The organism is Paraburkholderia sp. Ac-20340, from assembly GCF_017104965.1.
Taxonomy (GTDB): Bacteria; Pseudomonadota; Gammaproteobacteria; order Burkholderiales; family Burkholderiaceae; genus Paraburkholderia.
In genome coordinates this window covers 112,474-168,091 of sequence record NZ_JAAGPR010000015.1, presented here as the reverse complement: position 1 = coordinate 168,091, position 55,618 = coordinate 112,474, and the positions used below count along the sequence as shown (strand labels likewise).

Below are 55,618 nucleotides of genomic sequence, written 5' to 3'. Positions count from 1 at the left end.
GAGCGTGATGACGTTGTTGATGACCGTCGGCTTGCCGTAGAGACCGGCCAGCGCGGGCAGCGGCGGCTTGGCGCGCACGATGCCGCGCTTGCCTTCGAGCGATTCGAGCAGCGCGGTTTCTTCGCCGCACACATACGCGCCCGCGCCCTTGGCGACGAACAGATCGAAGCGCTTGCCGCTGCCGAGCACATCGTCGCCGAGCCAGCCCGCGGCGCGCGCACGCTGGATGGCTTCCTCGAGCGTGGCGATCGAATGCGGATACTCGCTGCGCACATAGATATGGCCGACCGTCGCGCCCACCGTGATGCCCGCGATCGTCATGCCTTCGATCAGCACGTAGGGATCGCTTTCCATCACGAGGCGATCGGAGAACGTGCCCGAATCGCCTTCGTCGGCGTTGCAGACGATGTACTTCTGATCGGCCTGCGCCTGCGCGACCGTGCGCCACTTGATGCCGGCCGGGAAGGCCGCGCCGCCGCGTCCGCGCAGACCCGATTCGATCAGGGCGTCGCAGGCCTGGGCGCTGGCGGTCTGCAGCGCATTGCGCAAACCTTCGAGGCCGCCGTGCGCGACGTAGTCGTCGGTCGACAGCGGATCGGTAATGCCGATGCGCGCGAAGGTCAGGCGCTGCTGGCGGCTCAGATACGGAATCTGCTCGACGAGACCGACGCCGCTGGCGTGCTGGCCGCCGCGCACGAAGTCGCTGTCGAACAGCGCGCCGACATCGCCTTCATCGACATTCGCGTAGCCGACGCGGCCGTCCGGCGTCTCGACTTCGACGAGCGGTTCGAGATAGAGCAGGCCGCGCGAACCGTTGCGCACGAGTTCGATGTCGATGCCGCGTGCGGCGGCTTCGCGCTGGATCGCGGCGGCGACTTCATCGGCGCCCAAAGCCAGCGCGGACGAATCGCGAGGAACGTAGATACGCGTCATGCGGCCTCCTCGGTGCGGGCGGTGGAAGCCGCGACGGCCTTCGCCAGCAGCCTGTCGAACTTCTGCGGGGTCACTTTTGCGTGCAGCGTGCCGTTAATCATCATGGCGGGCGACAGCGCGCACTGGCCGAGGCAATAGACCGATTCCAGCGCGACGCCTTCGCCCGAAGCCTGCTCGTCATGCGAGTGCGCGCCGAAGTGGCATCCCGTATGCGCTTCGGCATGCTGTGCGAGCGCTTCGCTGCCCATGCTGCGGCACGCCTCGGCGCGACAAAGCTGGACGACGACCGGCGCGGGCGGCGCGGTGCGGAAATGGTGGTAGTAGGTGAGGACGCCGTGCACTTCGGCGCGCGAGAGATTCAACGCTTTACCGAGCGGCCCGACCGTGTCGGGCGGCACGTAACCGAGTTCGTCCTGAATGGCGTGCAGGATCGCCAGCAGGGTGCGGCCCGGCAGCGCGTGACGCTGCACGAGGGCATCAGCCGAAGCCGCTATCGGCGTGGCCGATTGCGGATTTGTCTCGTCCATTGTGAGGCTCCTCCAGGGGCATATATGCACTTGTTATTCATAAAGTGTGCATCTATGCTGGGGTTGTCTTGTTGTATGGACGAACAATAGGCCCGTAGAATGGCCGTTGCAATAGGAAGGAAGACTTCATAATGATCAAGGTCGATTGCCAGGCGCAACTGGTCGTGCGCGACGCGGATGGCCGCGAGGCAAGCCTGACGGACGTTGTGCCGCTACTCGCGCTCGTCGCGGAAGAAGGCAGCATCGCGCAGGCCGCGCAGCGTAAGGGTTTGTCCTATCGCCATGCGTGGGGTTTGTTGCGCGATGTCGAAGAGCGCCTGGGCGGCGCGCTGATCGCCAAGGCGCGCGGGCGCGGTTCGGTGCTTTCGGAACTGGGCGAGGCGGTGCTGCGCTCGCAGCGGCTGTGCACCGAGCGTCTGCATGGCAATCTCCAGGCGCTCGCCAGCGAAGTGGCGAGCGACCTCAATCGCTGGCTGGCGCCCGACGTGCAGGATCTGCGCATCCACGCTTCGCATGGCTATGCGGTGGCGGCGCTGGTGACGGCGCTGGTTGGCGATCAGGTGCCGGTGGAAATCAAATACCGCGATAGCGCCGACGCCATCACGGCGCTGGCGCGTGGCGAATGCGATCTGGCGGGCTTCCATCTGCCGCGCGGCGATTTCCGCGCCGCCTGCGCCGACGCCTATCGCAACTGGCTCGATCCGCAGCGTCACGTGCTGGTGCATCTGACGCGGCGCAAGCAGGGCTTGTTTGTCGGGCGTGGCAACCCGCGTCAGGTGACGGGTCTCGCCGATCTCGCGCGCGGTGACATCCGCTTCGTCAACCGGCAACCAGGCTCGGGCACGCGACTGCTGATCGATCTGCTGCTCACGCGTATCGGCGTCGATCCGGATCGCGTGAACGGCTATGCGTCGTCCGAACTCACGCATTCGGCGATCGCGGCCTTCGTGGCCAGCGGCATGGCCGATGTGGGCTTCGGCGTGGAGCCGGCGGCGCATCACTTCGGCCTCGACTTCATCCCCATCGTCGACGAGGACTATTACTTCGCCTGCGATCGCGCCCAGCTCGAACGCGAGCCGCTGGCTGCCGTGCTCGAACTGCTGCGCGGCGCGCCGTTTCGCGAGGCGGTGGCGCGGCTGGAAGGCTACGACCCGGGCGAGTGCGGCACGGTGGTGCCGCTGGGCGAGGGCTGGTCGGGGCAGGTGTTCGCGGCTTAAGGTGCGGTGGCGGTTGTAACGCGGAGCAATATCTCCGTAAGCCTACGCTGCAGAACCCGCCGCTTTTTGTGATACTTTCGACCGGTATAAGCTCCCCCGTTCCAGATGCGCGCAGTCCGCGCCGATCGACCATGAAATTTTTGCTGAATGTTTGTGCAGCTGCTGCAACCGCAGGCGCGCTGTTTGCCACCGTCAACGTCGCTTTCGCGCAGAACTCGCCCGGCGTGCCGGGCGGCATCCTGACCGACGAATTCCGTCTTCAGGAACATCCGCAGATGCAATTCGCCGCGTCCGCGCCGTCCGCTAAATATCAGCACGGCAAGGCATCGTCAATGCGCAAGAAGGGTGATCTCGGCGATCCGAATGGCTGTAATCTGCAATGCCCGCAAGATAATTAATTGTTGCGGGATTTACAAATTGTTTTGAAATGAAAGGCGGCGCGTTTGCGCCGCTTTTTATTTATGGCAGATTTATTGCAGTGCAAAAACAAAAAACTCGCGAAGCTTTAAAAAGCTTTCGCGAGTTTTTTATATTGCTGCAACAAATTCTGGTGGAGCCGGCGGGAATCGAACCCGCGTCCAGAAGCAGTCCATAAACAGTTCTACATGCGTAGTTCTGTCATTTGATTTAACCGGAGCGACGCGGACGAACACGCTGCGCTACGGCGATTCACTAGGTTTTCGACTCTGGCGTCGTGACGCCGACAGAGCTTAACTGACGTATATGACCTCTGGCGGTATTGCTACCGGTCTTGCGACACTAGCCCGTCAGTGAGCCAGGCAGAGGACGGCGGCCCTTAGGCTGCCAGTGCGAACGTTTCGTCGTTTGCAGTTACGTTTTTCCCATTGATTAACGAGGTGACGGGTCCTCGGCATGCCCTGCCTACTTCATAACCCCTGTCGAAACCAGGTCGGCCCCAGAGGAAGGAACGATTATCCCATAGTTCGGCAGATGAGGCGAACCGTGCCCTTTTCAAGCGGCGCGGTGCACGCTCAATCGGCGCTCAGCCGCGCTGGCCCACGAACTGGAGCTGCGCGAACAGGGCTTCGGCCGTATCGGCGACGAAGTCTGCGTTCCACTGCGCAGGCGGCTCCACGTTGCCACAGTAACCGTAGGCGGCGGCGATGGTCGCCATGCCGGCCGCCTGGCCCGCCTGGATGTCGCGCAGGTCGTCGCCCACGTAGACCACGCGAGTAGGCTCGATGCCGAGCGCCTGCGCCGCGTGTAGCAGCGGGGCGGGGTGCGGCTTCGAATACGGTGTCGTATCGCCGCTGACGACGCAGGCCGCGCGCGTGTCGAGGTGCATGAGCTTGACGAGCGGATCGGTCAGGCGCGCGACCTTGTTGGTCACGATGCCCCAGCGCACGCCGCGCGCATCGAGATCGTCGAGCACGGCGTCGATGCCGGCGAACAGCGCCGTTTCCACGCGCAGATTCGCCGCGTAGTTGGCGAGGAATTCCTCGCGCATCGCTGCGAACTCGCGGTCGTCCGGGCCGATGCCGAAGGCGCCGCCGATCAGGCCTCGCGCACCCGCGGAGGCGAGCGGGCGCAGCTTCTCGTAGGGCGCGGGCGCAAGACCGCGCGCGTGGCGCATCTGGTTGACGGCGGCGGCGAGGTCGGGCGCCGTATCGGCGAGCGTGCCGTCGAAGTCGAACAGGACGGCGTCGCAGGCGCGCAGCGCCGTGCCGTCCACGGACGGAGTGTCAGGCGTGTTCTGGGTCATGTCGGAGATGAAGTGCGGGCGCCGGTTCAGGCTTCGCGCCGGCAGGCGATCATATAGTTGACGCTCGAATCGTTCGACAGCGCGAAGCGACGCGTGAGCGGGTTGTACGTGATGCCCTTGATCTCGGCCGTCGTCAGACCGGCTTGACGCGCAAAGCTGGCCAGTTCCGAGGGACGGATGAAACGCTCGTAGTCGTGCGTGCCCTTGGGCAGCATCTGCGCGATGTATTCCGCGCCGATCACGGCCAGCAGATAGGACTTCACATTGCGGTTGAGCGTGGAGAAGAACACCCAACCGCCCGGCTTCACAAGCGTTGCGCACGCTTTCACCACGCTCAGCGGCTCGGGCACGTGCTCGAGCATTTCCATGCAGGTGACGACGTCGAACGAGCCCGGCTCGCGTGCCGCGATCGCTTCGGCGGCGATCTCTTCGTATTCCAGCGTGATGCCGCTTTCGAGGCTATGCAGGTCGGCTACGCCCAGCGCTTCGCTGGACAGGTCGATGCCTTTCACGTTGGCGCCGAGTCCCGCCATCGATTCCGACAGGATGCCGCCGCCGCAACCGATATCGAGCACGCGCTTGCCGCCCAGATGCGCGTGGCTGTCGATCCAGCCGAGACGAATGGGATTCAGCTCGTGCAGCGGCTTGAACTCCGCGTTCGGGTCCCACCAGCGATGAGCGAGATCGCTGAATTTCTGCAGTTCGTGGGGATCGGCATTCGTCATGTCGGATTGGCCTGAAGCGCGCAAGCGAGGGTGGAACAAGCCCAGAGTATAAAGGCGAGCGCCTTTGACGGCAAAACAGGGCGGCATAGCGCGCGCCGCTTTGCGGGTCTTGTCAGCAGACGCCATGCCCGGACGATGACGGGCAGGTGAGGGCGGATAGCGGCAGATCGGCGTGCGATCCAGACCGATCGCGCAATAAAAAAACCCCGCCGGAGCGGGGTTTTGAGTCGTGCTGTCGCAGCTCGCAGATTACTGCTTTTGCGTGCCGACGACTTCGACTTCCACGCGGCGATCCGGTGCGAGGCACGAGATCAGCTGCTTGCGGTTCTTCTGGTTGCAACCAGTCGTAACCGGGTTGCGCTTGCCCTTGCCTTCCGTGTAGATACGCTCTGCCGGAACGCCCTTGCTGACCAGGTACGACTTGACTGCCTGCGCACGGCGCAGCGACAGACGGTCGTTGTAGGCAGCCGAGCCGATGCGGTCCGTGTAGCCGGTCGCAACGACGACTTCGAGGTTCAGAGCCTGGATCTTGCTTGCCAGATCGTCCAGCTTTTCCTTGCCAGCCGGCTTCAGGACAGCCTTGTCGAAGTCGAACAGGGCGTCAGCTTGATACGTGATCTTCTGGCTCGTGATAGCCGGAGCAACCGGAGCGACCGGCGGCGTCGGTGCCTGGGCGACCAGCGCGCCATCGCACTTTGCGTTGGCCGTGGCCGGCGTCCAGAATGCATCGCGCCAGCAAAGCTCGTTCGTGCCGTTCATCCACACGTATTCGCCGGTACCATTCACCCAGTTGTCATTGACGGCTTGTCGCGACGCCGGCACCGATTGTGCCTGTGCGGTTGCAGCGACTACTGCGGTAGCTGCAATGAACGCGAGCTTTGAAAGTTTATTCATATTTCTCCTCTCGAAATTGAGATTACCGCAGGTTTACTGCGAGCCATATGACGAAGACAAGTCATACATTGCTCGAAGTATAACATTGGCGCGTTGTGGGGCACGTCTTGTGTAGACTTCGAGCGGTGTCTAACTCTTTGTGCGTTCGCATTTTGCCATATCGTTCCCTTCCGACGATAAAAAAAATCCGCCCCTTACTTTTGGGCCCTGGCGAATGTGGTAGGTCCGCAACAAAAAGTTCCCGCTCGATTGCCTGGTAGTCTGCCTGGTACCTGGGCGGGCGCAAGCCATCATCGATCAAGTGCTGCGCATTGTCATAAGCAGGACGTAAATGCCTGCGTTTCTGTCGCGCGCAGATGACTCCTATATGACTCGCATAGGACTTTTATGCCTCGCATCCAGGCGGGATTTCCTTAATTGCTTTGCGAATTCATAGCGCAATCCGCAGATTAATCGGCGGGTCAATCCACGGGTCAATCCGCGCCTGGTCGTTTGAGCCTTTCTGAGCCGTTCGGACTCACCCCTCTAATAGGTATACGTACATCGTGCCCGGACGGCGGGCGGGGGTGCCGCGCATGATAGAATCGGAAGATTGCGCTGCGTCTGCGGCGTCCATGCGACAGCAGGGTGCGTTGCGCGGCTTCCGGCGGCTTTTGCCGGTAGCACCGCGCGTGCCTGACAACGACATCGATAATGGATCAATTCGCCAAAGAGACTCTGCCTATCTCCCTCGAGGAGGAAATGCGCCGCTCGTATCTCGATTACGCGATGAGCGTGATCGTCGGGCGGGCACTTCCGGATGTGCGCGACGGCCTCAAGCCCGTGCACCGTCGCGTGCTGTACGCGATGCACGAGTTGAACAACGACTGGAATCGCGCCTATAAGAAGTCGGCGCGTATCGTCGGCGACGTGATCGGTAAATACCACCCGCACGGCGACACGGCGGTGTACGACACCATCGTGCGTATGGCGCAGAACTTCTCGCTGCGCTACATGCTGGTCGACGGCCAGGGCAACTTCGGTTCGATCGACGGCGACAACGCCGCGGCCATGCGTTACACCGAAATCCGCATGGCGAAGATCGGTCACGAATTGCTGGCCGACATCGACAAGGAAACGGTCGACTTCGGGCCGAACTACGACGGCAGCGAAAGCGAGCCGCTGATCCTGCCCGCGCGCATTCCGAACCTGCTGATCAACGGCTCGTCGGGTATCGCGGTCGGCATGGCCACGAATATTCCGCCGCACAATCTCAACGAAGTTGTCGACGCCTGCCAGCACCTGCTGAAAAATCCCCAGGCCACGATCGACGAGTTGATCGAGATCATTCCCGCACCCGATTTCCCGACCGCCGGCATTATTTATGGCGTCGCGGGCGTGCGCGATGGCTATCGCACCGGCCGCGGCCGCGTGGTGATGCGCGCCGCCACGCACTTCGAAGAGATCGATCGCGGCCAGCGCATGGCGATCATCGTCGACGAACTGCCGTATCAGGTGAACAAGCGTTCGCTGCTCGAGCGCATCGCCGAACTGGTCAACGAGAAGAAGCTCGAAGGTATTTCCGACATCCGCGACGAGTCCGACAAGAGCGGCATGCGTGTCGTGATCGAGCTCAAGCGCGGCGAAGTGCCCGAGGTCATTCTCAACAACCTTTACAAGGCGACGCAGCTGCAGGACACGTTCGGCATGAACATGGTCGCGCTGGTGGATAACCAGCCGAAGCTGCTGAACCTGAAGGAAATGCTCTACCATTTCCTGTCGCACCGTCGTGAAGTGCTCACGCGCCGCACGGTGTACGAGCTGCGCAAGGCGCGCGAACGCGGTCACGTGCTGGAAGGCCTGGCCGTTGCGCTGGCGAACATCGACGAATTCATCGCCATCATCAAGGCAGCGCCTACGCCGCCGATCGCGAAGCAGGAGTTGATGAACCGTCCGTGGGATTCGTCGCTGGTGCGCGAGATGCTCACGCGCGCCGAGCAGGACAACGCCACGGCGGGCGGGCGCGATGCCTATCGTCCGGAAGGCCTCAACCCGCTGTACGGCATGCAGGGCGACGGTCTCTATCGTCTGTCCGACACGCAGGCGCAGGAAATCCTGCAAATGCGTCTGCAACGCCTGACGGGTCTGGAGCAGGACAAGATCATCGGCGAGTACCGCGAAGTCATGGCCCAGATCGCCGACCTGCTGGACATCCTGTCGCGCCCCGAGCGCGTCACGGTGATGATTTCCGACGAACTCACCGCGATCAAGAGCGAATTCGGCGACGCCCGCCGCTCGAAGATCGAGCTGAACGCGACGGAACTGAACACCGAAGACCTGATCACGCCGCAGGACATGGTCGTGACCATGTCGCACGCCGGTTACGTGAAGTCGCAGCCGCTGTCCGAATATCGCGCGCAGAAGCGCGGCGGTCGCGGCAAGCAGGCGACCTCGATGAAGGACGACGACTGGATCGACACGCTCTTCATCGCCAATACGCACGACCACATCCTGTGTTTCTCGAACCGTGGCCGCGTGTATTGGGTCAAGGTCTATGAGGTTCCGCAAGGTTCGCGCAATTCGCGCGGCCGTCCGATCGTGAACATGTTCCCGCTGCAGGACGGCGAGAAGATCACGGTGGTGCTGCCGGTGAAGGAATTCTCGGCCGACAAGTTCGTCTTTATGGCGACGGCTCTGGGTACGGTCAAGAAGACGCCGCTCGAAGCCTTCAGCCGCCCGTTGCGCAAGGGTATTATTGCGGTCGGTCTGGATGACGGCGATTACCTGATCGGCGCAGCCATCACCGACGGCGCGCACGACGTCATGCTGTTCTCGGACGCAGGCAAGGCCGTGCGCTTCGACGAAAACGACGTGCGCCCGATGGGCCGCGAGGCACGCGGCGTGCGCGGCATGCAGCTCGACGACACCCAGCAGGTCATTGCCCTGCTGGTGGCCGGCGACGAACAGCAGTCCGTGCTGACCGCAACCGAAAACGGTTACGGCAAGCGCACGCCGATCACCGAGTACACGCGTCACGGCCGCGGCACCAAGGGCATGATTGCGATCCAGACGTCGGAGCGCAACGGCAAGGTGGTGGCGGCGACGCTGGTGGACCCGGAAGCCCAGATCATGCTGATCACGACCACGGGCGTGCTGATTCGCACGCGCGTTTCGGAGATTCGCGAAATGGGCCGTGCAACGCAAGGTGTTACACTCATCAGCCTTGACGAAGGCACGAAGCTCTCGGGTCTGCAGCAGGTTGCCGAAGCGGAAGACGCCGACGGCGACATCGCTGAAGGCGAGGGCGAAAGCGAGGAGTAAGGCTAGGCCCGCAGGACTGAACGGCCCGCGCGAGCGGGCCGCGTCGTGTCAGGCGTCTGGTGGGCTTCTTCGGGTGCTTTCGGTGTGCGTCCGGGTGGCCGCATCAAGTGGCTGTTGAGTGTTGGTATCGGTTTGCCGGTGGCGGCGTGACAGCACAGAAGTGCTGAACGGCGCTGCAGGTTCTGAATGAATGCCGGGTGGATTGGGCAGCGGGTGCAGGGGTCGCGGAACAGACCGCGACCGGCCTGAATCAGGCGCGCCCCGCGTCCGCCGGGCAGGCAATTCGATTAATTTCACAGAGGGAGTAATGATGCAAAAACGATTCAAGCAGGTTATGTTGCTGGCCGCTCTCGTGCCGACGTTTGCCATGGCTCAGGCGCTCCAGTCCCAGGCGCCCGCACAGGCTCCGGCTGCAGCCGCAGCACCGATCGATTCGGCCAAGCAAGCCGCGATCAAGGACCTGCTGGACGCGATCGACGCGCAGAAGCTCGTCGGCGCAATCGGCAACAGCGCACAGATGCAGGCCAAGCAGCTCGTGCCGGCGATCCTCTCGGACGCGCTGTCGGAAAACAAGACGATGACGGACAAGCAGAAGCAAGCTGCTGTCCCGACGCTGCAGAAGAACGCAGTGCCGAAGCTGGTTGACGGCGCAGGCCAGGTCTTCAACACGGACGGCTTCAAGCAGGACGCCATGGAAGCTCAGTACGAAGCTTACGCAAAGTACTACAGCACCCAGGAAATCAAGGACCTGACGTCGTTCTACCGCAGCCCGACCGGCCGCAAGTTCATTCAGGTGCAAGACCAGGTTGGCCGCGATGTGGTCAACGGCCTGATGCAGAAGTACATGCCGCAATCGATCAAGGCAACGCGCGACCAGGCTGACAAGGAAGTCGCTTCGGTCAAGCCGGGCAAGTAAATCCCGCCTGTCGACGATCCCGTTCGCCGTCGCATCGGTTTAAGCGCACGGTAAACGCGGGTCAGATCGAGCCGCCTTGCCCGGAAACCCTGCGTTGGCGGGTTCCCGGCGACAATGCGATAATGGCCGTTTGCGCGATAAGCGCAGACGGCCATTTTCTTTTTCCGGCGCGTCCCGGCCTCCACCGCCGCAGCGCCCGCCTCGGGATCTCCAAACGATGCGCGTTTTCAACTTCTCCGCCGGACCGGCTGCACTGCCTGAAGAAGTCCTCCGTCAGGCTGCCGACGAAATGCTCGACTGGCACGGCAGCGGCATGGGCGTGATGGAAATGAGCCATCGCGGCCCTGAATTCATGCAGATTCACAGCGAAGCGCTGCTCGATCTGCGCGAACTGATGCAGGTGCCCGCGAGCCACCAGATCCTGTTCCTGCAGGGCGGCGGCATCGGCGAAAACGCCATCGTGCCGATGAACCTGTTCGGTTCGAAGCCGCGCGCGGATTTCGTTATCACCGGGTCGTGGTCGCAGAAATCGCAGAAGGAAGCGCTCAAGTACGGCGCCTCGCATATCGCTGCGACGGGCCGCACGCAAGACGGTTTCACGCACTCGCCGCCGAAGGGCGAATGGCAGCTTTCCGACGATCCCGCCTACGTGCATCTGTGCACGAACGAGACGATCGACGGCGTCGAAACCTTCGAGATTCCCGACCTCGGCGATATCCCGCTTGTCGCGGATGCCTCGTCGCACATCCTGTCGCGCCCGATGGACATCGCCAAATACGGCGTGCTCTACGGCGGCGCGCAGAAGAATATCGGCATGGCGGGGGTGACGGTGCTGATCGTGCGCGAGGATCTGCTCGACCGCGCGATGCCGATCTGCCCGTCGGCGTTCGAATGGAAGACGGTCGCCGCCAACAATTCCATGTTCAACACGCCGCCCACCTACGCGATCTATATCGCGGGCCTCGTGTTCAAGTGGTTGAAGCGCCAGGGTGGCCTCGAAGCCATCGAAGCGCGCAATATCGAAAAAGCGCAGCTGCTCTACGACACGATCGACACGAGCGGTTTCTACATCAACAAGGTGGAGCGCCGCGCGCGCTCGCGGATGAACGTACCGTTCTTCCTCGCCGATGAAACACGTAATGATGATTTCCTGGCCGGCGCGAAGGCGCGCGGGCTTCTGCAGCTGAAGGGCCACAAGTCCGTCGGCGGCATGCGGGCGTCGATTTACAACGCGGTGCCGCTCGAAGCAGTGCAGGCACTGGTCGAGTACATGAAGGAATTCGAGGCGAAGCACGCTTGAAGCGCGCTTGACGCCTTATCGATATTTCCTCTCAGATTGCCGGTTTCACGCATGGACGACGAACTTAATTCACAACTCAAGCCGTTGCGCGAGCGCATCGACGCCATCGACGCGCAGCTCATCGCGCTCCTGAACCAGCGCGCTTCGGTTGCGCTCGAAGTGGGCGAGGTCAAGAAGCACTTCAACGCGCCCGTGTTTCGCCCGGAGCGCGAGCTTCAGGTGATCGAGCGCCTGCAGAATCTCAGCGACGGCCCGCTCGGCAACGATCACATCAGCGCGATCTGGCGCGAGATCATGGCCGCGAGCCGCTCGCTCGAAAAGACCATCACGGCGGCCTTCCTCGGGCCGGTCGGCACCTATAGCGAACAGGCGATGTACGCGTACTTCGGTCAGTCGATCGAAGGTCTGCCGTGCCCGTCGATCGACGAGGTGTTCCGTGCGGTCGAGTCGGGCACTTCCGAATTCGGCGTCGTGCCGGTCGAGAATTCGGCGGAAGGCGCGGTGTCGCGCACGCTCGATCTGCTCCTGCAGACGCAGCTCGTGATCGGCGGCGAAATCGCCTTGCCGATCCAGCACAACCTGATGACGCAAAGCGGCAAGCTCGCCGGTGTGACGCGCGTGTGCGCGCATCCGCAGGCGCTTGCGCAGTGCCAGCACTGGCTGACGGCGAATGCGCCGCATCTGGAGCGCCAGGCGGTGTCGAGCAACGCGGAAGCTGCGCGCCTTGCCTCGCAAGATCCGACGGTCGCGGCCATCGCGGGCGAGCGTGCGGCTACGCACTACGGCCTTTTGATCGCCAACGCGCTGATCCAGGACGATCCGCATAACCGCACGCGCTTCGTGATGATCGGCAAGCAGCCGGCGGGTGTGTCGGGTCACGATCAGACGTCGATGATCGTCTCGGTGAAGAACGAGCCGGGCGCGGTCTACAAGCTGCTCGAACCGCTCGCGCGCCACGGTGTCTCGATGACGCGTTTCGAGTCGCGTCCGGCGCGTGTCGGCACGTGGGAGTACTACTTCTATATCGATTTCGAAGGCCATCGCGACGACCCGGCGGTCGCTGCGGCGCTCGACGAACTCGGCAAGAAGGCTGCGTTCCTCAAGATTCTCGGTTCGTATCCGCGTTCGCGCTGAGTTTGCGCTGACGTTCGCGCCGAGGTTTGCACGCCTGCCACGTTGCGTGCGCAGGCGCGTCGGCCCATCGGGCACAAGTCCCGCTTAAATCCGGTTCTGGAGAGATCCGCATGACCACGCCATTCGGCCCGTCCTATGTCCGAGAGATCGCGCCGTATGTCGCCGGCAAGCCGATTTCCGAAGTCGCGCGCGAATTCGGTCTCGACGAGGCGCGCATCGTGAAGCTCGCGTCGAACGAGAATCCGCTTGGCGTGCCCGAATCGGCGCAGCGCGCGATTGCGCAGGCAGCCGCCGAACTGGGCCGCTATCCTGATTCGAACGCGTTCGAGCTGAAGGCCGCGCTGGCCGCGCGCTACGACGTGCCGGCAGAATGGATCACGCTCGGCAACGGCAGCAACGATATCCTCGAAATCGCCGCGCATGCGTGCGTGGAGCGCGGTCAGTCGATCGTCTATTCGCAGTATTCGTTCGCGGGGTATGCGCTGGCGACTCAGGGTCTGGGCGCGCGTCATCGGGTGACGCCCGCCGTGCAGTACGGTCACGATCTCGACGCGATGCTCGCGGCGATTGCCGACGATACGCGGCTGGTGTTCGTCGCCAATCCGAACAACCCGACGGGCACGTTTATCGACGGTGCGGCGCTCGAAGCGTTCATCGCCAGGGTGCCGGCGGACGTGGTCGTGGTGCTCGACGAGGCGTACACGGAATATCTCGCGGCCGACAAGCGCTACGACTCAATCGAGTGGGTGCGGCGTTATCCGAACCTGGTGGTGTCGCGCACGTTCTCGAAGGCCTACGGGCTCGCAGGTCTGCGCATCGGGTTTGCGATTGCGCAGCCGGCGCTGACCGATCTGCTGAACCGTCTGCGCCAGCCGTTCAATGTGAACACGCTCGCGCAGGCTGCGGCCGTGGCGGCGCTAGGCGATACGGCGTATCTGGAAAAGAGCGCAGCGCTGAACGCCGAAGGCTATCGCACGCTGACGGCCGCGTTTGAGCGCATGGGTCTCGAATACGTGCCGTCGGACGGCAACTTCGTGCTGGTGCGCGTGGGGCAGGACGATGCGGCGGGCGATCGCGTGAATCTCGAACTGCTCAGGCAGGGCGTGATCGTGCGGCCGGTCGGCGGCTATGGCTTGCCGCAGTGGCTGCGCGTGACGATTGGTCTCGCCGACGAAAACGCAGCGTTCATCGCGGCGCTCGAGCGTTCGCTCGCGCCGGGTTGAGCGCGCAAACTTTTTACTTTTGGTGATCGCGTGAGCGCGTTTTCTTTCAAGAAGCTGGTGATTTTCGGCGTCGGCCTGATCGGCGGATCGCTGGCGCGCGGGCTGCGCGAGCGCGGCCAATGTGTGCCGGGCAGTGAGGTGATCGGCGTAGGGCGTCGTGCGCATTCCGTGGCGCGCGCGCTGGAACTGGGCGTGGTCGACGCAACCGCGACGTTCGACGACGACGCCGCGCTGGCGAAGGCGCTCGACGGCGCCGATCTCGTGCTGATCGCCGCGCCCGTCGCGCAGACGCAGATGCTGCTGGAGCGCATCGCGCCGCATCTGCAGCCGCAGACCATCGTCACCGATGCCGGCAGCACCAAGAGCGATGTGATCGCGGCCGCGCGCGCGGCGCTGGGCGCGCGCATCGGCCAGTTCGTGCCGGGTCATCCGATTGCGGGCCGCGAGTCGAGCGGCGTGGAAGCCGCGCTGCCCGATCTCTACGTGGGCCGCAACGTCGTACTGTGCCCGCTGCCGGAAAACGCGCCCGCGGATGTGGAGCGCATCGCGCAGATGTGGCGCGCCACCGGTGCCGTGATCGGCCAGATGAGCGCGGAGCAGCACGACCGCGTGTTCGCTTCGGTGAGCCATCTGCCGCACGTGCTCTCGTTCGCGCTGGTCGACCAGATTCTCGCCACGCCCGACGCCGAACTGAAATTCTCGTTCGCGGCGGGCGGTTTCCGCGATTTCACGCGCATTGCCGCGTCGAGCCCCGAAATGTGGCGCGACGTGTGCCTGGCGAACCGCACGGCGCTGCTGGCCGAGCTGGACGCCTACACTGAAGTGCTGGCGAAGCTGCGCACGGCCATCGACGCCGGTGACGGCGCGGCGCTGGAAACCGTGTTCGCGCGTTCGCGCGCGGCGCGCGAAGCGTGGCAGGAGCGCGGCGGCAAGCATGCCGTGCAGGGGGGAGTCAGCGCACCCTCGCAGGCAGGACCCGACAAGTAAGGCATCAGTCATGCGGCAGGGCCACTTTGATGCCATGCCGCACCATCAGGACACGCTCATGGAACACCTCGATCTCGGACCGTTCACCCGTGCGTCCGGCACGATCCGCCTGCCCGGCTCGAAGAGCATCTCGAACCGCGTGCTGCTGCTCGCCGCGCTCGCCGAAGGCGAAACGACGATCACGAATTTGCTCGACTCCGACGACACGCGCGTCATGCTCGACGCGCTGGAAAAGCTCGGCGTGAAGCTCAAGCGCGAAGACGACACCTGCGTCGTGCAGGGCACGCGCGGCGCCTTTACGGCCGTGCGCGCGGATCTCTTTCTCGGTAACGCCGGCACGGCGGTGCGCCCGCTCACGGCGGCGCTCGCGGTCAATGGCGGCGACTACCGGATTCATGGCGTGCCGCGCATGCACGAGCGCCCGATCGGCGATCTCGTCGACGGTCTGCGCCAGATCGGCGCCAAGATCGACTACGAAGAGAACGAAGGCTTTCCGCCGCTGCGCATCCGTCCCGCGCAGATCGATGTGAGCGCGCCGGTGCGCGTGCGCGGCGACGTGTCGAGCCAGTTCCTCACCTCGCTCTTGATGACGCTGCCGCTGGTGCGCGCCGAAGGCGGCGTGACGGTCGTCGAAATCGACGGCGAACTGATCTCCAAGCCGTATATCGAAATCACCATCAAGCTGATGGAGCGCTTCGGCGTGAAGGTCGAGCGTCACGGCTGGCATCGTTTCGAAGTGCCGGCGGGCGTGCGTTACCAGTCGCCGGGCAAGATCATGGTGGAAGGCGATGCGTCGTCGGCGTCGTATTTCCTCGCTGCGGGCGCCATTGGCGGCGGTCCGATCCGCGTGGAAGGCGTGGGCCGTTCGAGCATCCAGGGCGACGTCGCGTTCGCGGCCGCGCTCATGCGCATGGGCGCGAACGTCACGGTGGCCGACGACTGGATCGAGGTGCGCGGGATCGGCAACGATCACGGCAAGCTCGACCCGATCGACATGGATTTCAACCTGATTCCCGATGCGGCCATGACGATCGCCGTCGCCGCCTTGTTCGCCGACGGCGCGACCACGCTGCGCAATATCGCGAGCTGGCGCGTCAAGGAAACCGACCGCATCGCCGCGATGGCGACGGAATTGCGCAAGGTGGGCGCGGACGTGGAAGAGGGCCCGGACTATCTGATCGTGCGTCCGCCCGAGAAACTCACGCCGAATGCCGCGATCGACACCTACGACGATCACCGCATGGCCATGTGCTTCTCGCTCGTGAGCCTGGGCGGCGTGCCGGTGCGCATCAACGACCCGAAGTGCGTCGGCAAGACGTTCCCCGATTATTTCGAGCGCTTCCTGGCGCTCGCACAACCCTGAATCTTTCGTAGCCGAGTATCGTTGCCGAATGAAATCGACCCGTCCCTTTTACCCGACGCCCGTCATCGCGATCGACGGCCCGACCGCCTCCGGCAAGGGCACGGTGGCCACGCTGGTCGCCGCGCATCTCGGCTTTCACCTGCTCGACAGCGGGGCGTTGTATCGCCTGGCGGCACTCGCCAGCATCCGCTACACGATCGCCGCCGATGACGCCGATGGTCTTGCCAGGCTCATCGACGATCTCCATATCACGTTCCGCGAAGGGCTCGCGCAGCTCGACGGCGTTGACGTTTCGAACGATATCCGCGCCGAGGAAGTGGGCAACCGCGCCTCGATGATCGCCGCGCATCCGTCCGTGCGCGCCGCGCTGGTGGCCCGTCAGCGGGCCTTCCGCAAGCTGCCGGGCCTCGTTGCCGACGGCCGCGACATGGGCACGGTGATCTTCCCGGATGCCGGTCTGAAGGTGTTCCTGACGGCCAGTGTGGAGGCCCGCGCGGCACGCCGGCATAAGCAATTGATCCAAAAAGGATTTTCTGCTAATATGGATGACTTGCTCCGGGATTTGCGTGAGCGCGACGCGCGTGACAGTAACCGCGCAGCCGCGCCGCTCAAGCCTGCAGCGGATGCGAAGCTTCTGGATACCTCGGCGCTGTCCATCGACCAGGCGGTCGAACAGGTCGTGCAGTGGTACCAGACCTTGCCCGTGCGTCATGTCGAAGCACACGGCAAGTCGCAGTAAGAATGCTGTAGAAATCGCAGTCAAGCAGTTGCAGTAAATGTAGTGGTGCCCTGCTGGGAAGCAGGGCGTGTCTTAACCCTTTAACCCCGTATGGCTTTTGCATCTGTGCCACGAGCGTAAGCGCTCCGGCCTCAACGCCCAACCGGCCTAGACAGGCTGGAAGCGCAGCAGAACCATGCAAATCCAGATTTTTATGTCCGACCTGCAAACCTCCACCCCGAATACCGAATCTTTTGCGGCTCTGTTTGAAGAGTCGCTGACCCGCCAGGACATGCGCGCCGGCGAAGTGATCTCCGCCGAAGTCGTGCGCGTTGACCACAACTTCGTGGTCGTCAACGCTGGCCTCAAGTCCGAAGCCTATATTCCGCTCGAAGAATTCCTGAACGACGCGGGTGAAGTGGAAGTGCAGGCGGGCGACTTCGTTTCCGTCGCGATCGACGCGCTGGAAAACGGCTACGGCGACACGATCCTGTCGCGCGACAAGGCGAAGCGTCTCGCTTCGTGGCTGTCGCTGGAAAAGGCTCTCGACAACAACGAACTCGTGACCGGCACGATCACGGGCAAGGTCAAGGGCGGCATGACCGTCATGGTCAACGGCATCCGCGCGTTCCTGCCGGGTTCGCTGGTTGACACGCGTCCGGTCAAGGACACGACCCCGTACGAAGGCAAGACCCTCGAATTCCGCGTCATCAAGCTCGACCGCAAGCGTAACAACGTCGTGCTGTCGCGCCGCGCAGTGATCGAAGCGACCCAAGGCGAAGAGCGCGCAAAGCTGCTCGAAACGCTGAAGGAAGGCGCGATCGTCAACGGCGTGGTCAAGAACATCACCGACTACGGCGCGTTCGTGGACCTCGGCGGCATCGACGGCCTGCTGCACATCACCGACATCGCATGGCGTCGCGTGCGTCACCCGTCGGAAGTTCTGTCGGTTGGCCAGGAAGTCACCGCCAAGATCCTCAAGTTCGACCAGGAAAAGAACCGCGTTTCGCTCGGTATCAAGCAACTGGGCGACGATCCGTGGGAAGGCATCTCGCGCCGTTACCCGTCGGGCACGCGCCTGTTCGGTAAGGTCACCAACATCACCGACTACGGCGCGTTCGTCGAAGTCGAATCGGGCATCGAAGGCCTGGTTCACGTGTCGGAAATGGACTGGACCAACAAGAACGTTGCTCCGTCGAAGGTTGTCCAGCTGGGCGACGAAGTCGAAGTCATGGTCCTCGAGATCGACGAAGACCGCCGCCGCATCTCGCTCGGCATGAAGCAGTGCAAGCCGAATCCGTGGGATGACTTCAGCCGCAACTTCAAGAAGGGCGACAAGCTGCAAGGCGCAATCAAGTCGATCACCGACTTCGGCGTCTTCATCGGTCTGCCGGGCGGCATCGACGGTCTGGTTCACCTGTCGGACCTGTCGTGGTCGGAAACGGGCGAAGAAGCTGTTCGCAAGTACAAGAAGGGCGACGAAGTCGAAGCTGTGGTTCTGGGCATCGACGTCGAGAAGGAACGCATTTCGCTCGGCATCAAGCAGCTCGAAGGCGACCCGTTCAGCAACTTCGTTGCTGTCAACGACAAGGGTTCGACGGTTGACGGCGTGGTCAAGTCGGTCGACGCAAAGGGTGCAGTTATCACCCTGAACGCCGACGTCGAAGGCTACCTGCGTGCTTCGGAAATCGCGCAAGACCGCGTGGAAGATGCTCGCAACGTGCTGAAGGAAGGCGACAAGGTCAACGCGATGATCATCAACATCGATCGCAAGTCGCGTGGCATCAACCTGTCGATCAAGGCCAAGGATTCGGCTGAGACGCAGGAAGCCCTGCGCAGCATGTCGACCGACACGGGCGCTGCCGCTACCGGCACGACCAACCTCGGCGCGCTGCTGAAGGCCAAGCTCGACGGCCAGAACCAGTAAGCCTCAAACGGGGGCAAGCTGAAGTATGACCAAATCTGAATTGGTCGCGCAGCTGGCTACGCGATTTCCGCAACTTGTCCTCAAGGATGCGGATTTCGCGGTCAAAACGATGCTCGATGCGATGTCCGAGGCGCTTGCCAAGGGTCATCGCATCGAAATTCGCGGCTTCGGCAGTTTCGGACTGAATCGCCGGCCGTCGCGCGTCGGACGCAATCCCAAGTCGGGTGAAAAAGTGTTGGTGCCTGAGAAGTTCGTGCCGCACTTCAAGCCGGGTAAGGAGCTGCGCGAGCGCGTGGACCGTCGTTCGGGCGAACCGCTGAAGGCGGAAGAGCCGGACGACGATCTGTAAGCGCCGCAGGGTATTGGCAGCGGTTACAGCCGTTGGCGGTCAATGCCAGATGGCCAGCATGGACCGAAGAAAGCGCAGGGTTTTTCGAAACCCGGCGCTTTTTTTTCGTCCGCGTTTTTTGCGTGGCCGTTTTTATCGTTCGCGGTTTTTATCTTTCGTTTTCTTTCGCGCTGTGAGGCGAGGTGAGGCCGTGTAAGGTGTGCCTGTCGGCCCATCTTGTTCGCCTTACCGTGCGGCTTCGTGCACGTGCCGGCTCGCGAGCCGTTCCATTACAATACGGGACACTTCGGCGCGGCCTATGCTGCGGCGCAGCAAGCCGGACAAGCCGGCGCTTTCCCGCAACTGCCAAGAGAATCCTTCATGAGATTGATCGCTTGGGTGATCCGTGTGCTGGTCTTCGTGCTGCTGCTCGTGCTCGCACTGGCCAACACGCAAACCACGACGCTGAACTTTCTGGCCGGCTATGCGTGGCAGGCCCCGCTCATCCTGATCGGGCTGGCGTTCTTTGTGGTCGGGCTACTGGCCGGTCTGCTTTCGGCGTTGCCGGCGATGTTCCGGCTGCGCATGGAAAACGGCCGCCTCAAGCGCGAACTGCGCACGGCGCGCGAAACGCCCGTGGTGCAGCCCGAACCGCCGCTGCCGCCGCTCATCTGATTCGAAACACCCGTCGCGCGTCAGCCGTGGCGCGCGGCATGAACACATACCATCGCTCGCATGGATCTCGATTTCTGGTGGCTCCTCGTTATTCCCGTCGCGTTTGCACTCGGCTGGATGGCGTCGCGCTACGACCTCAAGGCGCTGCTTTCCGAAAGCGCCAACTTGCCGCGCTCCTACTTTCGCGGCCTGAACTTCCTGCTCAACGAACAGCCGGACAAGGCCATCGATGCGTTTATCGAAGTCGCCAAGCTCGACCCTGAAACGGTCGAACTGCACTTCGCGCTCGGCAACCTGTTCCGGCGTCGCGGCGAAACCGATCGCGCGATCCGCGTGCATCAGAATCTGCTCTCGCGCGCCGACCTGCCCGTGAACGAGCGCGATCACGCGCTCTACGAACTCGGCCAGGACTTCCTGAAGGCCGGCATGCTCGACCGCGCGGAGGAAACCTTCAGCACGCTCAAGTCGGGCGACTATGCGCAGGGCGCACAGCGCGCGCTGCTCACGATCTACGAGATCGAGAAGGACTGGAACCGCTCGATCGATACGGCGCGTCTGCTCGAAACCATGGGCGCGCCTTCGCTCGAACTCGAAATCGCCCAGTTCCATTGCGAGCTTGCGCAGGAAGCCCTGCAGCGCAAGAACCCGGAAGAGGCGCGGCGCCAGCTCGGGCTCGCGCTCAAGGCGAATCCGCAGAACGTGCGCGCCACCATCCTCGCGGGCGATGTCGACGCCGCAAGCGGCGACGCGCAAAACGCGCTGGTTCAGTGGAAGCGCGTGGAAGCGCAGAATTCCTCCTATCTGCCGCTCGTCGCCGAAAAGATCATGAAGGCGTACGAGACCTTGGGCCGTGCGCCGGAAGGCGCGCAACTGCTCACCGAATGGGTCGATCGTCATTCGTCGAACGATCTGCTCGATGTGGCCTATAAATATGTAGCCGAGCAAAGCGGTCCCGACGCGGCGCACACGCTTGCGCGCACGCAGATGCAGAAGTCGCCGAATCTCGCCGGCATGACGCGTCTGCTCGAAGCGCAGCAGGCCAGCGCCGAAGAACCGCGCCGCAGCGAACTCGAACTGATGCGCAAGCTGATCCAGCAGCGCACCAAGAATCTGCCGCGTTACACGTGCCAGAACTGTGGTTTCCGGGCGCGCCTGTTCTACTGGCAATGTCCGGGTTGCAGCGGTTGGGAAACCTACGCGCCGCGCCGCGTCGAGCCGATTCCGGCGTCAAGCTGACGGGCTGATCTGAATCAGCCCGCGCACATGCAATATCAACATCCGAATCTGTCACCGGAGCGCGTATGAAAATCACCATTATCGGTACCGGCTACGTTGGCCTCGTCACCGGGGCGTGCCTTGCCGAAATCGGTCACGACGTGTTCTGCCTCGACGTCGATCCGCGCAAGATCGACATCCTGAACAACGGCGGCGTGCCGATCCATGAGCCGGGTCTGCTCGAACTGATCCAGCGCAACCGCAAGGCGCGCCGCATCACGTTTTCCACCGACATCGCCGCGAGCGTCGAACATGGCGAGGTCCAGTTCATCGCCGTGGGCACGCCGCCGGACGAAGACGGTTCCGCCGACCTGCAATACGTGCTGGAAGCGGCGCGCAGCATCGGCCGTCACATGAGCGGTTTCAAGGTGATCGTCGATAAATCGACGGTGCCGGTGGGCACGGCGCAGCGCGTGCAGGCCGTGATCGCAGAAGAACTCGCCAAGCGCGGTCTGGGCGAAAGCGACGCGCATCGCTTCTCGGTGGTGTCGAATCCCGAGTTCCTGAAAGAGGGCGCGGCCGTGGACGACTTCATGCGTCCGGACCGCATCATCATCGGGATCGACGAAGACGCCAACGGCGAACTCGCGCGCGAGAAGATGAAGCGCCTTTATGCGCCGTTCAACCGCAACCACGAACGCACGATCTATATGGACGTGCGCTCGGCGGAATTCTCGAAGTACGCGGCCAACGCGATGCTGGCCACGCGTATCTCGTTCATGAACGAGATGGCGAATCTGGCCGATCGCGTGGGCGCGGATATCGAAGCGGTGCGTCGCGGCATCGGCTCCGATCCGCGTATCGGCTATCACTTCCTGTACGCGGGCTGCGGTTACGGCGGTTCGTGCTTCCCGAAGGACGTGCAGGCGCTGATCCGCACGGCGGCCGAGTCGGGCCAGAATCTGCGTATTCTCGAAGCGGTCGAGGAAGTGAATCACGACCAGAAGGACGTGCTGGTGCGCAAGATCGTCGATTCGCTGGGCGAGGATCTGACGGGCAAGCATTTCGCGGTCTGGGGTCTGGCGTTCAAGCCGAATACCGACGACATGCGCGAGGCGCCGAGCCGCCGTCTGATCGCCGATCTGGTGTCGCGCGGCGCGACGGTGTCGGCGTATGACCCGGTGGCGACAGAAGAGGCGCGCCGCGTGTTCGCACTCGATCTGGCGCAGTCGCCGGAGCTGCTCGCGCGCATCACCTTCGCGCCGAGCCAGGACGACACGCTCGCGGGCGCCGATGCACTCGTGATCGTCACGGAATGGACGGCGTTCAAGGCGCCCGATTTCGAAGCGCTCAAGGCCGATCTGAAGTCGCCGCGGATCTTCGACGGACGCAATCTCTACGAGCCGGACGCCATGGCGGAACACGGCTTTGACTATCACTCGATTGGGCGGCCCCATGCCAAACACGCAACCTCAGCAGCCTGACCACGCGGCGCTCGCGCCCGACGTCCAGGTCGTGCCGCGCGAACAGTTCGGCAAATCGCGCGTGCTGGTCGTGGGCGACGTGATGCTCGACCGTTACTGGTTCGGCGACGTCAACCGCATCTCGCCGGAAGCGCCGGTGCCGGTCGTGCATGTGCAACGCCAGGAAGATCGTCTGGGCGGCGCCGCGAACGTCGCGCGCAACGCCGCGGCACTCGGCGCGCAGGCCGGTCTGCTGTGCGTGGTCGGCCATGACGAGCCCGGCGAGCGTATCGTCGAGCTGCTCGGCGAAAGCCATGTGCACGCGCACCTCGAACGCGATCCCGCGCTGCCCACCACGATCAAGCTGCGGGTGCTCTCGCGCCAACAGCAACTGCTGCGCGTGGATTTCGAGAACACGCCGGCGCACGAGGCGCTGCTTGCGGGCCTCGCGCGCTTCGACGCGCTGCTGCCCACGCACGACGTCATCCTCATGTCGGACTATGCGAAGGGCGGCCTCACGCACGTCACGCAGATGATTTCGACGGCGCGCGCGGCCGGCAAGGCCGTGCTGGTCGATCCGAAGGGCGACGACTGGGAGCGCTATCGCGGCGCGAGCGTCATCACGCCGAATCGCGCGGAATTGCGCGAAGTGGTGGGCACGTGGAAATCGGAAGAGGACCTGCTCGCCCGCGTGACGAAGCTGCGCGAAGAACTGCAACTGGACGCGCTGCTGCTCACGCGCTCGGAAGAGGGCATGACGCTCTTCTCTGAGGCCGGCGTGCTGCACGCGCCGGCTGTCGCACGCGAAGTGTATGATGTGTCGGGCGCTGGCGACACCGTCATCGCAACCGTCGCGGTCGCGCTGGGCGCGGGCCTTTCGCTGCAGGAAGGCGTCGCGCTCGCCAATCGGGCAGCCGGCATCGTGGTCGGCAAGCTCGGCACCGCCACCGTCGATTACGACGAACTCTTTCAATGACGCTGCACGCATCGCAGCACACGGCGAGCTAGAACGGCGGCCTTCCGGTACGCCGCTCGCCTTCCGGGCCGGGATTTCTGGAGAGTTTTCCCGGCCGCGCGTGCACCTCATCACAGCAGAACTACCATGACCATCATTGTGACCGGCGCGGCCGGCTTCATCGGCAGCAACATCGTCAAGGCGCTGAACGAACGCGGCGAAGATCGCATCATCGCCGTCGACAATCTCACGCGTGCCGACAAGTTCAAGAATCTCGTCGATTGCGAGATCGACGATTACCTCGACAAGACCGAATTCGTCGAGCGCTTCACGCGCGGCGACTTCGGCAATGTGCGTGCCGTGTTCCACGAAGGCGCCTGTTCGGACACGATGGAAACCGACGGCCGCTACATGATGGACAACAACTTCCGCTACAGCCGTGCGGTGCTCGACGCCTGCCAGGCGCAGCGCGCGCAGTTCCTGTATGCGTCGTCGGCGGCGATTTACGGCGGCTCGACGCGCTTTGTCGAAGATCGCGAAGTGGAAGCGCCGCTGAACGTCTACGGCTATTCGAAGTTCCTGTTCGACCAGGTGATCCGCCGCGTGCTGCCCACGGCGCAAAGCCAGATCGCCGGTTTCCGCTACTTCAACGTCTACGGCCAGCGCGAGACGCACAAGGCGCGCATGGCGTCGGTGGCGTTCCACAACTTCAACCAGTTCCGCGCCGAAGGCCGCGTGAAGCTGTTCGGCGAGTACAACGGCTATGCGCCGGGCGAGCAGACGCGCGATTTCGTGTCGGTGGAAGACGTGGTGAAGGTGAACCTGTTCTTCTTCGATCATCCGGAAAAGTCGGGCATCTTCAATCTGGGCAGCGGCCGTGCGCAGCCGTTCAACGATATCGCCACCAGCGTCGTCAACACGCTGCGCGCGATGGAAGGCAAGCCGGCGCTCACGCTGGCCGAGCAGGTCAAGGAAGGCCTGATCGAGTACATCCCGTTCCCGGACGCACTGCGCGGCAAGTACCAGTGCTTCACGCAGGCCGACCAGTCGAAGCTGCGCGCAGCGGGCTACGACGCGCCGTTCCTGACGGTTCAGGAAGGGGTCGATCGTTACGTACGTTGGCTATCCGGCCAGGTGTAAGCGCAAGCGATCTCTCCCTAAACTGGATTCTCCTCGCCGGCGATGGTCGCCGGCGGTGGTAGTCAACGGAGATCCAGCATGTTCAGAAAACTTCTCGCATTGGCGGCGCTGCTCGCCGCCTTCGGCCAGGCGTTCGGCGCCGTGGACGTCAATTCGGCCAATGAGGACGCGCTGCGCGGCATCAAGGGCATTGGGCCGGCACGCGCCAAGGCAATTCTCGACGAGCGCGGCGCGCACGGTCCGTTCAAGGACGCCTCCGACCTCGGCAAGCGTGTGAAGGGCCTGGGCGGTCATACCGTCGAACGTTTGCAGGCCGAAGGATTGTCGGTCGGACCGGGCGATGGCAAGGCCACGCAAACCGCGAATGCCGCTAACGCCGCTGCGGGCGGCAAGGGCGCGCCCGCGAAGGGCGGCGCCACGCCGGCGGCTACAGGCACCACGACGGTCGCGGTCAAGAAGTAGCGTGCTTTCGCGTTAATCGTGCGTTTGTTTTACGCGTGCCGCGTTCCTCGGGCGGCGCGCAGGCAAGTCCCTTCAGGTGTCGCTACGGTGTCGCGCAAGCCACTACGGCGACCTTGCACCCGCGGTTCAGGCCGCGGGCTTTTTGCGTGGCGCATCCGTGTCGCGAATCGGCGTCGCGAATCGGCGGGCCGCCGACCCTTATCGCGTTATGGACTGTCGGGGTGCCTCTGCGAAGGTAGGCCGCGTGGTTTAGAATCGAAAAATCACGTAATCGCGCCTGACCGTCACCTTTTATGCCATACAAGACCATTGAAGACACGATCGGCAATACGCCGCTCGTGCAACTCGTCCGTTTGCCGGACGACGAAATCCGCGCCCGCAACAACGTGGTGCTGGCCAAGCTGGAAGGCAATAACCCGGCCGGTTCGGTCAAGGACCGCCCGGCGCTGTCGATGATCCGCAAGGCGGAGCAGCGCGGCCGCATCAAGCCGGGCGACACGCTGATCGAAGCCACGAGCGGCAACACCGGCATTGCGCTGGCGATGGCTGCGGCCATCCGCGGTTACAAGATGGTCCTGATCATGCCGGAAGACCTCTCGATCGAGCGTCGCCAGAGCATGGCCGCCTATGGCGCGGAAATCATGCTCACGCCGGTCAAGGGCGGCATGGAATACGCGCGCGATCTCGCCGAGCAGATGCAGCGCGACGGCAAGGGCATCATCCTCGACCAGTTCGCCAATCCCGATAATCCGCTTGCGCACTACGAAGGCACCGGCCCGGAACTGTGGCGCGACACCGAAGGCCGCATCACGCACTTTGTCTCGTCGATGGGCACGACGGGCACGATCATGGGCACGTCGCAGTTCCTGAAGGAACAGAATTCGGCGATCGAAATCGTCGGGGCGCAGCCGGAAGAGGGCTCGCGCATTCCTGGCATCCGCAAATGGCCGGAAGCCTATCTGCCGAAGATCTTCGATCGCAGCCGCGTGGACCGCGTCGAGAACGTGAGCCAGGCCGCCGCCGAAGCGATGGCGCGTCGTCTTGCGTCGGTCGAAGGCATCTTTGCGGGCATTTCGTCGGGCGGCGCGTGCGAGGTGGCGATGCGCCTCGCGCGTCAGCTCGAAAACGCGACGATCGTGTTTATCGTCTGCGATCGCGGCGACCGTTATCTGTCGACGGGTGTGTTCCCGGCCTGAGCGTCGTTTTCATTTCGCGCGCTCGAATGCAAACGGGCGGTCTGTCCTGAGAGACAGACCGCCCGTTTTTTATGGCGCGAAGCTTATTGGGGTTGCGCTTGCGGCTGCGCGGGCCGTGCCTGCCTCAGCAACTGCAGTTGTTGCGGCGTCAGCGTGGTCGTGCCGTTCGACGGCCCCGTGCTTACATCGCCGCCAGCATCATCGCCCGCATCGACGCCGGTATTTGCGCTGGTATTTGCACCGACGCCTGGCTGCGTCGCCAGCATCTGCGCCTTCACGCGCATGCCCAGCTGATACACCGAAAGCGCGTAGAAGAAGCTGCGGTTGTAGCGCGTAAGCACATAGAAGTTCTTCAGGCCGATCATGTATTCGGTGGCGCGTCCGGGCGTCGGCAGGTCGATGACGGTGACCGGCGTGCCGCCTTCGGCTGCGATATCCACGTTCGGTTCGTTGAGCGCGAGGCCCGAGCGCAGCAGTTGCACGAGCGGCCAGCGCGGTTCCGGCTTGCCGTCGGCGGCGGCCTGCGCGATGCCCTGGCTGCCGGCGTCGTTGGCGATCTTCCACACCACCGGGCGGCCGGTTTCCCAGCCGTTCTGCTTCAGATAGTTCGCGACGCTGCCGATCGCATCGGGCGTGCTCGCGCGCAGGTCGATATGGTGATTGCCTTCGTAATCGACCGCGTATTGCACGATGCTGCTCGGCAGGAATTGCGGAATGCCGATCGCGCCCGTGTACGAACCCAGCACCGACGACGGATCGATCTGCGAACCGCGCGTCCACACCAGGTAGTCTTCGAGATTCTTGCGGAACGTCGCCATGCGGTCGGCGCGGTTCGGCGTATTGGGGTAATCGAACGCGAGCGTCGTGAGCGCATCGAGCACGCGGAAGTTGCCCATATAGCGGCCGTAGATCGTCTCCACGCCGATAATGCCGACGATCACTTCGGGCGGCACGCCGAATTCATCGGATGCGCGCTGCAGCGTCGCCTGGTTTGCGCGCCAGAATTTCACGCCCGCGTTGATGCGCACGGTGTCGAGGAAGCGCGACTGATACGCGCGCCAGTTCTTCGTGCTCGGCGTGGGCGAGGGCGTGACCAGCTTCACGGCCGTGGCCGAATAGCTCGCGCTCGAGAACAGCGCGTGCAGCGCATCGGCGTTGAAGTCGTAGCGCGCGACCATGTCGTTGATGAAGGCATCGACATCCGGGTTGTTCGCATAGCGCTGCGGAACGATTTCCTCTTCGAACGTCTGGCCTTGCGAGGCACCTTGCGATGCGGGCTGCGCCTGGGCGAGCGTCAACGGCTTCTGGCGCAGATTCGCTGCGTTCGATGCGTTCGACGTTTGAGCGTGTGCAGCGCCGGTCCACAGCGCCGCTGCGATGCAGAGCGCGAGCGCGAACGACGGAATGCGCGAGTGACCGGAAGCAGGCAGGGCGGACTTGTGCGCGGGCTTTTGCGTCATGGGAGGCGGCAGATCTGAGCGGGAGGAAGTGATCCGGGGCAGTATACCCGAGCACTCCGCGTGGACTAACCCTGCGTGGGCGCTTGCGCCACGACCGCACCGGCTGGCGTAATCGATGCAGTGGCCGTGTGGTAACGTGATGGCTGTTCGCGCCGGCCGACCGTGCCGGCATGCGGATCATGCCGCGATTGCGCGACTGTTGCCGATTCCTGCGCAGCACACCCGACGAAAGATCAGATGGAGACCCGCGAAAAGCCCACGTGTGCAATCGAGCACGTGTGCAGCGCGGCCAGTACGACACATGACGACCGGTTTTTTCTCGCATCCCGACTGTCTGCTGCATGAGATGGGCGAGTGGCATCCCGAATGCCCCGCGCGCCTGCAGGCCATCGAAGACCAGCTCATCGCGAGCCGCATCGACGCGCTGATCGAGCGCGACGACTCCGCGCCGCTCGCCGACGAAGCCGCGCTGCTGCGCGTGCATACGCAGGCGCATATCGACTACCTGCGCCAGCTTGCGCCGCAGGAAGGCTACGCGCCGATCGACCCCGACACCTCGATGAATCCGCACACGTGGCAGGCCGCACTGCGCGCGGCGGGCGCAGCCGTCGCCGCCACCGATGCGGTGATCGCGGGGCGCTTCGAGAACGCCTTCTGCAGCGTGCGTCCGCCCGGCCATCACGCCGAACCCGCGCGCGCAATGGGCTTTTGCTTCTTCAACAACGTGGCGATTGCGGCGCGTCATGCGCTCGACGTGCACGGGCTGTCGCGCGTGGCGGTGATCGACTTCGACGTGCATCACGGCAACGGCACGGAAGCCGCGTTCGCCGGCGACACGCGCGTGCTCATGTGCAGCATGTTCCAGCACCCGTTCTACCCGTTTTCGGGCGCGGACAACCAGGCGCCGAACATGGTCAATGTGCCGATGGCGGCGCGCAGCAAAGGCATGGAAGTGCGCGAGGCCATCGACATCATGTGGCTGCCGCGACTGCACGAATTCAGGCCGGAGATGGTGTTCATCTCGGCGGGTTTCGACGCGCATCGCGAAGACGATCTCGGCAATATGGGGCTGGTCGAGGACGATTACGCGTGGATCACGGAACAGATCGTCGATATCGCCAACCGCTATGCCAAAGGGCGCATCGTGAGTTGCCTCGAAGGCGGCTATAACCTTTCGGCGCTCGGGCGCAGCGTGGTGGCGCATCTGCGCGTGATGGCCGGCATCTGATTTTTCTGCAGCGTTTCAAAGGAGCGCAGCGTCATGAGTGAAGCTTCCCCGCTGGCCGCAGTGATCGAAGTCACGCAGGATGCCTACGGCGTAGACGGTGTCGTGCGCCTCACGCTGAATCGGCCCGATGCGTTCAACGCGCTCTCCGAAACGCTCATCGACGCGCTGCTGGCGCAACTGGCCGATATCGCGAAATCATCGGCGCGCGTGGTGGTGATCGCGGCGGCGGGGCGCGCATTCTGCGCGGGCCACGATCTCAAGGAAATGCGTGCGGAACCGTCGCTCGATTACTACAAGTCGCTATTCGCGCGCTGCTCGAAGATGATGCTGGCGATCCAGAAGCTGCCGCAGCCGGTGATCGCCCGCGTGCACGGCGTCGCGACGGCGGCGGGCTGCCAGCTGGTGGCCATGTGCGATCTGGCCGTGGCCGCGGAGACGGCGCGGTTTGCGGTGTCGGGCATCAATCTGGGGCTGTTCTGCTCGACGCCCGCGGTGCCGCTCACGCGCAACGTCTCGCGCAAAGCCGCTTTCGAGATGCTGATGACGGGCGATTTTATCGACGCGCACACGGCGCAGCGCGAAGGTCTCGTCAATCGCGTGGTGCCCGCCGAGGCGCTCGACGATGCGGTGAAGTCGCTGGCCGCAAGCATCTGCGCGAAGCCGCGCGAGGCGGTGGAAGCGGGCAAGGGACTCTTCTACCGGCAACTCGAAATGGGCATCGAGGCCGCGTATCAACTGGCCGGGCAGACCATGGCATGCAACATGATGACCGACCCGGCGCTCGACGGCGTGCAGGCGTTTATCGACAAACGCGGCACGAAATAAGCACCGCTAGCTACGCTTGCCGATCCAGTCGAGCAACGCGGCGATCACGCGCTCGCGATCCAGATCGTTGAGCGTTTCGTGGAAGCTGCCTTCGTAAAGCGTTAGCGTGCGATCGGGCGAGCCCACCTGCTCGCCGAATGCGCGGCTGCCGTCGGGTTCCGTGAGCTTGTCATCGGTGCCGTGCCAGACAAGTACCGGCAGGCGCAACTGCTTGCGGCCCGCTTCGATGCGCTTCATCGCCTCCAGCAGTTCCGCGCCGGTGCGCGCGGGAATCGCGCCGTGATGCACGAGCGGATCGGCGCGATTGGCGGCGACCACGGCGGCGTCGCGCGCGAGCAGGGCGGCGTCGATTTTCATCGCCGGAAAGCGCGGCCAGATCGCGCTCATCACGCGGCTGGCGGCAATCATCCATTGCGGCACGTCGCGACCGGGCGCGAGCGCCGCGCTCGAGAGCAACAGGCCCGCAAACTTCACTCCGGAGCGCGGCGCGCGTTCGATCGCGTAGAGCGCGGCGATCGCGCCGCCCATGCTGTGGCCCATCAGAAAGAGCGGCATGCGCTGCTTCGCGCTTTGCGCGGCGGCGTGGGCGACCAGCGCTTCGGCGTCGTCGAGATAATCGTCGAAGCGGTGGATGGTGGCGCGCTTGCCGCTCGCCCGCCCGTGACCGCGCAGATCGATCGCATAGACGTCGATGCCTGCGGCGTTCAGCCGCGCGGCCAGCGCCGTATAGCGGCCGGCATGTTCGGCCAGACCGTGAATCAGCGCGATGGCGGCGCGTGCCGGCGTGCCGCGCGCGCGCCAGGCGTAAAGCGGCAGCTCGACGCCGTCGCGAGCGCGCAGCGTGACGGTTTCGGCACCGCCATACGCGCGCTGGGCGGCGCTTGCAGCGGGGTTCGGCGCGGTGGCCGGCGGGGTTGTCTCCATATGCGCCTCTTTTTCCCTCGAAGTGTCGTTATCAGGTTTCGGGCTGTCGGGCAGGGTAGCGCCGATTCGGCAGCGCTTCATCGCTTTTTCCCGCACGATTCCTCTAATGCGTTTGGGTTATGAAAGTATCGGAATTGATTATTAAAAGGAATTTTGCCAGCCAGGGTAAAATGGCGAGTTGATTCCAGTCCAGCAAACGGCGGCAGTCTGCCGGTGCGACGCGGCTTGTGCGGTTGAAAGATCGTTGCAAGATTCCTGTGGCGCACGGCACACCCCGCCGTTTCGTTTTTTTCATGATCGAAATTCGAAACGTGTTCCAGCGCTTCGCCGGCCCGCAAGGCGGCTGGGTCGAGGCGCTGCACAACGTCAATCTGACGATTCCGCAGGGCGAGGTGTTCGGCATCATCGGCCGCAGCGGCGCGGGCAAGAGTACGCTCGTACGCACCCTCAATCTGCTCACGCGTCCGACCGAAGGCGACATCGTCGTCAACGGGCGCACGCTCACGTCGCTCTCCAGCGCCGATCTGCGCGAAGCACGCCGTGAAATCGGCATGATCTTCCAGCACTTCAACCTGCTGTCTTCGCGCACGGTGTTCGAGAACGTGGCGCTGCCGCTCGAACTCGCCGGCATGAAGCGCGCGCAGATCGAGGACGCGGTGCTGCCGCTGCTCGAACTCGTCGGCCTGAGCGCGCAGAAGGACCGTTATCCGTCGCAGATCAGCGGCGGCCAGAAGCAGCGCGTGGGCATTGCGCGGGCGCTCGCGAGCAAGCCGAAGGTGCTGCTGTCCGACGAAGCGACTTCCGCGCTCGACCCGGAAACCACGCGCGCGATTCTCGATCTGCTGCGCAAGATCAATCGCGAGCTGAACCTGACCATCGTGATGATCACGCACCAGATGGAAGTGATCAAACAGGTCTGCGACCGCGTGGCCGTGCTCGATGCTGGCCGTGTGGTCGAAACCGGCCCGGTGCTCGACGTGTTCCTGCAACCGCACCACGAAGTCACGCGCGCGCTGCTCGGCGACGTGATCGCCCAGGAGCTGCCGCCCACGCTCAAGGCCCGTGTGGTCGAGCGTCTCGCGAAGGGCAACGCGCACTTGCTGCGCCTGGCCTTCAAGGGCTCGGGCGTCGATCAGCCGGTGCTGTCGGAAACCATTCGCCGCTTCGAACTCGACTTCAACATCCTGCATGGCCAGATCGACGAGATCCAGGGGCAGGCGTTCGGCTCGCTCGCGGTGCTCGCGGGCGGCGATCCGGTGAAGGTGGCGCAGGCCATGACGTGGCTGCGCGAGCAGGGTGTGGTGGTCGAGGAGCTGTCCCATGTGGAGTGAAATGTTCGATATGTTCGTCCAGTCGTTCTGGGAGACGCTCATCATGGTGGGCATTTCCGGGCTGGTCGGCGCCGCTGTCGGTCTGCCGCTGGGCGTGCTGCTCTATCTGACCGACCGCAACGGCGTGCTGCAGAACGTGGCCGTCAATCGCGCGATGGGCATGGTCGTCAACGCCGTGCGCTCGACGCCGTTCATCATCCTGCTGGTCGCCGTGATCCCGTTTACGCGTGTGATCGTCGGTTCGTCGATCGGCACGGCGGCCGCGATCGTGCCGCTGACGATTTCCGCCGCGCCGTTCATCGCGCGTCTGGTGGAAACGGCGCTGCGCGAAGTCGATCGCGGTTTGATCGAAGCCGCGCAGTCGATGGGCGCGACCACGAGCCAGATCGTCTTCAAGGTGCTGCTGCCCGAGTCGCTGCCCGGCGTGGTGGCGGGTCTGACGATCACGTTCATTTCGCTGGTCGGCTATTCGGCGATGGCCGGTGCGATCGGCGGTGGCGGTCTGGGCGACCTGGGCATCCGCTACGGCTATCAGCGCTTCGAACCTGAAGTCATGCTGCTGGTGGTCGTGGTGCTGATCGTGTTCGTGCAGATCGTGCAGTCGTTCGGCGACTGGCTGGTGCGCCGCCTGAGCCACAAATAAGTAGCGCGATCGTCCAAACCGACGAGGCTGGCCAGGCGTTTTTTCGCTATAGATAACACTACAGAGACAAAGGTTTGGCTATGCAACGTCGTTTTGTGATCGGGCTGGTGGCGGCGCTGGGCGCTGCGGCATTCGCCGCGCCGCTGCTCGCGAATGCGGGCGAGACCATCAAGGTGGGTGTGACGGGCGGTCCGCACGAGCAGGTGATGGAAGTGGTCAAGCGTGTCGCGGCGAAGAACGGTCTCGACATCAAGATCATCGAGTTCTCGGATTACGTGCAGCCGAATGCGGCGCTGGCAAGCGGCGATCTCGACGCCAACAGCTACCAGCACGCGCCGTATCTGGATGCGCAGGTCAAGGACCGCGGCTACAAGCTCGTGAAGCTCGCGGACACAGTCACGTTCCCGATGGGCATCTACTCGAAGTCGATCCATTCGCTGACGGAACTGAAGCCGGGCGCGCGGATTGCGGTTCCGAACGATCCGACCAATGGCGGCCGCGCGCTGCTGTTGCTGCAGAAGCAGGGCCTGATCAAGCTGCGCGCCGACGCGGGTTTGAAGGCCACGCCGCTCGACATCGTCGAAAACCCGAGGAAGCTGAAGATCGTCGAACTGGACGCGGCGCAGATTCCGCGTTCGCTCGCCGATGTGGATGCCGCCGCGATCAATACGAATTTCGCGATGCAGGCGGGCCTGAAGCCGAAAGCGGACGCGATTGCGATCGAAGACCCGAATGGGCCTTACGTGAACATCCTCGCGATCCGTGCGGAAGACCGCAACAAGCCGTGGGCGGCGAAGCTGGCGGCGGCCTACCGCTCGCCGGAGGTCAAGCAGTACATCGAACAGAAGTTCGGCGGGGCGGTGATCGCCTCCTGGTAAGGTGGGGCACCGACCGCGACGAATTAGATAGAGAGTTCAGTCGGAGCCCGGGCTTGAGCCCGGGTTTTTTCCGACATAAAATCGCACGGTCGTTCGCTACTGGCGAACAAGGCAGCCGGGCCGCAAAAATGGGCGGCTGCGGCGCAGAGCGGGTCGTGCGGGAAAAATGCTGGCGGCGAAGGCGTGCGGGAATGCTATCGCTATAATGTCCGCCAGGTTGACGTATTCGTAACTTCGGAGCATGTGAATGAAAGTCCTTGTGCCAGTCAAGCGCGTAGTCGATTACAACGTGAAGGTTCGTGTGAAGTCGGATGGCACGGGCGTCGACATCGCGAACGTGAAAATGTCGATGAACCCGTTCGACGAAATCGCTGTTGAAGAAGCGGTGCGTCTGAAGGAAGCGGGTGTGGCGACGGAAGTGATTGCTGTGTCCGCAGGCGTGACGCAAGCTCAGGAAACGCTGCGCACGGCGCTGGCGATCGGCGCGGATCGCGCGATCCTGATCGAGTCGAACGAAGACCTGCAGCCACTGGCTGTCGCCAAGCTGCTCAAGGCGCTGGTCGACAAGGAACAGCCGCAACTGGTGATCCTCGGCAAGCAGGCCATCGACGACGATTCGAACCAGACCGGCCAGATGCTCGCCGCACTGGCGGATCTGCCGCAAGCGACCTTCGCTTCGAAGATCACGGTGGCAGACGGCAAGGCGACGGTTGCGCGTGAAGTCGATGGCGGCGCGGAAACGCTCTCGCTGACGCTGCCCGCAGTGGTTACGACGGACCTGCGCCTGAACGAGCCGCGCTACGTCACGCTGCCGAACATCATGAAGGCGAAGAAGAAGCCGCTGGAAACGATCAAGCCGGAAGACCTCGGTGTGGACGTCACGCCGCGTCTGAAGACCCTGAAGGTTGCCGAGCCGCCCAAGCGTTCGGCAGGCGTGAAGGTCGCGGACGTGAAGACGCTGGTCGAGAAGCTGAAGACCGAAGCCAAGGTGCTGTAAGGGGAGCTAAGTAAAATGACGAATCTGGTTATTGCTGAACACGACGGTCAGTCGATCAAGGTCGCCACGCTGAACACGGTTGCAGCAGCGCAGAAAATTGGCGGCGACGTGCACGTGCTGGTCGCGGGTCACAACGCGCAGGCTGCCGCTGACGCAGCAGCGAAGATCGCCGGCGTTTCGAAGGTCCTGCTCGCCGACGCGCCGCAACTCGCGCAAGGTCTGGCTGAGAACGTCGAAGCGACGGTTCTCGCCATCGCGAAGAACTACACGCACATCCTGGCTCCGGCAACGGCAGCGGGCAAGAACGTCACGCCGCGTATCGCTGCGAAGCTCGACGTCGCGCAGATCAGCGACATCACGGCAGTCGATTCGCCGGACACGTTCGAGCGCCCGATCTACGCTGGCAACGCGATTGCGACGGTGCAATCGGCTGATCCGGTCAAGGTCATCACGGTGCGCACGACGGCGTTCGACGCAGTGGCAGCAGAAGGCGGCAGCGCAGCAATCGAAAAGCTCGAAGCCGCAGCCGACAACGGCAAGGCCGCCTTCGTCGGCCGCGAAGTCACGAAGCTCGACCGCCCGGAACTGACGAGCGCGAAGATCATCGTCTCGGGCGGCCGCGGTCTGGGCAGCGGCGAGAACTACACGCAAGTGCTGGAACCGCTCGCCGACAAGCTCAACGCCGCGCTGGGCGCATCGCGCGCAGCCGTCGACGCGGGCTATGTGCCGAACGACTACCAGGTCGGCCAGACCGGCAAGATCGTTGCGCCGCAACTGTACGTTGCGGTGGGCATCTCGGGTGCGATCCAGCATCTGGCCGGCATGAAGGACTCGAAGGTCATCGTCGCGATCAACAAGGACGAAGAAGCGCCGATCTTCAGCGTGGCCGATTACGGCCTCGTCGGCGATCTGTTCACGGTTGTGCCGGAACTCGTCAAAGAGCTCGGCTAAATCGCGGATATCGCACAGCAGACGCGTGTCATCACATGACGTCTGATACCGGAAAGGGGCGCTTCTAGCGCCCCTTTTTCATTATCGGAATTACGTAGACAGGGAGGACCGATATGTACGACGCACCGATCAAGGACATGCTGTTCGTCATGCAGGAACTCGCGGGACTGGGCGAGATCGCCGCGCTGCCCGGCGCCGAGGACGCCACGCCCGAGACCGTCGAAGCCGTGCTGCACGAAGCCGCGAAACTCTGCGGCGAAGTGCTCGCGCCGCTGAACGCCGAAGGCGACCGCAACCCGAGCCGCTGGGACAACGGCGCGGTCCACGCGACGCCCGGTTTCGCCGATGCGTTCAGGCAATACGTGGCGGGCGGCTGGCAGGGCGTGCAACATCCTCAGGAATACGAAGGACAGGGTTTGACGAAGCTCGTCGGCACGCCCTGTGTGGAAATGCTCAACGCGGCGAATCTGTCGTTCGCGCTGTGTCCGCTGCTGACCGATGGCGCGATCGAAGCGCTGCTCACGGCGGGCAGCGAAGAACAGAAGCTGCGCTTCGTACCGAAGCTGATTTCGGGCGAGTGGACCGGCACGATGAACCTCACCGAACCGCAGGCCGGTTCCGATCTCGCGGCCGTGCGCACGCGCGCCGAACCGCAGCCCGACGGCTCGTACAAGGTTTTCGGCACAAAGATCTTCATCACGTGGGGCGAGCACGATATGGCGGGGAACATCGTCCATCTCGTGCTGGCGCGCACGCCCAGCGCGCCCGAAGGCGTGAAGGGCATTTCGCTCTTTATCGTGCCGAAGTTTCTGATCGACGAGGACGGCACGCCCGGCGCGCGCAACGATGTGCACTGCGTCTCGATCGAACACAAGCTCGGCATCAAGGCGAGCCCGACGGCGGTGCTGCAGTACGGCGACAACGGCGGCGCGACCGGCTATCTGATCGGCGAAGAAAATCGCGGCCTCGAATACATGTTCATCATGATGAACGCCGCGCGTTTCGCGGTGGGCATGCAGGGCGTGGCGGTGTCGGATCGCGCGTACCAGAAGGCGCTCGCCTATGCGAAGGAGCGCGTGCAGAGCCGGCCTGTCGATGGCTCGGCGAAAGCGGCGGTGACGATCATTCATCACCCGGACGTGCGCCGCATGCTCGCCACCATGCGCGCACTGACCGAAGCGGCGCGCGCGCTTGCCTACGTGGCGGCGGGCGAGAGCGACCGCGCGCATCGCGACCCCGACAAAACGCGGCGCGCGCAACATCAGGCGCGCTACGAATACCTCGTGCCGATCGTGAAAGGCTGGAGCACGGAACTGGCGAACGACGTCACGAGCCTCGGCGTGCAGGTGCACGGCGGCATGGGGTTCATCGAGGAAACCGGCGCGGCGCAGTTTTATCGCGACGCACGCATTCTCGCGATCTACGAAGGCACCACGGCGATTCAGGCCAACGACTTGATCGGCCGCAAGACGCTGCGCGACGGCGGGGCGGCGGTGAAGGCCTTGCTCGATGAGATCGCTCAGACGATCGACGCGCTTGGCGCGCAGGAAGGCTCGGCGTTCGAGTCGATGGCGAAGCATCTCGCGCTGGGCCAGCAGGCGCTGGCATCGACGGTCGACTTCGTGCTCGCCAATGCGAAGCGCGATCCGAACGCCGTGTTCGCAGGCAGCGTGCCGTATCTGAAGCTCGCGGGCGTGGTGCTGGGCGGCTGGCAGATGGCGCGTGCGATGCTCGCTTCGCAGCGTCTCATGCAGGCCGATCCGAAGTTCCACGGCGCGAAGATCGCCACGGCGCAGTTCTACGCCGAACATGTGCTGCCGCAGGCGGTGGCGCTGGAAGCGGGCATCGTCAGCGCGAAGGGTGCGGAAGGCGTGCTCGCGCTATCCCAGGATCAGTTCTGAGCTGATTTCGCCTCGCGCAAACAAAAACGGCGGCACGTGTGAACGGGCCGCCGTTTTCGCTACAACCGCTCGAAGCGCGCGTCAGGCGTAAGCCGGACGATGCTCGCCCCGGGTTTCGCCGAGGTAGCGATGCACGGAGAGATCGTCGGCCTTGATGGCGGGCTGCTTGCCCGAGATCAGGTCGGCGAGCAACTGGCCCGAGCCGCACGACATGGTCCAGCCGAGCGTGCCGTGGCCCGTGTTCAGGAACAGGTTCGAGAACGGCGTGCGGCCGACGATCGGCGTGCCGTCCGGCGTCATCGGGCGCAGGCCGGTCCAGAAGCTGGCCTTCGACGTATCGCCGCCGCCCGGGAACAGGTCGTTTACGCACATCTCTAGCGTTTCGCGGCGCGCCTGCTTGAGCGACTTGTCGAAGCCGACGATTTCCGCCATGCCGCCCACGCGGATGCGGTCGTCGAAACGCGTGATGGCGATCTTGTAGGTTTCGTCGAGCACGGTCGAAACCGGCGCGGCGCCTGCGTTGACGATAGGCGCGGTGATCGAATAACCCTTGAGCGGATAGACCGGAATCTTCACGAGACCGGCGAGCATCTTCGTCGAGAACGAGCCGAGTGCGAGCACGTAGGTATCCGCGCGCACGACTTCAGCGCCGCACTGCACACCGGCGACGCGATCGCCTTGCATGACGAGACCGTCGATCGGCGTGTTGTAGCGGAACTTGACGCCCAGTTCGGCGGCCATGGCGGCGAGACGCGTGGTGAAAAGCTGGCAGTCGCCGGTTTCGTCGCCGGGCAGACGCAGGCCGCCGGTGAGCTTGTGCGAGACGGCGGCGAGTGCCGGTTCGGCGCGTTGCAGTTCGGCCGGGGTCAGCAGTTCGTACGGAACGTTCGCGTCCTTGAGCACGGCGATGTCTTTCTGCGCGCCGTCGAATTGCTGCTGGGTGCGGAACACCTGCAGTGTGCCGCCGGTGCGGCCTTCGTACTGGATGCCGGTGTCGGCGCGCAGTGCCTGCAGGCAGTCGCGGCTGTATTCGGCCAGACGCACCATGCGGCCCTTGTTGAGCGCATAGCGCTCGGCCGTGCAGTTCTGCAGCATCTGCCACATCCATTGCAGCTGGAATTTCGTGCCGTCGAGGCGGATGGCCAGCGGCGCGTGCTTTTCGAACATCCACTTGATGGCCTTGAGCGGCACGCCCGGCGCGGCCCACGGCGCCGCATAACCCGGCGAGATCTGGCCGGCGTTCGCAAAGCTTGTCTCCAGTGCCGGACCGGCTTCGCGGTCGATCACCGTGACTTCATGGCCCGCGCGGGCAAGATACCAGGCGCTGGCCACCCCGACCACACCACTGCCCAACACGACGACTCGCATAGCTGCTCCACCAGTTAGATTTGTTTGGGCTACGCCGCTTTACCGGGCTGGAACGCCTGTTTGGGGCGTGTGCAGCGCGCAAGGCATGAAAAATCGGATGTAGCCAGTGATATCGACTATGCTATTGTTCAACGTCCAGATTTTGTTATTGTATTTTTCAGATTTTCAGGAAAAAAACATGAGAACGCAGCGTCAGCCGGTTCGCGCACTCGACCGGCTCGATCACCGCATCCTGAAACTCCTCCAGGAAGATGGCCGCATGGCCATGAAAGACCTGGCCGAGCAGGTGGGGTTGTCGGTGACGCCCTGCATCGAGCGCGTCAAGCGCATGGAGCGCGACGGCGTCATCACCGGCTACTACGCGCGCGTGAATCCCAACGTGCTGGGGGCGGCGCTGCTGGTGTTCGTGGAGATCACGCTCGATCACAAGAGCGGCAATATGTTCGACCAGTTCCGCCGCGAAGTGCAGAAGATTCCCGAAGTGCTCGAATGCCATCTGGTATCGGGCGATTTCGACTACCTGATCAAGGCGCGCATCGGCGAGATGGCGGATTACCGCAAACTGCTCGGCGATATCCTGCTGCAACTGCCGGGCGCGGTGCAGTCGAAGAGCTATGTGGTGATGGAAGAGATCAAGGAAACGCTGACGATTGCGGTCGGCGAATAACGAGACGAACGACGAGGCGAACAACGCCGCAGGCAGCGCGCCTCGGCCCTGTTTTTCCTGCTCGACAAAGCGGTTAAGTACTGTATATTTGTACAGTACTTAACCGCTTTGTACCTTGAGCCGTGAACACCCCGGAATCCGAACGCGAGCCCGAACCCGAAACCTGGTATCCCGTCGCGCCGCCTGCGCCGCGCAAGGGGCGTGGCGCGGTCACGAACCTGCAAGGGCGCTACGAAGTCGATCAGCGCGAAGCCTTCGACGATGGCTGGCTGCACGAGGCGCCCAAAGAGCCTGAAGAAGGCGAAGCGCACGACGAAGGCCAGGCGGACGTTCTGCGCACGCAGGTCTTCGACGAACGCGCGAAAAGCATTCTCACGCGCAACCAGTCGCCCGATATTCCGTTCAGTGTTTCGCTCAATCCATATCGCGGTTGCGAGCACGGTTGTATCTACTGCTTCGCGCGGCCCACGCATAGTTATCTGGGATTGTCGCCGGGGCTGGATTTCGAAAGCCGTCTTTACGCGAAGATCAATGCGCCCGAACTGCTCGCGCGCGAACTCGGCAAGCCGTCCTACGAGCCGGAGCCCATCGCGCTCGGCGTCAATACGGACGCCTGGCAGCCCGTCGAGCGCGATCTGCGTCTGACTCGCCGCGTGATCGAAGTGCTGGCCGCGCATCAGCATCCGTTCGCGGCGATCACCAAATCGTCGCTGATCGAACGCGATATCGACCTGCTGGCGCCCATGGCGCAACGCCGGCAGTTCATGGCCGCCATCACCATCACCACGCTCGACGCCGATATCGCGCGCACGCTGGAGCCGCGCGCCGCCACGCCTGCGCGCCGTCTGCGCACGATCCGCACGCTGGCGCAGGCGGGCATTCCGGTGGGCGTGAGCATCGCGCCGGTGATTCCGTTCGTCACCGAACCGGATATGGAGCGCGTGCTCGAAGCCTGCGCCGAGGCAGGCGCGACCAGCGCGAGCTATATCCTGCTGCGTCTGCCGTGGGAAGTGTCGCCGCTGTTTCAGGGCTGGCTGGAAGCGCATTTTCCGCAGCGTGCGGCGCGCGTGATGAGCCGTGTGCGCGACATGCGCGGCGGCAAGGATTACGAATCGGATTTTTCGCAGCGCATGAAGGGCGCGGGGCTATGGGCCGATCTGCTCAAGCAGCGCTTTCATCAGGCCGTGAAGCGGCTCGGGCTCAACGAGCGGCGTCACGGCATTCTGGATATGTCGGAGTTCATGCGCGAAAAGACCGTGCGCGACAAGCCGCAACTCGATCTGTTCTAAGGCGGCTTCGCGTTACTGCGAGATCGCTTTGGCCGCTTCCACCTGCGATTCGAAGTACGTCTGGAACGACAGCGCGAGGCCGGTCATCAGCAGGAACGCGCCGATCAGCAGCGAGAAGATCACCACGAAGATCACGGTCCAGCCCGAACCGCTCGCGCGCTTGCCGGCGAAGGCGGGGTTGAACTGCGCGTCCCACTTTGCATCGGGACGCAGGCCGTAGACGATCGCGGCCAGAAACGCCGACAGCAGCGAAACCGCGCCGATCACCGCCAGGCCCCAGCCGGGAATCGACGCGCGTTCGCTGGCGACGAGCAGCATCACGCCCGGAATGCCGAGCAGCGTGCCGGCGATATGAGCCCAGCCCCACACGTCGCGCGGGCCATACAGATAGAAGCGATGAGCGCCGAGGCTGCCCAGCAGAAAGGCGAGAGCGGCAGTGAGCGTTTTGTTGCGAAAGCGTGCGGGATTGTTCTGATTGGACATGAGCTGGCGGGTTGTCTCGGAGGGCACGTACATGTAGAGCGGGCTGTCTCGGCCCGCGGGTCATTGTACGTGCGGCGCCCGCGCTGCAGCAGATGCTGGGCCTTATGCCCGGAACAGCTTGCGCCGCCCGATCAAGGCTGCGCGTAAGTGACGCGATAGATCGCGCCCGCGTAGTCGTCGCTGATCAAGAGGGAGCCGTCGGGCAGCGGCAGCACATCGGCGGGGCGGCCCCATTGGGTATCGTCGGGATTGAGCCAGCCCTCGGCGAAGACTTCCTGATGGGCGTGTGCGCCATCGGCATCGGCGGAGATACGCACCACGCGATAGCCCGACTTGCGGCTGCGATTCCACGAGCCATGTTCGGCGATCAAGATGCTGTTGCGATACGCGGCCGGGAACATCGCGCCGGTATAGAAGCGCATGCCCAGCGCCGCCACATGCGCGCCCAGCCTGGCGACCGGCGGCGAAAAGCTGCTGCACGGATGATCCCGGCCGAACTCCGGGTCGCTCACGTTGCCTCCGTGACAATAAGGAAAGCCGAAATCCTCGCCCGGGTGTGCGAGGCGATTGAGCTTGTCGTCGGGGATATCGTCGCCGAGCATGTCGCGGCCGTTGTCGGTGAACCATAGCTCGTGGGTCTGCGGATGCCACGCGAAGCCCACCGTGTTGCGCACGCCGCGCGCGATGGTTTCGTAGTGCGAGCCGTCCGGGTCCATACGGCCGATCATCGCGAAATGCGTGCGCTGCGGGTCGCTGGCGGGCAGGCAGACATTGCAGGGCGCGCCTTGCGGCACGTAGAGCTTGCCGTCCGGGCCGAAGGCGATGAATTTCCAGCCGTGATGGCGCTCGCTGGGCAACTGGTCGGTGACCACGGCCGGTTTCGGCGGATCGTCGAGATGGGTGTCGATGCCGTCGAGCCGCAATATCGACGAAATCGCGGAGACATAAAGCGCGCCGTCGCGCCAGGCCACGCCGACCGGCATGGTCAGACCGCTGGCGACCACGTGGCGCTTCACGAGCTTGCCGTCGCGCAGTTCGAGCGCGTAGACGCGGCCGTCCATGCTGCCCACATACAGAATGCCGTGGGGCGAGAGCGTCATTTCGCGCGCGGCGGGGACGTCGTCGCTGAGCACTGCTATATGAAAGCCCGGCGGCAGCTTGATGCGCTCGATGGGCGGGGCGGCGTGGGCGAGCGGGGCGCTAAAAAGGGTGCTGAACGCGATAAAGAGGCTCGCCGCACATTGAACGGCAGCCGACGATGCGTGCGAACCACAGATCGACCGATCGGGGGCCGCATTGGTTGTGGTTGCTGGGAGCGCCGGGCGAAGCCAACCGATCAAGCGCCCGAATCGTGCAACCCGCGTCCATGGCCGCTGTACCGCCGTCGCACCCGGCCGTATGGCGGCGTTTTCAGCCGATGTTCGATCGCCTTGCATCGTCGCCTTCCTTGCCGTTTTTCAGGCGGCCTTTCTGGTTGAGCTGCGCAGTTTTCAGTTAAGTGTTTGTTATGCCATTGCTTTCGGGCTATAATCGCATGTTTCAGTAGTCCCGAACCCCCGGTTTTCAAGGATTCTAGTATGGTTATCATCCGTCTGGCACGCGGCGGCTCGAAGAAGCGCCCGTTCTACAACATCGTCGCAACCGATTCGCGTAACCGTCGTGACGGCCGCTTCATCGAGCGCGTGGGCTTCTACAACCCGGTCGCTACCAAGGGTGAAACGCTGCGCATCGCTCAAGATCGCGTGACGTACTGGCAAGAAAACGGCGCACAAATGTCGCCGGCAGTTGCCCGTCTCGTGAAGGAAGCGCAAAAGGCTGTTGCTGCTCCGGCTGCTTAAGTCTTTGACGTGTTTTACCCCCGTGCGCGCAGCGTAAGCCGCGTGTGCGATTTCAAGCTGGCTGCGAGGTTTGTCCATGCCCGAGCATGACGACGCAAAAGCGGACGCCAAGGCTACGGGCGCAGTGACGCCGCAGAACAGTGGCAAGGCTGGCGGACGCGCGGCACGGTCCGCACCGGTTTTCGGTGCGTTCGTGCCGTCAGTACGTAAAACGCCGGCGCGCGAAAGCGCGCCCAGTTCGCAGGTTTCGGCTGCCGCCGAAGGTTTGCGAGCCGAAACTCCGGCGAGCTGGCCGGCCGATGCCGTCGAAGTTGGCGCCGTGATCGAAGCCTATGGCCTTAAAGGCGGGCTGAAGATCGCGCCGCACGCGCAAGGCGGCAAAGCCTTGCTGGCGGCGAAGCGCTGGTGGCTCCTCAAGGGCCGCGAGCATCCCGAGCGTCATTCCGCGGTGCGATTGAGCGCCAAGGTGCACGGCGATTCCGTCGTCGGGCAACTGGGCGGCATCGCCGACCGTGACGCTGCTCTGCTTCTGCGCGGTGCGCGCATCTACGTGAGCCGCGCCGATTTCCCTGCGCCGGAAGCCGACGAGTATTACTGGGTCGACCTGATCGGTCTCGACGTCGTCAATGAGACGGGCGTGGAGCTGGGCAAGGTCGCCGACCTGATCGACAACGGTGCTCAGTCGGTGATGCGCATCGAGTACCCGGAAACGGGCAAGGACGGCAAACCCGCCACCGGCGAACGGTTGATCCCGTTTGTCGGCGTATTTGTGAAGACGGTGGACCTGGCGGCGAAACGCATTGTCGTCGACTGGGAAGCCGACTATTAAACCTGCTGTGCTGATTCGCTGAACGGAGAGAGCGATGCAGTTCGATGTCGTTACGCTCTTTCCCGAGATGTTCCGGTCGATTACCGATTGGGGCATCACCAGCCGGGCAGCCAAACAGCAGCGTTACACGTTGCGTACGTGGAATCCGCGCGATTTCACGACCGACAATTACCGCACTATCGACGATCGCCCGTACGGCGGCGGACCCGGCATGGTCATGCTGGCCAAACCGCTGGAAGCCGCGATCGGCGCAGCAAAGGCCGCACAGTCGGAGCAGGGCGTAGCCGCTCCGCGTGTGCTGCTGATGTCGCCGCAAGGCAAGCCGCTCACGCACGAGCGCGCCGTGCAGTTCGCCCAGGAACCCGGTTTCGTGATCCTGTGCGGGCGCTACGAAGCGATCGACCAGCGTCTCGTCGACCGTTACGTGGACGAGGAAGTCAGTCTTGGCGACTTCGTGCTCTCGGGTGGCGAGCTGCCCGCGATGGCGCTGATGGATGCTGTGGTGCGCTTGCTGCCGGGTGTGTTGAACGACGCGCTCTCGGCGGTGCAGGACAGTTTCGTGGACGGTCTGCTCGACTGCCCGCATTACACGCGACCGGAGGAATACGACGGCGTGCGTGTACCCGATGTGCTGCTCGGCGGCCATCATGCGGAAATCGAGCAATGGCGTCGTCGCGAATCGCTGCGCAACACGTGGCAAAAACGGCCTGATCTGATCGCTCGGGCCCGCAAGAACAAGATGTTGAGTCGTGCCGACGAGGCATGGCTCGCTAGTCTCGCGAAGAGCGCGAACGAAGCGTAAAGCTTCGGGCGGGCAGGGCGCGAGGCGCCCAAAGGCGGCGCCGCTTCATGCGTGAACGGCGCCAGTTGTGAATCCATCCTCTATCGGGGCCGTAGTTGCCGGTTTTTCCGTCAACGGGTACGAACGCCGACAAGATGGCTTACGGAGTCAATCCATGAATCTGATTGCAAAACTCGAGCAGGAAGAAATCCAGCGCGTGCTGGGCGAGAAGACCATCCCCGATTTCGCCCCGGGCGATACGGTGATCGTCAACGTGAACGTTGTCGAAGGCACGCGTAAGCGCGTTCAGGCATACGAAGGCGTCGTGATCGCAAAGCGTAACCGCGGTCTGAACTCGGCGTTCATCGTTCGCAAGATCTCGTCGGGCGAAGGCGTCGAGCGTACGTTCCAGACGTACTCGCCGCTGCTGGCAAGCATCGTAGTGAAGCGCCGCGGCGACGTTCGTCGCGCGAAGCTGTACTACCTGCGCAACCTGTCGGGCAAGAAGGCTCGCATCAAGGAAAAGCTGGTGTCGAAAGACCGCGCAGCTGCTCCGGCTGCAGAGCAGGCGTAAAAGCTGTAAGAAAGAAGCACCCTTCGGGGTGCTTTTTTCTTTTTGGCCGCAAAATAATCGCTTGTGCCCGAACCTTGAGTCAGCCGTTGATCCGTCCAGTATTTGAACCCGAAAGTCTGCCGATCGAATCGACAGGCGCCGATCTGCCCCAGGTCGCAGCAGGGCGCCTCACGCCCGACGGACTGCGCGCGCGCTTCGAGCAGCGCCTGCCCTGGGACCCGGAGCCGCAGGAATCCCGTCTCACCGATCTGCGCGATCCGCGCGAAGCCGCCGTCCTGGTGCCGCTCGTGGTGCGTTCGTCCGGTCTTTCGGTGCTGCTCACGCAGCGCGCCGACCATCTCAGCAATCACGCCGGCCAGGTGAGCTTTCCCGGCGGCAGCCGCGAACCGTCGGACGCCACGCCCGTCGCCGCCGCGCTGCGCGAGGCGCATGAAGAAATCGATCTCGATCCCGCGCGCGTCGAAGTGCTGGGCGCGCTGCCCGAGTATCTGACCGGCACGGGCTTTCGCGTAACGCCCGTGGTGGGCCTCGTGCACGAACCGTTTTCGCTGGCCGCCGACTCGCTCGAAGTGGCGAGCATCTTCGAAGTGCCGCTGAATTTTCTGATGAACCCGTCGAACCATCAGGTGCGGCTGTTCCGCTGGGAAGGCGGCGAGCGCCGCTTTTTCGCGATGCCGTATCCGCAACAGGGCGAGGGCGCCGGGGCGGTGGGCACGTCGCACTTTATCTGGGGCGCGACCGCCGGCATGCTGCGCAACTTCTATCGCTTTCTGCTCGCCTGAACACACCTGAGCGCACGAGATTTATCCCGCGATATTGCCGATTCTCGCCGCAATCTTACGACGTTGTTGCGTCTTTGCCGCTCGACGCTCTGGCACATCTGGCCCTGTGATATCGTTGCAACAAATTTTCAGAAAGCCCCTGAAACCCCTTTTGCAACCAGACTTGCACGGCGCGTCGCATGACCTTCTTCTCCGTATTGCTGGCTCTCGTCATCGAACAGGTGCGGGCGCTTTCGCCGAATAATCCGGTGATGGCGCTGGTGCGCCTCAATGCGGAATGGGCCGCGCACGGCTTCGACGCCGGCAAGCAGAAACATGGCCTGATCGCCTGGCTGGTGGTCGTGCTGCCCTGGACGGCGGCCACGGCGCTGGTCTACTACGTGCTCTATCACATCAGCTTCGTGCTGGCGTTCCTCTGGAACGTGGTGGTGGTGTACTTCACGCTCGGTTTCCGGCAGTTCAGCCACTATTTCACCGATATCCACCTCGCGCTGAATAACGACGACGTGCCGCGCGCGCGCGAAATCCTCACCGAATGGACCGGCATCGACGCCGTGGACATGCCCGTGAGCGAAATCGTGCGCCACACGCTCATTCATGCCGTGGTGGCCTCGCATCGACACGTGTTCGGCGTGTTCTTCTGGTTCCTCGTGCCGATCGGGCCGGCGGGCGCGGTGCTGTATCGCCTCTCCGAATACCTCGCGCGCGAGTGGGCGCGTCCGGCCGAAGACCGCACCGAGGCGTTTTCGAATTTCGCGCAGCACGTGTTCTTCGTGATCGACTGGATTCCCGCGCGGCTGACGTCGCTGGGTTTTGCCATCGTCGGTAATTTCGAGGATGCGATCTACGCCTGGCGCAATCACGCGAATCAGTGGCCGGATACCAACGAAGGCGTGCTGCTGGCCGCCGGTAGCGGTGCGCTGGGTGCGCGTCTGTCGGGCCCGCTTGCGGAACAATCGAGCGTCGATGCGCTCGCGCAGCCGGGCGACGGCGGCCCGTACACGGTCGGCGACGACTGCACGCCGCGCACGTTGCAATCGGCGGTCGGTCTGGTGTGGCGCGCGGTGATCCTGTGGATGATCCTGCTGCTGATGCTGACGATTGCCGTCTGGGTCTAGGCGACCCCGTCCAGGCGACCCCGTCTCGGCGACCCCGTCCAGGCGACCCGACATCCGTAAAAAAGCCCGCTCGAAGCGGGCTTTTTTATTCGTCGCGCGGATCGCGCTCGCGTCCGCATTGCCAGCAGACCGTGAACTGCGGCTCCAGCATCTCGCCGCACTGCGGACAGCGCCACGCCGGTGCGCCTGGCGCCGGGCCGCGCGTGGCATCGGCGATCAGCCTGCGGGCGAGCGTTTCGTCGCGATCGTCGACGAGCCAGATCTCCGGCGCGCATTGCTCAGCCGGAATCTCGCCCATCGCGCCGCTCAGATAGCGGTTATGCAGTTCGCAAGGCACGCCCGCCGTGGCCAGAATGTTCATCCAGTGCTGGGCGATGACCACATTGGGCGCGCGCACGAGCTTGAGCATGAGCGTGGACGAAAGCGTGCGCCTTAGCGCACGACCTGGCTGATTTCGTGCACGAGCTGCGCGTAAAGCGCGTGCCGCACCTCGGCGATGCGGCCGTCCTCGACCGCTTCGAGCACTGCGCAGCCCGGCTCGTGCAGGTGGTGGCAGTTATAGAAGCGGCAATGCGCGAGCAGCGGCCGGAACTCGGGAAAGGCGCGCTCGAGCGTGCCTTCGGTCAGGTGATAGAGGCCGAATTCCTGGAAGCCCGGCGAATCGATCAGCGCGCCCGCATCGTTGCCGCCCGGCAGCTTGTAGAGCCGCGTGAAGGTGGTCGTGTGGCGGCCGCTGTTGAGCGCAGTGGAAATCTCGCGCGTGGCGGCTTCGGCATCGGGAATCAGCAGATTCACGAGCGTCGATTTACCCATGCCAGACTGGCCAAGCAGGATCGTCTGATGGCCGCCCAGATGCGCCATCAGAATCGCGCGCGCTTCCTCGGGCTGCTTCTTCTCCGACACTTCCAGCACCGTGTAGCCCAGTTCGCGATAGCGCTCGAGGCGCTGGCGCGCGAGCGGCAGCACGGCTTCCAGATCGATCTTGTTGAGCAGGATGATCGGCTTCAGACCGTTGGCTTCGGCGGCGACGAGCGCGCGGCCGAGCAGATCCTCGCTGAAGTGCGGCTCGGTGGCGAGCACGATCAGCAACTGGTCGAGATTGGCCGCGAAGAGCTTCGACTTGTACTGGTCGGAGCGATAGAGCAGATTGTGCCGCTCGCCGATCGCGACGATCACGCCCTGGTCGGCCGAAGTCGACTGATAGTCGACCCGATCGCCCACCGCGACCTCACTTTTCTTGCCGCGCGGGAAGCACTGGAGCGGCACGCCGCCGTCGTCCGGGGCGACCAGGTAGTGACGGCCATGCGCGGCGATCACGACGCCGTGTAGCGTCGCGTTCGTCGTGCTGTTCTGGGCAGGTTGTGCAGCCCCGCCGGCGGCTTTCGATGCGCGCCGGTTCATGCGTGCGCGAGCAGTTTGTCGATCCGCTGCGAAGCCGGCGGATGCGAGTAGTAGAACGCGGTGTAGAGCGGGTCGGGCGTGAGCGTCGACGCGTTGTCCTCGTACAGCTTCACCAGCGCATTGACGAGCTGCTGCGCGTCGGTCTGCGTGGCGGCGAAGGCATCGGCTTCGAATTCATGCTTGCGCGAGCTCAGGCTGTTCAGCGGCGTGATGAAGAACAGGAACACCGGCACGGCGATAAAGAACAGCACCAGCGCGAGGCCTTCGTTGCCGCCGAGCAGGGACGGACGCACACCCAGCCCTTCGTAGAACCACACGCGCTGCGTGAGCCAGCCGAGCAGACCGAGCAGCACGAGGCTGATCAGGAAGGTCACGACCATGCGCTTGATGACGTGGCGGCGCTTGAAGTGGCCGAGTTCGTGCGCGAGCACGGCTTCGATTTCGCTGCCCGACAGGCGCGCGAGCAGCGTGTCGAAGAAGACGATGCGCTTGGCGGCGCCGAAACCCGTGAAATAGGCGTTGCCGTGCGCGGAGCGGCGGCTGCCGTCCATCACGAACAGGCCCTTGGCGGCGAAGCCGCAGCGCTGCATCAGCGCTTCGATGCGCGAGCGCAGCGCTTCGTCCTTGAGCGGCTCGAACTTGTTGAAGAGCGGCGCGATGAAGGTGGGGTAGAGCACCAGCACGAGCATCTGGAACACGACCCAGACCGCCCACGTCCACAGCCACCACAGGCTGCCGGCCTGCTTCATGAGCCAGAGCACGACGAACAGCAGCGGAATGCCGAAAGCCGCGCCGATCACCAGACCCTTGATGCGGTCCATGAAGAAAATGCCCCTGGTCATGCGATTGAAGCCGAAACGCTCCTCGACCACGAACTGGCGGTAGTAATCGAGCGGCAGATCGATCAGACCGCTGATGGCGAGCACCGCGCCGATCAGCGCGATCTGGCCGACGTAACCGCGCCCGAGCAGATCGGAGAGGCCCAGATCGAGCGCCTGAATGCCGCCCAGCAGCGTGAGCGCGATCAGCACGACCGCCGACAGCACGATCTCGACCATGCCGAGGCGCGTGCGCGCGACGGTGTAGTCGGCGGCGCGCTGGTGCGCCGTGAGCGCAATGGTGGCCGAGAACTGTGCGGGCACCGCATCACGGTGGGCCGCGACGAAGCGCGTCTGGCGCGAGGCCAGCCAGAGCTTGGTGGCGACCATCGCCAGTACGGCGACGATGAAAAGCGCGCTGAAGGCCAGCGCCGGGGACATCGATGGGGACAAAGTAGGCATCCGGGAAGTCCGTGGTATCTATGCGACAATTATATGTTCTTGGCGGCCCGGCCATCGCATCCTGCAGAGGTCGCACGATGACACCGGAGCCCGCACGCGGCGCGCGCCGCTTTCCTACCGTTTCAGGCGAATTCCATGACAGATATCACTTCCGCTGACCCGTCGGGCCAGGCGACTCCGGCGATGGAGCGCACCGACATGAACCTGATCTGGCTCGACATGGAAATGACGGGTCTCGACCCCGATAACGACCGCATCATCGAAATCGCCGTGGTGGTGACCAACTCCACGCTCGACAAGATGATCGAAGGCCCAGTGCTGGCGATCCATCAGTCCGAAGCCGTGCTCGACCGCATGGACGAGTGGAACCGTAACACGCACGGCCGTTCGGGCCTGACCGAGCGCGTGCGCGCTTCGAGCGTTACCGAAGAAAGCGCCACCGAGCAGATCATGGCGTTCCTCTCGCAGTACGTGCCGCCGGGCAAGTCGCCGATGTGCGGCAACTCGATCTGCCAGGACCGCCGCTTCATGGCGCGCTGGATGCCCACGCTGGAACGCTTCTTCCACTACCGCAATCTGGACGTGAGCACGCTCAAGGAACTGTGCCGCCGCTGGCAGCCCGCGATCTACAAGGGTTTCCAGAAGCGCGCGATGCACACGGCGCTGGCCGACATCCACGAGTCGATCGACGAACTCAAGTACTACCGCGAGCATTTCCTGATTCCGTCGGCGCCGCTGGGCGAGGCGGCAGCACCGGCTGCGGGCGGCGACGCGAAGTAAGCGTTCATCGGCTGTCGATAGAGAAAACGGCGCCCTCGGGCGCCGTTTTGCCAGGCGGCCTGGCGGATCAGGACTGCGGCTGACGCTGCGCGTTCTTCGGCCGGAATGCCGCCACGATGGCCGGATCGGTTTCGATATACGGCCCGCCGATCAGGTCGATGCAATAAGGCACGGCCGCGAAAATGCCAGGCACCTTCGCGCGGCCGGTTTCGTCGCGCAGACCTTCGAGCGTTTCCTTGATCGACTTCGGCTGGCCGGGCAGGTTGATGATGAGGGCGGCGTGATCGTCGGTTTCGCGGATCACGGCCACCTGACGCGACAGAATCGCCGTCGGCACGAAATTCAGGCTGATCTGGCGCATCTGCTCGCCGAAACCGGGCATTTCCTTCGTCGCCACGGCGAGCGTCGCTTCGGGCGTGACGTCGCGCCGCGCAGGGCCGGTGCCGCCCGTGGTCAGCACGAGATCGCAGCCCAGACCGTCGACCAGCGCCGTGAGCGTGGCCGAAATCGTGGCTGCGTCGTCGTGGATCAGGCGCGTTTCGGCGCGCCACGGCGATTTGAGCGCCGCGCCCAGCCATTCCATCAGCGACGGAATCCCCTTGTCCTCGTAGACCCCGCTGGTCGCGCGGTCGCTGACCGACACGAGGCCGATCACGAGTTCGTCAGGATGGCTGCGCTCAGGCTTCGTCATCTTCGCGGTCCTCGCCGGCGGCGTCATCGGCGTCTTCGTCGCCCACGCTGCTGACGTCCTTGATCCACTGGAACAGTTCGCGGAACGACTTCGGCGGCTTCGATTGCTGCTGCTCGCGGCGCGCGTTGCGGATCAGCGTGCGGGCTTCCTGCGGGTCGGCGGCCGGATAGTCGCGGATGAAGAGCGTGAGCGCTTCGTCGTCGGCCAGCAGCTTGTCGCGCGTGCGCTCGATCCAGTGCAGGCGCGCCGTGGCGGCCTTGTTCACGCCGCGGTAGGCGTCCATGGCTGTGCGCAGGGTGGTGACTTCGTCTTCCGTCAGGCCGCGCATCATGCGGCCCACGTACTGGAGCTGGCGGCGTTTGCCTTCGTGGTCGGAGATGCGGCGCGCCTCGTGGACGGCGTCCGAGAGGTCTTCCGTCATCGGCATGCGCTTGAGCGCGTCCTTGGGAAGCTCGACGAGCGCCACGCCCAGTTGCTGCAGGGCTTCCATCTCGCGCTTGAGCTGCGATTTGCTCGGGCGATCGTAACCGTTGTCGTCGACTTCGACGACAGCGTCGTTCATAGGTTGAATGCGGGTTTTGCGTTTCATGACGCATATTGTAGCGTGCGCGCGCGAGCCGATCGGGCTGGATGGATGTGGAGCGCTTTAAGTGCCGGGCAGGCTGTGGCCGTTGGCTCTGCGATGCGCGCCGCGCCTGCGTCATGCGGCAGCGCCGCATGCTTGCCCTCGGTGCGCGCGCGCAGTCCTTGCTATGATCGCAAAACGCGCCAGAAGCAGCATGCAGCGAAGGCGCACCTGCGCGCGGTTTGCAGCACGCGCGCGACGCATCACGCGACACCTCCGACACACGACAAGCGGGCCGCACCGGCCCAAAACCGGACCGTAACGACAATGGCAGCAGACATCGAAGCCCGGCAGCGTTTTTTTCCGCACACCCAGGACGAACTGAAGGAGATCGCGTCGGACATCCTCCGCCACGCGAAGGCGCTCGGCGCGAGCGACGCCGCGACCGAACTCTCCGAAGGCGACGGTCTTTCGGTGTCCGTGCGGCGCGGTGAAGTCGAAACCATCGAGCACAATCGCGACAAGATGGTCGGCGTCACCGTCTATATCGGCAACAAGCGCGGCAACGCGAGCACCTCGGACTTTTCCGCGCAGGCGCTCAAGGACACCGTGGCGGCCGCCTACAACATCGCGCGTTTCACCGCCGACGACGATTGCGCGGGCCTTGCCGAGCGCGAGCTGCTGGAAACCACGCCGCGCGACCTCGACCTCTACCATCCGTGGAGCGTCACGGCCGACGAGGCCGTCGAAATCGCCCGCCGCGCCGAAGACGCCGCTTTCGCGACCGATCGCCGCGTGACCAACTCGGAAGGCGCGAGCGTTTCGGCGCAGCATTCGCAGTTCGTGCTGGCCACGTCCAGCGGCTTCATGCAGGGCTATCCGTACTCGCGTCATTACATCGCCTGCGCGCCTATCGCGGGCAGCGGGCGCAGCATGCAGCGCGACGACTGGTACACCTCGCGGCGCAGCGCGGGTGAACTGGCTTCGCCCGAAGCCGTGGGCCGCTACGCCGCAGAACGTGCGCTGTCGCGCCTGAACGCGCGCGGCCTGGACACGCGCAAGGTGCCGGTGCTGTTCGAAGCGCCGCTGGCGGCAGGGTTGCTCGGCGCGTTCGTGCAGGCCACGAGCGGCGGCGCGCTGTATCGCAAGACGTCGTTCCTCGTCGATAGCCTGGGCAAGCCGGTGTTCGCGCCGCATATCCAGATCGTCGAAGATCCGCATGTGCCGCGCGCCGCCGGCAGCGCGCCGTTCGACGAAGAAGGCGTGCGCACGCAACGCCGCGAAGTCGTCAAGGACGGCGTGGTGCAGGGCTACTTCCTGTCGTCGTACTCGGCGCGCAAGCTCGGCATGCAGACGACCGGTAACGCCGGCGGTTCGCACAACCTGCAACTGCAAAGCTCGCTGACGAACCCGGAAGACGACTTCGAAGCGATGCTCAAGAAGCTCGGCACCGGTCTGCTGCTGACCGAGCTGATGGGGCAGGGCGTGAACTTCGTGACGGGCGATTATTCGCGCGGCGCGTCGGGCTTCTGGGTGGAGAACGGCAAGATCCAGTATCCGGTCGAGGAAATCACCGTGGCGTCGACGCTGCAGGAGATGTTCCGCCATATCGTCGCGGTGGGCGCGGATACGCTGGCGCGTGGCACGCGTCAGACCGGTTCGGTGCTGATCGAGCGCATGACGGTGGCCGGGCAGTAAGCGGCTTGCGTGGGCGCTTCGCGCGCCCTGCACATGTGAAAACGGCACGCCTGGGCGTGCCGTTTTGTTTGGGGGCAGAGGGCGTCAAGCCGTACCGATCAGCACTTCGGCGGGAATGTGCAGTCCCGCGTGCAAACGGCGGATCATGGCGAGGCTCAGCGCGCGCTTGCCCGCGAGCACTTCATAAACCCGATTCGCGTTGCCGATATACGGCTGCATATCCGGGACAGAAAGCCCTTGTTGTTCCATGCGGAATTTGATGGCCTCGATAGGATCGGGGCTGGCGAGCGGAAAGTGTTCCGCTTCATAGCGCTCGACCAGAATCGACAGGATCTCCAGTTCGTCGCCTTCGGGCGTGCCGGGCGCTGGATCGGCGTCGACGAGTCCGGACACGATCGCCAGTGCGGCTTCGTAATCCTGCTCGGTGTGCAGCGGACGAATTTCCATACCCATTACTCCAGTTCCACGTTTGCCGCGTCGATCCTGTCGTACTCGGCATGTGTTCCAACGAATTTGATATAGACGACGCCGATCCGGTAAGCGACCGCGACGATCAATCGAAAAGCGTTGCCCTTGATGTTGAACACTACGCGATTCTTGCCGACAAAGCTCGCCGACGCGTACTGCGCCTTGATGTCCTGCGGCGTGCGCCAGGTTGCCTGGCTGGCTTCCGCGTACCACGCGAGCAGCGACTGTTCTCCTTGTGCGTGGTTTCTGATGAATTCCAGCAGGGTTTTCCTGGCTACGATGCGCATGGCGTGGATATTAGTCCCATTTTGGGACTAAGTAAACCGGAGGCTGACTGGTAATGGCGGTCGCGCCGATTCTGGCGATGTTCCAGCTCAATCCCGCCGCTCGTAAGTCACGAACGCGAAATCGAAATCGTTGGGCGCGTTCGCGTGCAGTGTTTCGCGCGCCGTTTCGCGCCAGTGCGCCGCGTCCGGTGCCGGGAAGTGGGCATCGCCTTCGAAGTCGGCGGCGATTTCCGTGACGATCAGCTTGTGCGCGAGCGTGATGCCTTCGGCGTAAAGCTGCGCGCCGCCGATCAGAAACGCTTCGGGCGCCTGGTCTTCGCCCGCGAGCGCGAGCGCCGCTTCGAGGCTCGTGACCGTGTCGCAGCCGGGGAAGCGCTTGCCGGCGTCGCGCGTGACGACGATGTTGCGCCGTCCGGGCAGCGCGCGGCCGATCGATTCGTGGGTCTTGCGGCCCATCACGATGGGCGCGCCCATGGTGGTGCGCTTGAAGAAGGCAAGGTCTTCGGGCAGCCGCCAGGGCAGCTCGTTGTCGCGGCCGATCACGCCGTTTTGGGCGCGAGCGACGATCAGGGTGAGCGTCGTCATCGAGTGTGTCGGAGAGTCGAAGTGCGATGAAATTGAAAGGTCGATCCCATCGATTCTACCCGACGGCGCTTTGAATCCCGTTCATGGCCCTGGAAGGGCGCGAAGGCATGCAGGCACAAACGCGCGCCGCCGCAAGCCGAAGCCGGCCCGCAGCGGCGCGTACTGCGCGGACCGTTACTCCGCAGGCTCGCCCGGTTCGGCCGGAAGCCCAGGGTGAGTTTCAATCTGACAATCTGCCTGGTTTTCCGCCTCGCCGCCGAAGATCGACTTCTCGTCGCGCAGCCCGTGCGTGCCCATCAGCCGGTACAGCGTCACGCGCGACACGCCAAGATCGGCGGCCGCTTCCGTCAGGCGATGGCGATGGCGCAGCAGCGCCGCCTCGATCGCGCGCTTTTCCGCCGATTCGCGCGCCTGCGCCAGCGTGACCGTCTGCTGCTCGGCGAACTGGCCAAGGTCGAGATCGTCGGCGGAAATCAGCTTGCTTTCGGCCATCACGATCGCGCGGCGCACGCGGTTGATCATCTCGCGCACATTGCCCGGCCAGTTGTAGTTGTACATGGCCTCGATGGCATCGGGCGTGAAGCCGCGGATCTTGCGCGCGCCGTCCATCTTGAACTTGTGCAGCACGTGATGCGCCAGGATTTCGATGTCCTTGCCGCGCGCGCGCAGCGGCGG

The 55,618-nt window shown here is 63.9% G+C and carries 55 protein-coding genes, 1 other RNA gene and 1 pseudogene (2 of these 57 running past the window's edge); 37 read left to right on the top strand and 20 right to left on the bottom strand.

The genetic code is table 11. From position 1 onward, the window contains the following. Together G3N59_RS19690 and G3N59_RS19685 are read right to left on the bottom strand one after the other, a co-directional pair. Positions 1-933, bottom strand: partial view of a formate dehydrogenase beta subunit gene (locus G3N59_RS19690; RefSeq protein ID WP_205984289.1) — the 5' portion only. The gene continues 627 nt to the left of window position 1, outside the view; only the first 933 of its 1,560 coding nucleotides appear in the window; it begins with the start codon at positions 931-933; its stop codon lies off the left edge, out of view. Beyond that, a complete protein-coding gene (locus G3N59_RS19685) occupies positions 930-1,460 on the bottom strand; it encodes an NAD(P)H-dependent oxidoreductase subunit E (RefSeq protein ID WP_205984288.1) in 531 nt (176 codons plus the stop codon). The genes G3N59_RS19690 and G3N59_RS19685 overlap by 4 nt, the downstream gene beginning before the upstream one ends. Before the next feature lie 131 nt (positions 1,461-1,591). Here G3N59_RS19685 and G3N59_RS19680 point away from each other — a divergent pair, with 131 nt between their 5' ends. Together G3N59_RS19680 and G3N59_RS19675 are read left to right on the top strand one after the other, a co-directional pair. Further along, positions 1,592-2,677: a substrate-binding domain-containing protein gene (locus G3N59_RS19680; protein ID WP_205984287.1), complete on the top strand. Its 1,086-nt coding sequence runs from the start codon at positions 1,592-1,594 to the stop codon at positions 2,675-2,677. 131 nt (positions 2,678-2,808) lie between these two features. Further along, a complete protein-coding gene (locus G3N59_RS19675; RefSeq protein WP_205984286.1) occupies positions 2,809-3,075 on the top strand; it encodes a hypothetical protein in 267 nt (88 codons plus the stop codon). Positions 3,076-3,225: 150 nt separating this feature from the next. Here the strand turns inward: G3N59_RS19675 and ssrA are convergent. The 4 genes from ssrA to ompA form a co-directional block, all read right to left on the bottom strand. Further along, positions 3,226-3,595: a transfer-messenger RNA gene (ssrA, locus tag G3N59_RS19670) on the bottom strand. 85 nt (positions 3,596-3,680) lie between these two features. Then, positions 3,681-4,400, bottom strand: coding sequence for a phosphoglycolate phosphatase (gene gph / locus G3N59_RS19665; RefSeq protein WP_205984285.1), 720 nt, complete (start codon positions 4,398-4,400; stop codon positions 3,681-3,683). 26 nt (positions 4,401-4,426) lie between these two features. After that, positions 4,427-5,125: a bifunctional 2-polyprenyl-6-hydroxyphenol methylase/3-demethylubiquinol 3-O-methyltransferase UbiG gene (ubiG, locus tag G3N59_RS19660; RefSeq protein ID WP_205984284.1), complete on the bottom strand. Its 699-nt coding sequence runs from the start codon at positions 5,123-5,125 to the stop codon at positions 4,427-4,429. Positions 5,126-5,374: 249 nt separating this feature from the next. Next, positions 5,375-6,019 (bottom strand): outer membrane protein OmpA, encoded by a 645-nt coding sequence (gene ompA, locus G3N59_RS19655; protein WP_205984283.1) that lies wholly within the window; start codon positions 6,017-6,019, stop codon positions 5,375-5,377. Between the two features lie 693 nt (positions 6,020-6,712). Here ompA and gyrA point away from each other — a divergent pair. The 17 genes from gyrA (at position 6,713) to cysM (ending at position 26,321) form a co-directional block, all read left to right on the top strand. Further along, entirely contained in the window at positions 6,713-9,319 is a 2,607-nt protein-coding gene (gyrA, locus tag G3N59_RS19650; RefSeq protein WP_205984282.1) for a DNA gyrase subunit A, read from the top strand. A gap of 310 nt (positions 9,320-9,629) precedes the next feature. Beyond that, positions 9,630-10,235, top strand: a complete 606-nt coding sequence (locus tag G3N59_RS19645; RefSeq protein WP_205984316.1) for a DUF2059 domain-containing protein — start codon at positions 9,630-9,632, stop codon at positions 10,233-10,235. A gap of 217 nt (positions 10,236-10,452) precedes the next feature. Beyond that, positions 10,453-11,535: a 3-phosphoserine/phosphohydroxythreonine transaminase gene (serC, locus tag G3N59_RS19640; RefSeq protein ID WP_205984281.1), complete on the top strand. Its 1,083-nt coding sequence runs from the start codon at positions 10,453-10,455 to the stop codon at positions 11,533-11,535. Between the two features lie 51 nt (positions 11,536-11,586). Then, the gene (pheA, locus tag G3N59_RS19635) at positions 11,587-12,669 is read left to right on the top strand and encodes a prephenate dehydratase (protein ID WP_205984280.1); all 1,083 of its coding nucleotides are present in this window, start codon (positions 11,587-11,589) and stop codon (positions 12,667-12,669) included. A 110-nt stretch (positions 12,670-12,779) separates the two neighbouring features. After that, complete coding sequence (gene hisC / locus G3N59_RS19630; protein ID WP_205984279.1) at positions 12,780-13,892, top strand: histidinol-phosphate transaminase; 1,113 nt, start codon at positions 12,780-12,782, stop codon at positions 13,890-13,892. Positions 13,893-13,922: 30 nt separating this feature from the next. Next, complete coding sequence (locus G3N59_RS19625; RefSeq protein ID WP_205984278.1) at positions 13,923-14,879, top strand: prephenate dehydrogenase/arogenate dehydrogenase family protein; 957 nt, start codon at positions 13,923-13,925, stop codon at positions 14,877-14,879. A gap of 58 nt (positions 14,880-14,937) precedes the next feature. Beyond that, positions 14,938-16,242 carry a 3-phosphoshikimate 1-carboxyvinyltransferase gene (aroA, locus tag G3N59_RS19620; protein WP_205984277.1) on the top strand — a complete coding sequence of 435 codons (1,305 nt, stop codon included), beginning with the start codon at positions 14,938-14,940 and terminating at the stop codon, positions 16,240-16,242. Positions 16,243-16,270: 28 nt separating this feature from the next. Beyond that, positions 16,271-16,981, top strand: coding sequence for a (d)CMP kinase (gene cmk / locus G3N59_RS19615; RefSeq protein WP_205984276.1), 711 nt, complete (start codon positions 16,271-16,273; stop codon positions 16,979-16,981). Positions 16,982-17,156: 175 nt separating this feature from the next. Then, positions 17,157-18,887, top strand: a complete 1,731-nt coding sequence (gene rpsA / locus G3N59_RS19610) for a 30S ribosomal protein S1 (RefSeq protein WP_205984275.1) — start codon at positions 17,157-17,159, stop codon at positions 18,885-18,887. Positions 18,888-18,912: 25 nt separating this feature from the next. Continuing rightward, positions 18,913-19,236, top strand: coding sequence for an integration host factor subunit beta (locus tag G3N59_RS19605; protein WP_103707056.1), 324 nt, complete (start codon positions 18,913-18,915; stop codon positions 19,234-19,236). A 360-nt stretch (positions 19,237-19,596) separates the two neighbouring features. Beyond that, positions 19,597-19,890, top strand: a complete 294-nt coding sequence (locus tag G3N59_RS19600; protein ID WP_205984274.1) for a LapA family protein — start codon at positions 19,597-19,599, stop codon at positions 19,888-19,890. A gap of 60 nt (positions 19,891-19,950) precedes the next feature. Next, positions 19,951-21,126, top strand: coding sequence for a lipopolysaccharide assembly protein LapB (gene lapB / locus G3N59_RS19595; protein ID WP_205984273.1), 1,176 nt, complete (start codon positions 19,951-19,953; stop codon positions 21,124-21,126). Between the two features lie 65 nt (positions 21,127-21,191). Further along, complete coding sequence (locus G3N59_RS19590) at positions 21,192-22,589, top strand: UDP-glucose/GDP-mannose dehydrogenase family protein (protein ID WP_205984272.1); 1,398 nt, start codon at positions 21,192-21,194, stop codon at positions 22,587-22,589. Beyond that, entirely contained in the window at positions 22,561-23,544 is a 984-nt protein-coding gene (gene rfaE1, locus G3N59_RS19585) for a D-glycero-beta-D-manno-heptose-7-phosphate kinase (RefSeq protein WP_205984271.1), read from the top strand. Before G3N59_RS19590 ends, rfaE1 begins: the two co-directional genes overlap by 29 nt. A 126-nt stretch (positions 23,545-23,670) precedes the next feature. Beyond that, positions 23,671-24,663, top strand: a complete 993-nt coding sequence (gene rfaD / locus G3N59_RS19580; protein WP_205984270.1) for an ADP-glyceromanno-heptose 6-epimerase — start codon at positions 23,671-23,673, stop codon at positions 24,661-24,663. 78 nt (positions 24,664-24,741) lie between these two features. Further along, the gene (locus G3N59_RS19575; protein ID WP_205984269.1) at positions 24,742-25,125 is read left to right on the top strand and encodes a helix-hairpin-helix domain-containing protein; all 384 of its coding nucleotides are present in this window, start codon (positions 24,742-24,744) and stop codon (positions 25,123-25,125) included. Between the two features lie 293 nt (positions 25,126-25,418). Further along, on the top strand, positions 25,419-26,321 hold the full coding sequence (gene cysM, locus G3N59_RS19570) for a cysteine synthase CysM (protein WP_205984268.1): 903 nt from the start codon (positions 25,419-25,421) through the stop codon (positions 26,319-26,321). An 83-nt stretch (positions 26,322-26,404) separates the two neighbouring features. Here the strand turns inward: cysM and mltB are convergent, their stop codons facing one another. Next, a complete protein-coding gene (gene mltB, locus G3N59_RS19565) occupies positions 26,405-27,781 on the bottom strand; it encodes a lytic murein transglycosylase B (protein WP_205984267.1) in 1,377 nt (458 codons plus the stop codon). A gap of 301 nt (positions 27,782-28,082) precedes the next feature. On the opposite strand from mltB, the gene G3N59_RS19560 reads away from it, so the two are divergent. Together G3N59_RS19560 and G3N59_RS19555 are read left to right on the top strand one after the other, a co-directional pair. Further along, entirely contained in the window at positions 28,083-29,009 is a 927-nt protein-coding gene (locus G3N59_RS19560; protein ID WP_205984266.1) for a histone deacetylase family protein, read from the top strand. A 33-nt stretch (positions 29,010-29,042) separates the two neighbouring features. Further along, entirely contained in the window at positions 29,043-29,834 is a 792-nt protein-coding gene (locus G3N59_RS19555) for an enoyl-CoA hydratase (RefSeq protein ID WP_205984265.1), read from the top strand. Between the two features lie 6 nt (positions 29,835-29,840). On the opposite strand, the gene G3N59_RS19550 is transcribed toward G3N59_RS19555, so the two are convergent. Next, positions 29,841-30,758, bottom strand: coding sequence for an alpha/beta hydrolase (locus G3N59_RS19550; protein WP_205984264.1), 918 nt, complete (start codon positions 30,756-30,758; stop codon positions 29,841-29,843). Between the two features lie 293 nt (positions 30,759-31,051). On the opposite strand from G3N59_RS19550, the gene G3N59_RS19545 reads away from it, so the two are divergent. From G3N59_RS19545 to G3N59_RS19520, 6 genes are all read left to right on the top strand, one after another. Further along, positions 31,052-32,089 carry a methionine ABC transporter ATP-binding protein gene (locus tag G3N59_RS19545; protein ID WP_205984263.1) on the top strand — a complete coding sequence of 346 codons (1,038 nt, stop codon included), beginning with the start codon at positions 31,052-31,054 and terminating at the stop codon, positions 32,087-32,089. Beyond that, complete coding sequence (locus G3N59_RS19540) at positions 32,079-32,732, top strand: methionine ABC transporter permease (protein ID WP_205984262.1); 654 nt, start codon at positions 32,079-32,081, stop codon at positions 32,730-32,732. Before G3N59_RS19545 ends, G3N59_RS19540 begins: the two co-directional genes overlap by 11 nt. Positions 32,733-32,812: 80 nt before the next feature. Beyond that, positions 32,813-33,610 carry a MetQ/NlpA family ABC transporter substrate-binding protein gene (locus tag G3N59_RS19535; RefSeq protein ID WP_205984261.1) on the top strand — a complete coding sequence of 266 codons (798 nt, stop codon included), beginning with the start codon at positions 32,813-32,815 and terminating at the stop codon, positions 33,608-33,610. 247 nt (positions 33,611-33,857) lie between these two features. Next, a complete protein-coding gene (locus tag G3N59_RS19530) occupies positions 33,858-34,607 on the top strand; it encodes an electron transfer flavoprotein subunit beta/FixA family protein (RefSeq protein WP_205984260.1) in 750 nt (249 codons plus the stop codon). Between the two features lie 15 nt (positions 34,608-34,622). After that, the gene (locus tag G3N59_RS19525) at positions 34,623-35,558 is read left to right on the top strand and encodes an FAD-binding protein (RefSeq protein ID WP_205984259.1); all 936 of its coding nucleotides are present in this window, start codon (positions 34,623-34,625) and stop codon (positions 35,556-35,558) included. A gap of 113 nt (positions 35,559-35,671) precedes the next feature. Continuing rightward, the gene (locus G3N59_RS19520; protein ID WP_205984258.1) at positions 35,672-37,459 is read left to right on the top strand and encodes an acyl-CoA dehydrogenase; all 1,788 of its coding nucleotides are present in this window, start codon (positions 35,672-35,674) and stop codon (positions 37,457-37,459) included. Between the two features lie 81 nt (positions 37,460-37,540). Here the strand turns inward: G3N59_RS19520 and G3N59_RS19515 are convergent, their stop codons facing one another. Further along, entirely contained in the window at positions 37,541-38,827 is a 1,287-nt protein-coding gene (locus G3N59_RS19515; RefSeq protein ID WP_205984257.1) for a D-amino acid dehydrogenase, read from the bottom strand. Positions 38,828-39,005: 178 nt separating this feature from the next. On the opposite strand from G3N59_RS19515, the gene G3N59_RS19510 reads away from it, so the two are divergent. Beyond that, positions 39,006-39,494: an Lrp/AsnC ligand binding domain-containing protein gene (locus tag G3N59_RS19510; protein ID WP_027817365.1), complete on the top strand. Its 489-nt coding sequence runs from the start codon at positions 39,006-39,008 to the stop codon at positions 39,492-39,494. A gap of 122 nt (positions 39,495-39,616) precedes the next feature. Beyond that, positions 39,617-40,783, top strand: coding sequence for a PA0069 family radical SAM protein (locus tag G3N59_RS19505; RefSeq protein WP_205984256.1), 1,167 nt, complete (start codon positions 39,617-39,619; stop codon positions 40,781-40,783). Positions 40,784-40,795: 12 nt separating this feature from the next. On the opposite strand, the gene G3N59_RS19500 is transcribed toward G3N59_RS19505, so the two are convergent. Continuing rightward, positions 40,796-41,266: a TM2 domain-containing protein gene (locus tag G3N59_RS19500; RefSeq protein ID WP_205984255.1), complete on the bottom strand. Its 471-nt coding sequence runs from the start codon at positions 41,264-41,266 to the stop codon at positions 40,796-40,798. Between the two features lie 131 nt (positions 41,267-41,397). Next, a complete protein-coding gene (locus tag G3N59_RS19495; protein WP_346777907.1) occupies positions 41,398-42,489 on the bottom strand; it encodes a sorbosone dehydrogenase family protein in 1,092 nt (363 codons plus the stop codon). A 354-nt stretch (positions 42,490-42,843) separates the two neighbouring features. Here G3N59_RS19495 and rpsP point away from each other — a divergent pair, with 354 nt between their 5' ends. The 6 genes from rpsP (at position 42,844) to G3N59_RS19465 (ending at position 47,188) form a co-directional block, all read left to right on the top strand. Further along, positions 42,844-43,104: a 30S ribosomal protein S16 gene (gene rpsP, locus G3N59_RS19490; protein WP_205984253.1), complete on the top strand. Its 261-nt coding sequence runs from the start codon at positions 42,844-42,846 to the stop codon at positions 43,102-43,104. A gap of 76 nt (positions 43,105-43,180) precedes the next feature. Further along, positions 43,181-43,933, top strand: a complete 753-nt coding sequence (gene rimM / locus G3N59_RS19485; RefSeq protein WP_205984252.1) for a ribosome maturation factor RimM — start codon at positions 43,181-43,183, stop codon at positions 43,931-43,933. Between the two features lie 34 nt (positions 43,934-43,967). Next, complete coding sequence (trmD, locus tag G3N59_RS19480; protein WP_205984251.1) at positions 43,968-44,735, top strand: tRNA (guanosine(37)-N1)-methyltransferase TrmD; 768 nt, start codon at positions 43,968-43,970, stop codon at positions 44,733-44,735. Between the two features lie 154 nt (positions 44,736-44,889). Further along, positions 44,890-45,288, top strand: a complete 399-nt coding sequence (gene rplS, locus G3N59_RS19475; RefSeq protein WP_027817360.1) for a 50S ribosomal protein L19 — start codon at positions 44,890-44,892, stop codon at positions 45,286-45,288. Positions 45,289-45,374: 86 nt separating this feature from the next. Next, positions 45,375-46,070: a CoA pyrophosphatase gene (locus G3N59_RS19470; protein WP_205984250.1), complete on the top strand. Its 696-nt coding sequence runs from the start codon at positions 45,375-45,377 to the stop codon at positions 46,068-46,070. Between the two features lie 179 nt (positions 46,071-46,249). Beyond that, the gene (locus G3N59_RS19465; RefSeq protein WP_205984249.1) at positions 46,250-47,188 is read left to right on the top strand and encodes a CobD/CbiB family protein; all 939 of its coding nucleotides are present in this window, start codon (positions 46,250-46,252) and stop codon (positions 47,186-47,188) included. Positions 47,189-47,273: 85 nt separating this feature from the next. Here the strand turns inward: G3N59_RS19465 and G3N59_RS19460 are convergent, their stop codons facing one another. The 3 genes and pseudogenes from G3N59_RS19460 to G3N59_RS19450 form a co-directional block, all read right to left on the bottom strand. Continuing rightward, on the bottom strand, positions 47,274-47,597 hold the full coding sequence (locus G3N59_RS19460) for a DUF2007 domain-containing protein (protein ID WP_205984248.1): 324 nt from the start codon (positions 47,595-47,597) through the stop codon (positions 47,274-47,276). Between the two features lie 23 nt (positions 47,598-47,620). Further along, positions 47,621-48,505, bottom strand: a pseudogene (gene rsgA / locus G3N59_RS19455) (ribosome small subunit-dependent GTPase A); the annotation flags it as partial. Between the two features lie 80 nt (positions 48,506-48,585). Further along, positions 48,586-49,848 (bottom strand): M48 family metallopeptidase, encoded by a 1,263-nt coding sequence (locus tag G3N59_RS19450; protein WP_205984315.1) that lies wholly within the window; start codon positions 49,846-49,848, stop codon positions 48,586-48,588. A 156-nt stretch (positions 49,849-50,004) separates the two neighbouring features. On the opposite strand from G3N59_RS19450, the gene orn reads away from it, so the two are divergent. Further along, positions 50,005-50,649: an oligoribonuclease gene (orn, locus tag G3N59_RS19445; RefSeq protein WP_205984246.1), complete on the top strand. Its 645-nt coding sequence runs from the start codon at positions 50,005-50,007 to the stop codon at positions 50,647-50,649. Positions 50,650-50,716: 67 nt separating this feature from the next. Here the strand turns inward: orn and mog are convergent, their stop codons facing one another. Then, a complete protein-coding gene (gene mog, locus G3N59_RS19440; protein ID WP_205984245.1) occupies positions 50,717-51,340 on the bottom strand; it encodes a molybdopterin adenylyltransferase in 624 nt (207 codons plus the stop codon). Beyond that, on the bottom strand, positions 51,327-51,929 hold the full coding sequence (gene yjgA / locus G3N59_RS19435) for a ribosome biogenesis factor YjgA (RefSeq protein WP_205984244.1): 603 nt from the start codon (positions 51,927-51,929) through the stop codon (positions 51,327-51,329). The genes mog and yjgA overlap by 14 nt, the downstream gene beginning before the upstream one ends. Before the next feature lie 303 nt (positions 51,930-52,232). Between yjgA and pmbA the strand changes: the two genes are divergently transcribed. Next, on the top strand, positions 52,233-53,603 hold the full coding sequence (gene pmbA / locus G3N59_RS19430) for a metalloprotease PmbA (protein ID WP_205984243.1): 1,371 nt from the start codon (positions 52,233-52,235) through the stop codon (positions 53,601-53,603). A gap of 84 nt (positions 53,604-53,687) precedes the next feature. Here pmbA and G3N59_RS19425 read toward each other — a convergent pair whose 3' ends face one another. From G3N59_RS19425 to G3N59_RS19410, 4 genes are all read right to left on the bottom strand, one after another. Further along, positions 53,688-54,050, bottom strand: coding sequence for a transcriptional regulator (locus G3N59_RS19425; RefSeq protein ID WP_205984242.1), 363 nt, complete (start codon positions 54,048-54,050; stop codon positions 53,688-53,690). A 5-nt stretch (positions 54,051-54,055) separates the two neighbouring features. After that, positions 54,056-54,358 carry a type II toxin-antitoxin system HigB family toxin gene (locus G3N59_RS19420; RefSeq protein ID WP_205984241.1) on the bottom strand — a complete coding sequence of 101 codons (303 nt, stop codon included), beginning with the start codon at positions 54,356-54,358 and terminating at the stop codon, positions 54,056-54,058. A gap of 87 nt (positions 54,359-54,445) precedes the next feature. Continuing rightward, on the bottom strand, positions 54,446-54,943 hold the full coding sequence (locus tag G3N59_RS19415; RefSeq protein WP_205984240.1) for a dihydrofolate reductase: 498 nt from the start codon (positions 54,941-54,943) through the stop codon (positions 54,446-54,448). Between the two features lie 174 nt (positions 54,944-55,117). Beyond that, positions 55,118-55,618, bottom strand: partial view of a sigma-54 dependent transcriptional regulator gene (locus G3N59_RS19410; protein ID WP_346777906.1) — the 3' portion only. Its footprint extends 1,251 nt past the window's final position; the window shows 501 of its 1,752 coding nt (coding positions 1,252-1,752); its start codon lies off the right edge, out of view; the stop codon is at positions 55,118-55,120.

Coding starts and splice junctions, on each gene's coding strand:
- G3N59_RS19685 (WP_205984288.1), bottom strand. CDS start 1,460: ATGGACGAGACAAATCCGCAATCGGCCACGCCGATAGCGGCTTCGGCT.
- G3N59_RS19680 (WP_205984287.1), top strand. CDS start 1,592: ATGATCAAGGTCGATTGCCAGGCGCAACTGGTCGTGCGCGACGCGGAT.
- G3N59_RS19675 (WP_205984286.1), top strand. CDS start 2,809: ATGAAATTTTTGCTGAATGTTTGTGCAGCTGCTGCAACCGCAGGCGCG.
- gph (WP_205984285.1), bottom strand. CDS start 4,400: ATGACCCAGAACACGCCTGACACTCCGTCCGTGGACGGCACGGCGCTG.
- ubiG (WP_205984284.1), bottom strand. CDS start 5,125: ATGACGAATGCCGATCCCCACGAACTGCAGAAATTCAGCGATCTCGCT.
- ompA (WP_205984283.1), bottom strand. CDS start 6,019: ATGAATAAACTTTCAAAGCTCGCGTTCATTGCAGCTACCGCAGTAGTC.
- gyrA (WP_205984282.1), top strand. CDS start 6,713: ATGGATCAATTCGCCAAAGAGACTCTGCCTATCTCCCTCGAGGAGGAA.
- G3N59_RS19645 (WP_205984316.1), top strand. CDS start 9,630: ATGCAAAAACGATTCAAGCAGGTTATGTTGCTGGCCGCTCTCGTGCCG.
- serC (WP_205984281.1), top strand. CDS start 10,453: ATGCGCGTTTTCAACTTCTCCGCCGGACCGGCTGCACTGCCTGAAGAA.
- pheA (WP_205984280.1), top strand. CDS start 11,587: ATGGACGACGAACTTAATTCACAACTCAAGCCGTTGCGCGAGCGCATC.
- hisC (WP_205984279.1), top strand. CDS start 12,780: ATGACCACGCCATTCGGCCCGTCCTATGTCCGAGAGATCGCGCCGTAT.
- aroA (WP_205984277.1), top strand. CDS start 14,938: ATGGAACACCTCGATCTCGGACCGTTCACCCGTGCGTCCGGCACGATC.
- cmk (WP_205984276.1), top strand. CDS start 16,271: ATGAAATCGACCCGTCCCTTTTACCCGACGCCCGTCATCGCGATCGAC.
- rpsA (WP_205984275.1), top strand. CDS start 17,157: ATGCAAATCCAGATTTTTATGTCCGACCTGCAAACCTCCACCCCGAAT.
- G3N59_RS19605 (WP_103707056.1), top strand. CDS start 18,913: ATGACCAAATCTGAATTGGTCGCGCAGCTGGCTACGCGATTTCCGCAA.
- G3N59_RS19600 (WP_205984274.1), top strand. CDS start 19,597: ATGAGATTGATCGCTTGGGTGATCCGTGTGCTGGTCTTCGTGCTGCTG.
- lapB (WP_205984273.1), top strand. CDS start 19,951: ATGGATCTCGATTTCTGGTGGCTCCTCGTTATTCCCGTCGCGTTTGCA.
- G3N59_RS19590 (WP_205984272.1), top strand. CDS start 21,192: ATGAAAATCACCATTATCGGTACCGGCTACGTTGGCCTCGTCACCGGG.
- rfaE1 (WP_205984271.1), top strand. CDS start 22,561: ATGCCAAACACGCAACCTCAGCAGCCTGACCACGCGGCGCTCGCGCCC.
- rfaD (WP_205984270.1), top strand. CDS start 23,671: ATGACCATCATTGTGACCGGCGCGGCCGGCTTCATCGGCAGCAACATC.
- G3N59_RS19575 (WP_205984269.1), top strand. CDS start 24,742: ATGTTCAGAAAACTTCTCGCATTGGCGGCGCTGCTCGCCGCCTTCGGC.
- cysM (WP_205984268.1), top strand. CDS start 25,419: ATGCCATACAAGACCATTGAAGACACGATCGGCAATACGCCGCTCGTG.
- mltB (WP_205984267.1), bottom strand. CDS start 27,781: ATGACGCAAAAGCCCGCGCACAAGTCCGCCCTGCCTGCTTCCGGTCAC.
- G3N59_RS19560 (WP_205984266.1), top strand. CDS start 28,083: ATGACGACCGGTTTTTTCTCGCATCCCGACTGTCTGCTGCATGAGATG.
- G3N59_RS19555 (WP_205984265.1), top strand. CDS start 29,043: ATGAGTGAAGCTTCCCCGCTGGCCGCAGTGATCGAAGTCACGCAGGAT.
- G3N59_RS19550 (WP_205984264.1), bottom strand. CDS start 30,758: ATGGAGACAACCCCGCCGGCCACCGCGCCGAACCCCGCTGCAAGCGCC.
- G3N59_RS19545 (WP_205984263.1), top strand. CDS start 31,052: ATGATCGAAATTCGAAACGTGTTCCAGCGCTTCGCCGGCCCGCAAGGC.
- G3N59_RS19540 (WP_205984262.1), top strand. CDS start 32,079: ATGTGGAGTGAAATGTTCGATATGTTCGTCCAGTCGTTCTGGGAGACG.
- G3N59_RS19535 (WP_205984261.1), top strand. CDS start 32,813: ATGCAACGTCGTTTTGTGATCGGGCTGGTGGCGGCGCTGGGCGCTGCG.
- G3N59_RS19530 (WP_205984260.1), top strand. CDS start 33,858: ATGAAAGTCCTTGTGCCAGTCAAGCGCGTAGTCGATTACAACGTGAAG.
- G3N59_RS19525 (WP_205984259.1), top strand. CDS start 34,623: ATGACGAATCTGGTTATTGCTGAACACGACGGTCAGTCGATCAAGGTC.
- G3N59_RS19520 (WP_205984258.1), top strand. CDS start 35,672: ATGTACGACGCACCGATCAAGGACATGCTGTTCGTCATGCAGGAACTC.
- G3N59_RS19515 (WP_205984257.1), bottom strand. CDS start 38,827: ATGCGAGTCGTCGTGTTGGGCAGTGGTGTGGTCGGGGTGGCCAGCGCC.
- G3N59_RS19510 (WP_027817365.1), top strand. CDS start 39,006: ATGAGAACGCAGCGTCAGCCGGTTCGCGCACTCGACCGGCTCGATCAC.
- G3N59_RS19500 (WP_205984255.1), bottom strand. CDS start 41,266: ATGTCCAATCAGAACAATCCCGCACGCTTTCGCAACAAAACGCTCACT.
- rpsP (WP_205984253.1), top strand. CDS start 42,844: ATGGTTATCATCCGTCTGGCACGCGGCGGCTCGAAGAAGCGCCCGTTC.
- rimM (WP_205984252.1), top strand. CDS start 43,181: ATGCCCGAGCATGACGACGCAAAAGCGGACGCCAAGGCTACGGGCGCA.
- trmD (WP_205984251.1), top strand. CDS start 43,968: ATGCAGTTCGATGTCGTTACGCTCTTTCCCGAGATGTTCCGGTCGATT.
- rplS (WP_027817360.1), top strand. CDS start 44,890: ATGAATCTGATTGCAAAACTCGAGCAGGAAGAAATCCAGCGCGTGCTG.
- G3N59_RS19465 (WP_205984249.1), top strand. CDS start 46,250: ATGACCTTCTTCTCCGTATTGCTGGCTCTCGTCATCGAACAGGTGCGG.
- G3N59_RS19460 (WP_205984248.1), bottom strand. CDS start 47,597: ATGCTCAAGCTCGTGCGCGCGCCCAATGTGGTCATCGCCCAGCACTGG.
- G3N59_RS19450 (WP_205984315.1), bottom strand. CDS start 49,848: ATGTCCCCGGCGCTGGCCTTCAGCGCGCTTTTCATCGTCGCCGTACTG.
- orn (WP_205984246.1), top strand. CDS start 50,005: ATGACAGATATCACTTCCGCTGACCCGTCGGGCCAGGCGACTCCGGCG.
- mog (WP_205984245.1), bottom strand. CDS start 51,340: ATGACGAAGCCTGAGCGCAGCCATCCTGACGAACTCGTGATCGGCCTC.
- yjgA (WP_205984244.1), bottom strand. CDS start 51,929: ATGAAACGCAAAACCCGCATTCAACCTATGAACGACGCTGTCGTCGAA.
- pmbA (WP_205984243.1), top strand. CDS start 52,233: ATGGCAGCAGACATCGAAGCCCGGCAGCGTTTTTTTCCGCACACCCAG.
- G3N59_RS19425 (WP_205984242.1), bottom strand. CDS start 54,050: ATGGAAATTCGTCCGCTGCACACCGAGCAGGATTACGAAGCCGCACTG.
- G3N59_RS19420 (WP_205984241.1), bottom strand. CDS start 54,358: ATGCGCATCGTAGCCAGGAAAACCCTGCTGGAATTCATCAGAAACCAC.
- G3N59_RS19415 (WP_205984240.1), bottom strand. CDS start 54,943: ATGACGACGCTCACCCTGATCGTCGCTCGCGCCCAAAACGGCGTGATC.